Raw genomic sequence first — 56,319 nt, forward strand, 5'->3', positions numbered from 1 at the left:
CGGAAACGGCGACGGTCGTCACGTGTGAACGTCAGTGCCGGGACGTCGCGACCCATCGGATCCTCCCGGGGCTCGGCGGCGCGGATCCTCCTCTCCTCAGCGTGCCACCAGGAGGCGGGCCGCGCCCGGTGCGGGCCGCCCCGGCCCCCGGCCGGGACGGAAGGCCCAGGTGGAGGGCCGGGCGCCTGCTGCGCTCCGCAGCCTGCGGCCCGCGGCCTTCGGACGGAGACTGGAGGACGGAGGGACGGGCGGCGGCACGAGACGTTTCCCGGGTCTTCACACGGAACGCCTTCCAGATTGACATGCTCACTCCTAGCCTGCCGGTTGCACCGCTCCCGTAGTCATCACCCTCAACCGGAGGTAGCCGTGTCCGGCGCGCCCAGAAAACGCCGCACCGCCCTTCTTTCCGCCCTCGGTCTCGCGGCCGCGTCGATCGGCCTGTGGGCCGGTTTCGGCGGCACGTCGCAGGCCCAGGCGGCGGCGACCGTCCCCACCCCCGACCACGTGGTCGTCGTGGTCTTCGAGAACCACGCCTACAGCCAGGTCATCGGCAGCTCCAGCGCCCCGTACATCAACTCGTTGAAGAGCGGCGGAGCCAACCTCACCCAGTCGTACGCCGAGACCCACCCCAGCCAGCCCAACTACTTCGCGATGTTCTCGGGCTCCACCCAGGGCATCACGGACGACTCCTGTTACACGCCGGGCTTCTCGTCCGCGCCGAACCTGGCCTCCGAGCTGATCGCCGCGGGCAAGACCTGGAAGAGCTACAACGAGACGCTGCCCAGCCAGGGGTCGACCACCTGCAGCAGCGGCAAGTACGCGCGGAAGCACAACCCGTGGTTCGGCTTCTCGAACGTCCCGACCTCGTCGGCGTACACCATGGCCCAGTTCCCGACCGACTACACCACGCTGCCGCAGGTGTCCTTCGTCGTCCCGAACCTGTGCAACGACATGCACGACTGCTCCGTCGGCACCGGTGACACCTGGCTGAAGAACAACCTGGGCGCCTACGCGACCTGGGCGAAGACCCACAACAGCCTCCTCGTCGTCACCTTCGACGAGGACAACCGGCTCGCCGGGAACAAGATCGCGACCGTCCTCTACGGCCAGCGGGTGGTCCCGGGCTCGACGTCCTCGACCACGTACAACCACTACAACCTGCTGCGCACCGTCGAGGACATGTACGGCACCACGCACGCGGGCCAGGCAGCCAACGCCGCCCCGATCACCGGCATCTGGACGCCCTGACGTGTACGTGGCGGACAGTCGCAGCAACCCCGCGACGGCCGCGACGGCCGCCGCCCGGGACCTCGGTCCCGGGCGGCGCGCCGCCGTCGCACCGACCGTGCTCGCGCTCGGCACGGTCAGCCTCGTCACGGACGTGTCCTCGGAGATGGTCACGGCCGTGCTGCCGCTCTACCTGGTCACCGGGCTCGGCCTCTCGCCGCTCGGTTTCGGCCTGCTCGACGGCGTGTACAACGGTTTCAGCGCGCTCGTACGGCTCGTCGGCGGCCATCTCGCCGACCGCGGCGGCCGGCACAAGACGGTGGCGGCGCTCGGCTACGGCCTCTCCGCGCTGTGCAAGCCCCTTCTCCTGGTGGCGGGTTCGCTGCCGCTGATCGGCGCCGTGCTGGCCGCCGACCGCACCGGCAAGGGCCTGCGGACCGCGCCGCGCGACGCGCTGATCTCGCTCGCGTCGCCGGAGGAGTCGCGCGGCCGGGCGTTCGGGGTGCACCGGGCGATGGACACCGCGGGCGCCCTGATCGGCCCGCTGGTCGCCTTCCTGATCCTCCGACAGGCGGCGGACGGTTACGACGCCGTGTTCACGGTCAGCTTCAGCGTGGCCGCGGTCGGCGTGCTCGTCCTGCTGCTCTTCGTACCGTCTCGGCCGCCGCTCCCCCGGCCCGTGACGGGCCCGGCGTCCGGCGGAGCGCCGCGCGCCTCGCTCAAGGCCGCGCTCGGTCTGCTCCGGGTCCCCGATGTGCGCCGACTCGCCTTGTCCGCGCTGTTGTTGGGGCTCGCCACGGTCAGCGACTCGTTCGTCTACCTGTTGTTGCAGCGCCGGCTCGGCGTCACCGACCACTGGTTCGCGCTGCTGCCGCTCGGCACCGCCGCCGCCTTCCTCCTGCTCGCCGTCCCCCTGGGCCGGCTCGCCGACCGGGTCGGCCGCCGTCGGGTGTTCCTCGGCGGCCACGCCGCCCTGCTGCTCGTGTACGGGACGCTGCTCAGCGGCTGGCAGAGCCCGGCACTCCCCTGGCTGGTCCTGGCCCTGCACGGCGGGTTCTACGCGGCGACCGACGGCGTCCTGATGGCGGCGGCGGCCGGCTGCGTACCGCCCGAACTCCGCTCGTCGGGGCTCGCGCTGGTCCAGACGGGGCAGGCGCTCGCCCGGTTCGGCTGCTCGATCGCGTTCGGCGCGGCCTGGACCGCGTGGGGCGACCGCTGGGCGATCGGAGCGGCGACGGCCGCGCTCGCGGTGTGCGCGACGGCGGCGTTCGCCCTGCGGCCCACGGCCGTGAACACGGGCCCGGGCGCCGCCACGCCCCCGGCCAACGGCACGGTTTCGGAGGAATCACCCGTATGACCCTGCGCGGCAAACTGTTCGTCCTGCTCGCGGCGATCGCCCTGCTCGGCGGTGTGGCCGCCACGTCGCTGCTGCACGCGGCCGACCGGGCCGCCGAGAAGGACCGCCCCCAGGCGGGCGGCCCCGCGATCACGTCCGGACGGGTCTCGCTCGCGAGCGGTGCCGGTCGCCGGATCGTCTTCCGCAACATGGCATGGGGCCCGCACCGCGACGAGCTGGTCACCGTGCCGGCCGGCGCCCCCACCGGTCCGCGGACCGCGTCGGGGACGAAGTGCCTGCGGTTCCACGCGGCCGGCGGCACCGGGATCTGCCTGCAGGCCGTACGCGGCGCGGTGGAGGACGGCTACCGCGCGGTCGTCGTCGACTCGGCCCTCGGGGAGCGGGCCCGCTATCCGCTGCCCGGCATCCCGACCCGCGCCCGGGTCTCGCCGTCGAGGCGGCTGGTGGCGTGGACGGTGTTCGTCGGGGGCGACTCGTACGCGAGCGCGGGCTTCTCCACCCGTACCGCCGTCCTGGACACGTCGACGGGGCGGCTCACCGCGTCCCTGGAGGAGTTCCGGGTGGTGAAGGACGGCAAGGACCACCACGCCGCCGACACCAACTTCTGGGGCGTCACCTTCTCCCGCGACGACCGGCACTTCTACGCGACCATGGCGACCGCCGGCCGGACCTACCTGGTGCGCGGCGACCTGGCGGCCCGTACCGTCACCACGCTCCACGAGAACGTCGAGTGCCCGTCGCTCTCCCCCGACGAGACCCGGGTCGTCTACAAGAAGCGCGTCGCGGGCGCCCCGGCCGACGCGCCCTGGCACGAGTACGTCCTCGACCTCGCCACCCTGCGGGAGACCGCGCTCGCCGAGTCCCGCAGCGTCGACGACCAGGCCGTCTGGCTCGACGACCGCACGGTGTCCTACTCCCTGCCGGGCGACTACGGCGCCGACCTCTACACCGTCCCGGCCGACGGCTCGGGCGCTCCGAAGCGCCTGATGACGGCGGCGCTGGCGCCGGCGTTCCTGGGGTGACGGGGCGGCGGTCCGGTGCCGGGGTCACATGAGGACCGGTTCCTCGCCCCGGACGTGCAGGTGGCCCTCGGTCGGAAACAGGGGCGGCCGGGCGGGCGGGACCGCTTCGAGGCCGAAACCGCATCGGTCGGCCACGCGGCACGACGCGGAGTCGTCCACCGCGCGGAAGAGCTCCAGCCGCACCACCCGCGGTGCGGGCTCCCCGGTCATGACCCACCGGACGGCCGCTTCCAGAGCGCGGGAGGCCAGGCCCCGGCCACGTGCCTCGGCCGCGGTCCAGTAGCCCGCTTCCGCGGCGCCGTCGCCCTTGGGTTTCACGCTCACGTGGCCGACCGGGGGGGCCGAATCCCGTGCCGTCGTCCGCCAGGACGGCGAAGGCGAAGCGGGCTCCGGCGGCCCAACCCTGGCGGCGTGTCGACCGGAATCGGGGACGTTGGACTCGTTCCACGTCCTGGTGCGCTGGAAGGTGACACCACGTCGGATCAGTGGGCGGCGCAGGGCCTCGCGACCGATGCGGATCACCCGGCCGTGGACCTGGTGCGGGCAGGCGAGCAGTTTGCGGACGGACCGGCGGGTGAAGGGCTGCCCGAGCTCGGGGGCCGGGCACCACGCCCGCGGGCACGGCGAACCGTGCCCTGGGCAGCCGCTCGACGGGGGGTTCAGTACAGGGCGGCGCCCATGGGAGAGTCTCCACCCGTGACGTACGCGCGGATCGACGCCAAGTACTCGGCACGGCTGACGAGTTCGTCTCCGTCGCCGTCCAGCGCGTCGAACGCCGCGTCGGCGTTGTCGGCCCGGTTGCCCAGCGCCCGGCGCAGCATCGTGAACTGGGCGCGATCCAGGGCGCCGTCCTGGTCCGCGTCGGCGAGGTCGAACAGCGCGCCCAGGGCGTACTGGCAGATGTTGTCGAACTTGTCGGCGTCCACCCAGGCGATGTACTCCTCGTAGGTCATCACGCCGTCGCCGTTGGCGTCCATCGCGGCCCAGGCCCGTTCGCCGGTGGTGCGGGCGGCGACGACCAGGGGGTCGTCGCCGCCGCGTCCGGTCGCCCGCTGGGCCCGATCGATGCGGACGAAGTAGTCCTGCCTGGAGGCGACTCCGTCTCCGTCCGTGTCCAGCATCGCGTAGATACGGGCCTTGGGCGCCGTGGGGTCGACCTGTGCGGTCCGGAGCTCGGTTCGCGGCAGTGCCATGTCGGATCTTCTTTCGGTCGGGGTGAGGAGCGGCCGGGCGGCGGACCGGGCTCTTCGTGGCGTCCGGCCGCGTGAACGCTCCGGCGGCCACGAAGCACGCCGGGGCGTTCACGCGCGTCACGCCGCCTGTCGTGCTTCGGGCGGGTGGGTGGTACGGCTGCGGCCGGCGTCCCGTGAGGGACCTTCCCAGCCACCGCGCCCATGATCGACGGTCGGCCCCTCCGCGGCCCCGCGACCCGCCAGGAACCGTCCGAATCGAGGCGAGTTCCCGCACCACGTGGAGGGGCCGACCGGGAGGTCCTGGTCGCGCGCGTGGCGAGGGTCCGGGCATGACACGGCTGAAGATCGAGATGTCCGTCCCCGAAAGTCATGTGGAGGCCGTGGTCGAGGCTCTCCACTCGGCTGGTGCGGGTCGGGGCGGCGCGTACGCGCGGTGCCACAGCGTCTGGACGGTGGGCGGCAGTCGGCAGGCCCTGCCCGGCTCGCGGCCGTTCCTCGGCGACGTGGGCGTCGTGCAGCGCAGCGAGGAGCGCCGGATCGAATCGGTCTGTGACGCGGAGCAGGCCGGGGCCGTTCGGCAGGCCGTCCGTGACGCGCATCCGTACGAGGATCCGGTCATCCACCTCCTGCCCCCGTACGAGCCCCGTGGGGACCGGCTTCCCGGGCCCCGTCCACGCCGTACCGTCGGGGCCCTCGGCCGGTGGGCCGCGGTCCGGCCGGTGAGCCGGCCGGACCGCGGGCCGCCGAAGGTCAGGGACGGTGCCGGAGCGGGCCCGGCCACCAGACCGCGGGGCCGATGTCCCGGACGAGGGCCGGAACCAGGAGCGACCGGACCACCAGGGTGTCGAGCAGGACGCCGAAGGCCACGATGAAGGCGATCTGGACCAGGAACGCCAGCGGGATGACGCCCAGCGCGGCGAACGTGGCGGCGAGGACGACGCCGGCCGAGGTGATGACCCCGCCCGTGGCGATCAGGCCGCGGCGCATGCCCTCGCGCGTGCCGTGCGCCGCCGTCTCCTCGCGCACCCGTGACATGAGGAAGATGTTGTAGTCGACGCCGAGGGCGACCAGGAAGACGAATCCGTACAAGGGGACGGCCGAGTCGGTCCCGGTGAACCCGAGGACGTGCTCGAACACGAGGGCGGAGACGCCCAGCGTGGCCAGGAAGTTGAGCCCGACCGTCGCCACCAGCAGGAGGGGCAGCAGCAGGGAGCGCAGGAGGCCGACGAGGATCACCAGGATGATCGCCAGCACGACCGGGACGATGAGCGCCCGGTCCCGTTCGGCGGTGACCCGGGTGTCGTACTGCTGGGCGGTGTAGCCGCCGACGAGGGCGTCGGCTCCCGGTACGGCGTGCAGGGCGGTACGGAGGCGCTCGACGGTGGCCTTGGCGGCGTCGGAGTCGGCGGCGTCCGCGAGGGTGACGTCGATCCGGACGCGCCCGTCCGCGACGAGCGGCCGTGCGGCGCCGGGGACGGCGAAGAGGACCGCGGAGTCGACTCCCTCGACCCCCCGGGCGGCGGTGCGCACCTCCTCGGCGGCCGCGTCGTCGGCGATGACGACGGCGGGGTTGCCCGCACCGCCGGGGAAGTGCTCGCCCAGACGCGCCTGGGCGGCGACGGAAGGCGCGTCCTTGACGAAGATCTCGTCGAGCGGGACGCCCTTCGAGTCGAGCGCGGGAGCGAAGGCGGCGCAGACGAGCAGGGCGGCGAGTGCGCCGGCCCAGACCCTGCGCGGCATGCGGTCGACGAGGGCGGCGACCTTGCGCCAGACGGGGTGCGCGTCGTCCCCGGAGGTCGCCTTGGGGCGGGCCGGCCAGTACGCGGCGCGCCCGAGGAGGACCAGGGCGGCGGGGAGGAACGTCACCGCGCTGAGGACGGCGCAGACGATGCCGATGGCGCCGACGGGGCCGAGCGCCCGGTTGTTGGTGAGATCGCTGAGGAGCAGGGCGAGCAGGCCGAGCGCGACCGTGGCGGCGCTGGCCACGATCGGGCCGAGGGACTGCTTCAGGGCGGCGCGCATGGCCGGGACCCTGTCCCCGTCGCGGGCGCCGAGCTCTTCCCGGTAGCGGGCGGCCAGCAGGAGGGCGTAGTCCGTCGCGGCGCCGATGACGAGGATGGACAGGATGCCCTGCACCTGGCCGTCGACCCGCACGACGTCCCGGTCGGCCAGGGCGTAGACGACGGCGCAGGCCAGACCGAGGGCGAAGACGGCGCCGACGATGATCAGCAGCGGCAGCAGGACGCTCCGGTAGACCAGGAGCAGGATCACCAGGACGGTCACCAGCGCGACGACCAGGAGGATGCCGTCGATGCCGGCGAAGGCGTCACGGAGGTCCTCCTGCGTGGCGGCGGGGCCGGTCAGCCACGCCTCGGTCCCCGGTACGGCGGCTGCCGCGGCCTCGACCTCGTCCAGCGTCCCGGGCAGCTCGTCGCCGAGGTCGGGGCGGAGCTGGACGATGCCCCGCAGGGCCTCGCCGTCCTCGGACGGGAACGCCGGGGAGGGCGTGCCGACCACTCCCGCCGTGCCTTCGAGTGAGGCCAGGGCCTTCGTGGCGGCGGCCCGGGCCGACGGCGCGAGCCGTCCTCCGCCCTCTGCCGTCCAGACGACCAGGGCCGGCAGGGTCTCCTCCTGGCGGAACGCCTCCTGCTGCCGCAGGACCAGCGTGGACTCCGCGGTGCGGGGCAGGAAGGCGGCCTGGTCGTTGGTCGCCACCTCGCCGAGCCTGCCGGCGTAGGGGCCGAGCCCTCCTCCGACGGCGAGCCAGACGACGAGCACCAGCAGCGGCAGCAGTCTGCCCGCCCACCGCAGGGATGAGGACATGAGGACTCCCCGAACATCTCTCGACAGTTGATTATCTCAATGATCGAGATGAATTGAAGCACGGACTGATCCGGTCACTGACGGGGACGACGTACGGGCGCCGCATCCCGATCGACAGCATGCCTTCCGCGCAGCGGTCCGGTGCGGATGCGGCGCCGGGGAATCCGCGCTCGCCGCGCCCGGGCGGGTGCCCGGCGGGGGGACCGCTCCGGACGCCGCCGGCGTCAGCGGCGGGGGGCCCGCAGTTCGCCGAGCTCCTCGTTCAGGGCGTCCAGATAGCGCAGGACGACCGCGAGTTCGTCCTCCGTGAACCGGTCGCGCGCACGGTCCGCCGCCTGCGCGAGCGGCATGAAATGGGCCCGCGCCGCCGCCCGGGCTCCCTGGACGTAGTGGATGCGCACCACGCGCCGGTCGTCGTCGGCCCTGCCGCGACGGATGTGGCCGGCCTTCTCGAGACGGTCGAGGCAGGCGGTCACCGCGCCGGAGGTCAGGCCGAGGTGCTCCCTCAGCAGTCCGGGCGTGGCCGTGTCGGGGTGGTCGAGCACGAACGAGAGCGCGTGGACGTCGGTGGGGTGCAGGTCCTCGGCGGAGGCGAAGCCATGGACCAGACGGTTCACCTCACCGATGGTCCGGCGCAGGGCGACCGCGAACTTCTGCGGACCGACCCTGCTCCCGTCGTCCGTCACGATCGCCCCCACATGCCCGTCGTCCACGCGGCCAGCCTATGCGGACCTCGGGGGGAACACGGAACCAGCCGCCCTCCAGCCGCTCCCCGGCCCCCCCTCCGGCCGCTCTCCGGCCCGCTCGTCCGCGCGGGCCGCCCGGGGCGTGTCCTCCCGTCCTCCGGTCGTCGAGCGGCGGCGCGGAGGCGGCCCGTCTGCGGACGACGCCGCCGGTACCCCGCGCCGGTGTGGGCGAGCCGGGCGGGGGAGGGCTCATCCACGCTCCGGCGCGTCTCCGGTCGGGCCGGTGGCGGAGAAGTCGAGCGTCGCCGTCTCGATGCGACCGCCGGGGCCGAGCAGGCCGGTCTGGTCGAACGTGGACTCGCGCATGAGGCGCGGCAGTTCCCGCCGTGACACGAGGTCGACGGCGAGGGGGAAGAACGGGCGTCCGGCCTGGGCGAGCCTGAGCCACGGCGGCGCGTAGACGGAAGGGGAGCGGCGGTCGACCCCGCGGGCGATCCAGGCCGAGACCCGGTCCACCGGGTACACCCGGCGGGCAGGCGCGGGCATGTGCCCGCGCAGCTCCCGGAGGACGGTGTGGCGGTCGGCGTCGCGGATCATGTCGGTGTCGGTCCAGTGCAGGTAGGCCACGCCCACGGCGACGCCCACGGGGGCCACTTCGGCGCGGAGGGAGCGCGCGAAGGCCTCGACTCCGGCCTTGGAGGCGCAGTAGGCGCTCATCATGGGGGCCGCGCCGAAGGCCGCCGTCGAGGCGATCTGGAGGAAGTAACCGCGCGTGGCGCGCAGCCCGGGAAGGAAGGAACGCGCGGTGACGGCGCTTCCGACGAGGTTGACCTCGATGACGCGGCGCCAGGTCCCCGGGTCGGAGCTTTCGAACGGGCCGCCTTCGGCCACACCGGCGTTGGCGACGACGACCGACGGGGCCCCGAGGTGCCGGGCCACGTCGTCCGCGGCCCAGCGCATGGCGGCGTCGTCGGTGACGTCGACCTCGACGACGTGGCTCTTCGTGGGGAGGGTCGTGGCGACCGCCTCCAGGGTGGCGGCCTCCCGGCCGAGCAGGGCGATGTTCATCCCCCGCTCGGCGAGCCGGTGGGCCAGACCGGCGCCCAGTCCGCGGGCGGCCCCCGTGATGACGGCGGTGCGCCCCCGCAGCTCCCGTGAACGGTTCATGATGCCTCCGTGAGGGGCCGGGCGCGGCGGGTGGTGGCATCCACTCGGTGCACCGCGGCGAGGTGGTGGTCGACGGGACGTTCGTCCGTGGGGCGCACAGCCGCTCCCGGACCTCCTCGACCGGTCCACTCGTCCGGCCCGTGCGTCCGGCACGCGGCTTCTGTCGCCCCCCTGGTGTTCCCGTTCGCGGCGGTGTCCGGATGCACGGAGCGGGCATGGGGGCACCGTCCTCGTCCGGCACCGGCGATCGCCCCCGTTCACGGCGCGGACCGCCGTCTGTCCTCCGTCTCGGCGGTCCGGGCGATGTTCCTGGCCATGCCGCCGAAGACCACGGCGTGGAACGGGGCCACGCTCCACCAGTACGCCTGTCCCGCGAGGCCCCTGGGGTGGAAGAGCGCCCGCTGCCGGTACGAGGCCCGGCCCCGCTCGTCCCGGTCGACGGCCATCTCCAGCCACGCGAGGCCCGGCAGCCGCATCTCGGCCCGGAGGCGCAGCAGGCGTCCGCGGTCGATCTCCTCGACGCGCCAGAAGTCCAGCGCGTCACCGACCCGCAGGCGCGCCGCGTCCCGACGCCCCCGGCGCAGCCCCACTCCCCCGACGAGCCGGTCCGCCCACCCCCGGACGGCCCAGGCGAGGGGAAAGGAGTACCAGCCGTTCTCCCCGCCCACCCCCTCGATGACCCGCCACAGCGACTCCGGGCTCGCGTCGACGGTGCGCGACCGTTCGTCGGTGTAGAGGCTGCCGCCCGCCCAGTCCGGGTCGGTCGGCAGCGGGTCGCTGGGCGCCCCGGGCGGCGAGGCGGAGGACCAGCGGGTGGTGACCCGGGCCTCGCGCACCCGGCGGAGGGCCAGCCGGAGGGACTCCTCGAAGGGAAGGGGCGCTCCGGGGCCGTCCGGGACGTACCGCGTGATGTCGCTCTCGGCGCAGACCACCTCGTGCCGGAGCGATTCGGTGAGGGGCCGGGCCAGGGAGGCGGGGACCGGCGTGACGAGACCGATCCAGTGACTGGACAGGCGGGGCGTGAGGACCGGTACGGGGACGATCAGTCGCCTGCGGAGCCCGGCGACCTCCGCGTACCGCTCCATCATCTGCCGGTACGTGAGCACGTCGGGGCCGCCGATGTCGAAGGCCCGGCTGACGTCCGGAGGCATGCCGGCGCTCCCCACCAGGTACCGCAGCACGTCCCGGACCGCGATGGGCTGGACCCGGCTGTCGACCCAGCTCGGCGTGACCATGACCGGCAGCCGTTCGGTCAGGTACCGGAGCATCTCGAAGGAGGCCGATCCGGAGCCGATGACGACGGCGGCCCGCAGGACGGTGGTGGGGACGCCCGAGTCGAGGAGGATGCGGCCCACCTCGGTGCGGGAGCGCAGATGGGGCGAGAGGTGGTCCTCCGGCACTCCGCGCGGCGCCAGGCCGCCCAGGTAGACGATGCGCCGCACCCCGGCGGAGCGGGCCTCGTCGGCGAAGGTGCGGGCGGCGGTCCGGTCGGTGTCCTCGAAGTCCGCCGTCGAGCTCATGGAGTGCACCAGGTAGTAGGCGACGTCGACGTCGGCGAGGGCCTCCCGGAGGCTCGCGGCGTCGGTGACGTCCCCGCGCACGGTCTCCACCCGGTCGACCCAGGGGAAGTCGCGGAGTTTGCCCGGGTGCCGGGCGAGACAGCGCACGCGGTAGCCGCGGTCGAGCAGGTCCGGCACGAGGCGGCCCCCGATGTAGCCGCTCGCGCCGGTGACCAGGCAGCGGGCGCCCTCGGGCGGGGTGGGAGTGTCCATGCGTTGATCCGTTTCACCGATGGCCGTGGCGTACACGCCCTGCCCCGCTTCTTCGTCGTCCTGGGGGCACGCGGATGCGGGCCGCCGGTCGCGCCGCTCCCGCGTCCGGGGGCGTTTCCGCACACCGCGCTCGGACGGTCCTCACCCTCGCATCGTTTCCGCATCGTATGGTGGACGCATGTCCGAGACGGTTCACGGGATCACGACGGGCGCCGTGGCACGGCGCCTGGGCGTCTCCCCCACCACGATTCGCTCCTGGGACCAGAGGTACGGCATCGGCCCCGCCGTGCGCGCGGACGGGCGGCACAGGCGGTGGAGCCCCGCGGACGTCGCGATGCTCGAGGAGATGTGCCGTCTCACGGCCTCGGGCGTCCCGCCCGCCGAGGCGGCCCGGGCGGCACGGGGGGTCCGGACCGCCCCCGAGCCGGTCGTCCCCGACGCGGTCGCCGGCGCCGCTCCGGTCGGCCCCGGGGGCGCGGAGGGCACGGTCGCGCCCCCGGAGGACCCGCCTCCGGCAGGAAGGGCCGGCCGCGCCGGACCCGGCGGCGGCCTGCCGCTGGGCGACGTGCGGCAGGAGTGCCGCGGGCTCGCCCGTGCCGCCGTACGCCTCGACGGTCCGGCCGTGGAACGGCTGCTCCAGGAGGTGCTGGCGGAGCACGGGCTGGTCACCGCCTGGGAGGAGGTCATGGCCCCCACGCTGCACGCCGTGGGCCGGAAGTGGGAGTCGTCCGGCGACCGCTACGTCGAGGTGGAGCACCTGCTCTCCTGGCACATCTCCACGGCGCTGCGGCTGGCCACCGTCACCGGTCCGGTGACGGTCGCTCCTCCGGCCGCTCCGGTCGTGCTGGCCTGCGTCCCCGCGGAGCAGCACACACTGCCCCTGGAGGCGCTCGCCGCGGGGCTCGCCGAAAGGGGGCTGCCGACGAGGATGTTCGGCGCGGCCGTGCCCGCGGAGGCCCTCGACGCGGCGGTGCGGCGGTCCGGGCCGGCCGCCGTCGCCCTCTGGTCCCAGGCGAGATCCACCGCGAACCACTCCCTGGCCCGGCACGTCGCGGCCACGGCCTTCGGGGTGCGGGGGGCGCGCACCGCGCCCCTCGTCCTCCTCGCGGGCCCCGGCTGGCTCGGCCGGACGCCCGCTCCCGGGACGGTGCGTCCCGCCGGACTGCGCGAGGCGATCGGCGTGGTCTCACGGCTGTACGGGGAGCAGGCCGGGAGCACCGAAGGCTGACACGGCGGCCTGTGCTCTGCTGCCGGTCACCGGGGCCCCCGGGGGGGCCTGGTCGGGACGGGCCGGGCGGGTCGGCCGGGCCGGGCGGGTCGGGCGGGCCGGGCGGGTCGGGCGGGCCGGGCGGGCGGGTCGGACCGGGCGTGCCGGTCGGCCCGGTCAGGCTCCGGTCGCGGCGAGCGCGAGGCTGTTGCGCATGCGCTGGAGGCCACGCCGCGCGTGGCTCTTGACCGTGCCCAGGGGCATGCCGGTGCGGTCGGCGATCTGCGTTTGGGTCAGGTCGGCGAAGTAGGCGAGTTCCAGGACGTCGCGCTGGACGCGGGGCAGCCTGGCCAGTTCTTCGGTGACCACCATCCGGTCGAGGACCCGCTCGGGCTGCCCGTCCGTCCGCGCCTCGTGCTCCAGGGCGGCGCCGAGGTTCGCCGCGAGCTCGGTGCGGCGGGTACGGGCGGTCAGCGCGTCGGCGATCTTCCGGCGGGTGATGCCGGTGAGCCACGCCGGCAGGGTGCCGCGCTCGGGACGGAAGTTGGCCCGGCCGCGCCACGCGGCGACGAACACCTGCTGCGTGACGTCCTCCGCCTCGCGGGGATCGCCCAGCGCCCGTGCCGCCAGGGTGTGGACCAGGCGGCCCCAGCGGTGGTACGCCGCGGCCAGGCAGTGCTCGTCGCCGTGGACCAGGCCGCGGGCGATCCAGCCGTCGCCGTCCTCGAGCGGCGTGTGACCGGGGTACGGCTCCGGCGGGTCGACGAGGTAGCCGGTGCTCCGGTGTGCGGTCATGACGCTTCCTCCTGCGTGCGGTGGCGCGGGCGTCCACCGGGGCGTGCCCCGGCGGGAGCGGCGGCGTCGGGACCCCGTCGGCCCCGCACCCCCCACGTTCCGGCCGACACGCCTCCTCGCACAACTCGCATCGTTTGCGCGTCGAAATCGATGCCGCGCATACGGGAGCGGGCGGAGGAGCCGGGTCAGGCCGCGCCCCGGGCCTGCTGGAAGCGCGCCAGGGCCTCGGAGAGGTCGACCACCGGTTCCGGGTAGTCGAGGGACGCCCGGTCGCTTCCGCTGAGCCGCCAGGGTTCGTGGACGGCCGGTCCGTCGAGGGCGGCGAGCTCCGGGACCCAGCGGCGGACGTAGCTGCCGTCGGGGTCGTACTGTCTGGCCTGCCGCACCGGGTTGAGGACGCGCTGCGGCCTGGTGGCCGTGCCCGTGCCCGCCACCCACTGCCAGTTGAGCTGGTTGTTCGCGATGTCGCCGTCCACCAGCAGGGAGAGGAAGTGACGCGCCCCCTCCCTCCAGTCGACGTAGAGCGTCTTCGCCAGGAAGGAAGCGGTGATCAGCCGGCCGCGGTTGTGCATCCATCCCTCGTGGGCGAGTTGCCGCATGGCGGCGTCGACGACGGGGTAGCCGGTTCGTCCCTCCCGCCAGGCGGCGAGGTCCTCCTCGGCGTCGGCCCCCCGCCTCCAGCGGTCCTGGCGCGGGCGGTAGTCCGCGTCTGCGATCTCCGGCCGCGCGGCCAGGACCTGATGGTGGAAGTCGCGCCAGCACACCTGCCGTACGAAGGCGTCGGCCCCGGCGCCGCCCCGTCCGCGCGCCCTGTGCACCGCCTCGGTCGCGGAGACGGCACCGAAGTGGAGAAAGGGCGAGAGGCGGGACGTGACGTCGCCCGCCAGGTCGTCGTGGCCCTTCTCGTACGTGTCGACGTGGGCCGCCAGCCACGAACCGAGCAGCTTGCGCCCCTCGCCCTCCCCTCCCGCGGCGAGGGCCGGGGACACACCGGTGACCGCGGACCGCCGCGGGATGCGCTCGGACCGCACCCCCGGGGGGACGCGCAGCGTCCTGGGGGCGGACAGCGGCACCCGGAGCGGCTCGGCGGCCCAGCGCCTGTGGTAGGGCGTGAACACGGCGAAGTGGTCCGATCCGTGCGGAAGGAGGTCGCCGGGCGGCACGACGGTGACGACGCCGTCGTGCACGTACAGCCGGCAGCCGTCGTCCTCCAGCGCCTTGCGCAGTCGGGCCTCCCGCGCCCTGGCGAACGCCGTCACGCCGGCGGCCATGTGCACCTCGTCGGCGTCCGTCTGCCGCACCAGGGCCCGCACCTCGGCCACCGCGTCCCCGTTCCGCACCACGAGGCGGCCGCCGCGGTCCCGCAGTCCCCGGTCCAGGTCCGCGAGGCAGTCGGCGAGGAAGGCCAGCCGGTTGGGGGCCGCGAAGCCCGCGCGGTCCACGGCGGGGTCACGGACGAACAGCGGAACCACTTCCTGGGCCCCCTCGGCCGCGGCCCTGAGGGGCGGATGGTCGTGAACCCTGAGGTCAGAGGTGTACAGAACGACGGAGACGGTCATCGGGTCCTCCTGCTCGGCGGCCGGTCGCGGGCGCGCCGCGCCGGCCCACTGGTTTCGCGCGCCTGCGTCCGCGGTTCCCCCGGGCCTCGCGCGGCGGATGCACGCGGAGCGGCCCCTCGCCGGGCCGGGGGACGCCGTCGGCCCCGCTCCCTCCGGGCGAAGGACGCGGGGCCGTCGGGATCTGCGGGCCCCGGGATCCGCGGGCCGTCGGGATCCGCGGGCCGTCGGGCGGCGCCGCTCCGGCATGCCGCAGGAGGGGCCGCGGCGGGCTCCGTACGGAACGGACGGGCCCGCCCCCGTGCACGGGGGCGGGCCCGTCACCGCGTCCCGTGCACGAGCACGGGACGCGGGGGTCCTGCTTCAGCGGCAGCCGCTGCCGGGTGTGGCCGCGGGTCAGTGGGCGCCGAGGAACTCGTACTCCGCGCCCTCTTCCCAGCCCTTCTCCGAGCAGGAAGCGGTGAAGATCGTTCCGTACACGGACGGAACGCCGGCCAGCGCGCAGTGGGAGGTGAAGCCGGCGCCGCCCTCGGCGAACCTCCCCATTCCGACGCCGTCGTGGGCGAGCGCGGCACCGGCGCCGCCGAACAGGATTCCCACGGCCAGGACAGACGCGGCCAGAGAACGCATAGCTACTCCTCAAGGTGTCCGAATGACGTGACGGGAAGTGCCCGTCGGGCGGTCAAACGCCTCGGGGAGCGCCGGGAAACGGCATCTCACTCCGATGCCGGACAACGGATCGCGGGGTCGCGGAGGTGCAGAAACGATGCTTTCCAGTGGCCCGTTGAGAACTGGCCTCAGCTCCGTGGGCGGGCGGCCGTCACCCGTGTGCCATCGCGCCGCCCCTGCCGTCCCCCGACGGGCCGGGCCGGCCCCCCGCGACGCGAGGGGCCGGGCCGACAGGGGGTGATCAGTTCGCGTTCACGAGGTCGTGCGCGGGGACGGTCACGGTCCGCCGGCCGGGCGTGCCGCCGAGGACGACCTTCCGCAGGGCGCTGTTGTTGTCGAGGCGGGTCTCCTTCAGCCGCTTGGCCGGATTGGCCAGGACCTGGATGTAGTAGGTGCCGTTGGGCACGTCCGTGATGTCGAACGACTGTCCCGGCAGGTCCTGGGTGTAGGTGTCGCCGGAGCCGACGTCCAGCACCTCGCGGACGGAGATCGAGTTCTCCTGGCCGCAGGCCGTGGCCAGGTCGGTGTTGAACGGGTGCCAGTTGGCGTTCTTCACCGTGTAGTCGACGGCGTCGGTGTTGGCGAGGCAGAAGGCCTCCTTGCCGCTGCGCACCGCCTCCTTCTTGTCGGCCTTCAGCAGCCGGTAGCTGGCGAAGTCCGTGAAGTGCCAGTGCACGTGGCCGGGGCGCGGGTCCCACTCCATGGTGCCGGTCGGGGTGTAGCCGACCTGCTTGCCCTTGGCGTCGTAGAAGTACTGGTAGGCGTCCATCCTGGCCTTGCCGGGCGAGCGGAAGCCGTCCACCACGAGCTGGGCCGGACCGGCGTTCCACACGTTGGCGCTGAAGGCCAGGTAGTCCTTGCCGGGGATGTCCCGGTCGCCGTCGCTGACGGTGATGCCGTACGCCGGCAGCGACCGCAGGTCGGGCTTGGGGACGTCGGGGACGGAGGGGTTGCCGGTGGGCCGCACGGACCGCGGCGCGAGGGCGGGGGCCTGTCGCGAGCCGTCGGTCCGGCCCGCCGTGTCACCGGCCCGCATGTCGGCGCGCATCGCCTGCTGCTTCTTGAGCGCCCACGGCAGGGCCGGCGGCGCGGCCTTCAGCGGCCCGTGGCCCACGTTGTACGAGGGGCCCGCGCTGCTGGTCTCCGGTGCCCCGGCCTGGGCGGGGGTCGGAGCGTGCCCGGGTCCGCGTCCGGCGTGACCGGCCGGGGCGTGGTGGGCGGCGCCGTGTCCGGCGTGCTCTCCCGCGGTGGCCGCCCGGGCGGCGCCGCGGCCCTCCTCCCAGCTGCGCTCCTCGACGGTGACCTTCACCGTCGCGGGCCTGTCGGCGATCTTGAAGAGGTCCCGGTACTTCTTGGCGACCCGGACCCGGGCCGTGTACGTGCCGGCGGCGAGCTTCACCGGCTGGCTGTAGGAACCGCCGTAGGTGTTGGCGGCCCACCCCTTCTCGACGCCCCACACGGAACCCAGGGTGAAGGGGTTGGTGGGACAGCTCTCCGGATACTTCGAGGTGGAGGGCGCGTCGGGGCGTACCCGTCCGCTGGCGTTGTTCGGGCAGAAGCTCTCCGTCCGGCTGACGACCTTCCTGCCGTTCCCGTCGGTGACGGTGATCTCCACGAAGCCGGGCAGCCCGGAGAAGTCCTTCACGGTGCCCCGGGGCAGCGTCTTCGCCCTGGCCTTGCCGCCCTCGTACACGGTCTGGGTGAGGGTCACCGGTTCCTTGTAGGACTTCCGGGTCGCCTTGAGCTCGAACGGGGTTCCCTCCGCCGTCAGGTACGTGCCCAGGTCCAGGTAGACGCCCGGCTCCTCCTTCCAGGAGGTGAGCGTGATCGAGCCGGTCGCCGCGACGAGACCCAGCTTGGGTCCCGTCACGGCGTTCGCCTGCTCCGGCGCGGCGGCCATGAAGCCGGCCGTCACGGCCATGGCGGCGACAACCGTGGTGCCGGCCAGCAGCGGACGCCGCAGTCGGGTGGTGCGCGTGGTGGTCATCGTTCCCTCGTCCTCCGGGTGCTGTGGGAAGGAGGCGGAGAGCGGCCCGCCCGACGGGACGGGACGGACGCCCGACCGGTGCGGCGGGAGGCACTCGCCGCGCCCGTGCGGTGAGAGGGAGGGAGGTGTCGCCCGGTTGTCCGGAGAGCCGAGAACATCCGGATGTTGGCCGAATGAAGCTGTCGGGGTGGAAAAACAGATCGCTTCTGTTCACGAGCACCGGTGGCGGGGCGGCTTCCGCGGGTCGGCTTCCCCAGGGCGGCTTCCGCGGGTCGACTTCCGCGACGCGGCCGCGGCGGCCGGATCGCCTGTCTGTCGCCAGGCCGTCCCCACCAGACGTACCGGACTTCTCCCCCAGGGAAGATCACGAACAGGAGGCGACGCCGGGCTCAATCGCCCGATCGACCGCCGAGATCCGCGGACAGCGCCGCGTAGATGTACTCGCTGCCCCAGCGGTCCCCGTCGAGGTCGTTCTCGACCAGGTGCGCCTCCCGGCGCATCCCGAGGCGTTCACAGACCCGCACGGACCCGGTGTTCTCCACATCCAGCCGTGCGTAGAGCCGGTGCACGCCCAGCGTGTCGAAGGCGAACCCGGCCAGCGCCGCGGCCGCCTCGGTCGCGTAGCCGTGCCCCTGGTGGCCCGGGGCGAGGGTCCAGCCGATCTCGGCCTGGGCGGCGCGGGCATCGGCCAGGGCGAGGCTCACCTCGCCGAGGACGCCGGGCTCATCGCGTCGGCAGACGGCGAGCGCCAGCTTGTCCCCGTCGGCGCGCCAGGCCGTCTGCGCCGCGCGCTCGGCGGCAACCTGCTCGCTGCGCTCACGCGTGTGCGCCGGCCGGTACAGGTAGCGCGCCACGCTCGGCAGGCTCTGGTAGGCGTACAGGTCGTCGGCGTCGCCGGGAGTGAACAGACGCAGCGTCAACCGGGCCGTGGTCAACGGCAGCAGCGAGGCGACGTGCATGCGGACCTCCGGGACGCGGATGCGGATGCGGACGCGGATGCGGATCGAGTTGCGGACTGATCTTCGCATCACGACCGCCCGGCAGCCACGCCTTTTCAAGAGCGGCGCGCGGCAGCCGCACGTCACCACGAGGCGCGGCATTCCAGGAGTTGTTCGCCGACCCCTGCTCCTGGCGGAAGGACTTGATCCTGCCGGCCTGCCGACCTGCCGGGTCAGGAGCCTGCCGTCGGACTCGCGGGAGGCGTACGGGCGACCGCGCACACGCGTCCTACCCCGGTTGCCGACGTCCCCGGTGCTCCCGGAGCAGGCGCCGTTGTCTCCACAGGGCGGTCGCGGCGAGCGTGGTCGTGGCCACGAGCAGGGTGCCCATGGCCCGTGTGGTGCGGCGGGCGCGGAGGGTGCGGCGGTGGGTGGCCAGTCCGGCGGCGAGGAACTCCGCTTCGAGGGCGGTGAGTCCGCTCCGGGCGCCTCGTGGGGCGTGCGCGTCGAGCTGGGCGAGGCGGACCGGCGAGATCCGTACACCGGGTTCCCGCCCGACCGCGTCCCAGGCGTCGGCGGCTTCGGTCAGCCACCGCTGGAAGCGCAGCTTCTCGCGGTCCCGCTCGATCCAGCCGCCCAGCCGGGGCCAGGCGCTGATCAGGGCTTCGTGGGCCAGTCCGACGGAGGCTCCGTCGGAGGTGATCAGCCGGGCCCGGGTCAGTGATTCCAGGACCTCGTGCGTCTCCCGGCCCTCGCCGAGGGATTCGAGTTCGGCCCGGGTGACGGAGCGCCGGGTGTCGGGGGCCCCGCCGGCCCCCGGGGTGATCATCCGCAGCAGGATCTGCCGCATGACGTCCGCCCGCGCGCTGTCGAACCGGGCGTAGACGCCCTCGGCGCTCTGGGCGATCGCCCCTTGCAGGCCGCCAGCCTGCTCGTAGGAGGCCAGGGTGAGCGTGCGGCCCTGCCGACGCCTCCAGGTCTCCAGGAGGGCGTGGGAGAGGAGGGGCAGGGCGAAGCCGTTGTCGGCGACGTCGGCGGTGAGCCGGGCCGTCAACGCGCGTTCGACGACCAGTCCGTGCGCCCGCGCCGGTCCGACGACGGCCTCGCGCAGTTCGGCGGAGCTCATGCGGGTCACGGTCAGGCCCGCGTCGCGGACGACCGAGGCGAGTTCGGGGTGGTCCAGGCAGCGCGTGACGAAGTCCGCGCGGATTCCGAGGACGACGCGGAGCCCGCCGGACGGTCCCCGGTCCGAGAGCAGGGCCTCGACGAACTCCTCCCGCTCGACCGGGTCGTGACACAGCGTGAAGAGCTCTTCGAACTGGTCCACGATGAGGAGGACGTCGGACGACCGGGCGCCCGTGGACGACAGAAGCGGGCCGTGGGTGGAGAGCGGGCGCTCGCCGGGGGTGACGATGCGGATCGCGGCGGGGCGCAGCGGACCCTCCTGCGCGCGCAGCCGGGGCACGAGCCCGGCGCGGAGGAGGGAGGACTTCCCGCTTCCCGACGGGCCGATCAGCGCGGACACCCGCTGCGCGCAGGTCAGCGTCCAGAGGTCGTCGACGAGGCGGTCCCGGCCGAAGTAGAGGGCCTGGTCGGTGTGGTCGAACCGGGCCAGCCCTTTGTACGGAGGGTTCCCGCGGTCGGGGTGCCGTGCCGCGAGGGCCTCCGACGCGTGGCGCAGGCGCGCTTCCCATCCCTCGGTGTCGCCGCCGCACGCCTCGACGTAGGCGAGGAGGACGGCGAGGGTGGGGAGCTGTTTCCCGGCGGCGGCCCGGGAGAGGGTGGCGACCGAGTAGGAACAGTGACGGGCCATCTGGTGGTACGGGGGGCTGCCGGCGGCGCGGCGGAGCCTGCGCAGGGCGTCGGCGAGCTCGGCGACCGGGCTCGCCGAGGCGTCGAGCGGATTCTCGTGTCGGCCCATGGCGCTCCTGCCTTCCCCGTGGCGGCCTTCGAATCAACCGTCCCGGCGTGCCGTCCGCAAGAGGAATTCACGCCGTGGGGACGGCGGGGATTGTTTCACCGCGCGAGAGGACCTGTGCAACAACCGCTCCGATTCGACACTGGGCGCAACGGGGGCCGCAGGGCTTCCTCCCGCCCGGCGTTGTCCGGCGGGGGGGGGGAAGCAGGGGTCCGAACGGGTCCGGTGGACCCGGACGCGACCCGGCGGGGTCGAGCGGATCCGAGCGGATCCGGGCGGACCCGGGCGAGTTCTGCGGTCCGGGAGCCGGTGGACCCGGGGGAATGGAGGAGACGGTTGAACGGGGTGGATCTGGCGACGGCGGCGGTGGAGGCGGTGGCACGTGCCGCGGTCGCCGCCGCGGGCGGAGCGGCCGGCGACATGGTCGTCGGCCTGGTGCGCGGCCGGCTGCGGGACGTGGACCAGGGAGAGGAGGCCGTGTCGGAGGTCGAGCGGACACCGGACGACTTCGACGCGCGGTCCCGGCTGCGGGAGAAGCTGGCGGCCGTGCTGGCCGAGGACCCGGCTTTCGCCGCGTACCTGGCGAGCGTCCTGGCGCCGCCCGCACCGACCGAGCGGCCCGTCACCACGGGCAGCGTCGTCGTCGACCGGGGCGGCCGGGCCCGGGGCACCTTCGTGCTCGGCGACCAGGCCGTCACCAGGATCCGGAAGGGCGATCCGGTCGCGCTCACGGCCGTCGTCGCGGTGGTCGTCGTGCTGGTGCTGGCCGTGTACGGGTTGGCCCGGCTCACGACGGACGGCGGCGGCTCCGTGCCGCTCGGACCCGACGGACGCCGGGTCACCGTGCTCGAGGACCCCGAGGCGGTGAAGGCCATCGCCCCCGACCTGCACAGCATGCCGACCGGCTGGACCGTCAGGACCTCGCCGCGCGTCGAATCGGGTGGCGACGCCTGCTCCGCGTCGTTGGAGCGGCGGTGCGAGGGGGTCCTTTCGGTGGCCCGGTCGTCCTTCCACAACCCCTTCGACCAGTCCGCCTCCTTCCTGGTGGTCGCCTGCGCCTCGGCCGACGCCGCCCAGCGCTTCTACGAGGACGTCGCGCGGCAGTCGTCGGACGGGAACGACGAAGTCAAGCCGCTGTCCGTACCGGCCCTCGGCGACCGGGCGTCCGCCTTCGAACTCTCGAAGGGGGAGGGGGAGGCGTACATCCAGGTGGGCACGGTGGTCGTCGCCGTGCAGGAGGAGGGCTCCAACGCCGACTACGAGGTCGCCACCTTGGAGGCGCTGGCGACGATGGTGGCGGAACGCGCCCAGGAGGCCCAGGATGGCCGGGCCCCCGCCGCGCGGGCCCGGACGACCTGACGGAAGCCGCCGGGTCCGCAGCGGGCCCCGGCGCGCCCGGGAGGGGTGTCCGGGGCGGGAGGCCCGCGACCGCGAGGACGGCCGGGGGCGGGCGCCCCCCGGCGTCTCTGGTGGTGGACAGCGGCACGGCCATCCACCGCCCGGGGTCTACGGTGGCCCTCCTGCCGGTCGCCGGGTCCGGCCGTCTCGCGCGATGAAGCGACGAAAGGTGTGACAGGGCAATGATCGCCGCATATCAGGGTGAGCCGGGTTCCAACTCGGCGGCAGCCACGCAACACCTGTTCCCCGGCATCACGGAGCTGCCCTGCACCGGCTTCGAGCAGGCCCTGGACGCCGTGACGCTCGGCACCGCGGACCTGGCGGTGATCCCGGTGGACAACTCCGCCGCCGGCCGGGTCGCGGACGTGCACCACCTGCTGCCGGAGTCGGGGCTCTTCGTCACCGGCGAGCACTTCCTCGCCATCCGCTTCGACCTGATGGCCGTGCCCGGAGCGACGCTGGACGACATCGCATGGGTCCGCAGCCACGTGCACGCGCTGGGGCAGTGCCGGAAGGTGCTGCGGGAGGGCGGCTGGCGCACGCTCGTCAGCGACGACACGGCGGGGGCCGCCCGCGAGGTGGCGGAGCTCGGCGACGTGCGGCACGCGGCGCTGGCCCCGCCCGCCGCGGCCCGGCACTACGGCCTGGAGGTCCTTCGTCCGGAGGTCGAGGACGATCCGGACAACACGACCCGGTTCGTCGTGCTCTCCCGCGAGCCCGCGTTCGCGCCCGTCGGCGAGGGGCCGACGATGACGAGCCTGTTCTTCGCCGTACGGAACATCCCGAGCGCCCTCTACAAGGCTCTGGGCGGCTTCGCCAGCAGCGCGGTCAACCTCACGAAGATCGAGAGCTACCAGAGGGGCGCCGGCCTCAGCCCGAGCCGGTTCTACGTCGAGATCGAGGGGCATCCGGACGAGCCGCGGGTGGCTCTGGCCCTGCACGAGCTGCGTTTCTTCTCCACCGAGGTGCGCGTCCTCGGCGTGTACCCGGCGCATCCGCACCGCCGCGACGGTGTGACGATCGCCTGATCGTCACGGTCCGCCCCGGGGCAGGCCCCCGGGCGACCGGCAGGTCGTGCGGCCCTCCCCGGGCCGCGGTCGGGGCAGCCGGTCGGTGGGACGGGAGGCGGCGCCTCCCGTCCCACCGACCGGGTCAGGACTCTCCTCGTCGGGGCAGCCGCCAGCCGGGACGCGGGAAGTGGCAGGTGTACCCGTCCGGGTAGCGCTGCAGGTAGTCCTGGTGCTCGGGCTCGGCCTCCCAGAAGGGGCCCGCCGGGGTGACCTCGGTGACCACGGGTCCCGGCCACAGGCCCGAGGCGTCGACGTCGGCGATGGTGTCCTCGGCCACGCGCCGCTGCTCGTCGTCCAGGTAGAACACGGCGGAGCGGTAGCTGTCCCCGATGTCGTTGCCCTGGCGGTCCTTCGTGCTCGGGTCGTGGATCTGGAAGAAGAACTCCAGCAGGGTCCGGTAGTCGGTCACCGTCCGGTCGAAGACGATCTCGACGGCCTCCGCGTGCCCCTCGTGGCGACGGTACGTCGGGTGGGCCAGGTCGCCGCCGCTGTACCCCACCCGCGTGGTCAGCACGCCCGGCTGCGCGCGGATGAGTTCCTGCACGCCCCAGAAGCAGCCGCCCGCCAGTACGGCCCTTTCCTCGCTGCCGGCCATCGTCCGTCACCGTCCTCTTCGCGCGTCGCGTCGCCTCCGGACGGCCTCACGGGGCCGCCCGGTCGGCCCGGGGTGCCCATCGCCGAAGGGATGGACACGCCCCAGACTGTCACGAACACACATCACCGGTCAAACAGGTGACGAAGAAAGGGCCGCCACCACGCCCGCACGATGAGGTCCGAACAGGGCTTTCGCGAGGAAATGCATGAGATGCGCCACCGCACTGAACGGTGACGCGGCGCAGGGCGAGCCTTCGCTTCGGCGATCCGTGGCGGACCACGGCGCACCCCGGCCCCTACGAGTTCGACGGGAAGGGCGAATGAATCCGTCGATAACGGTCACTTGTAGGGCTATGAACAGGACCCGCCGCGCGTTTGCGCCAGGAACCGTGGTCGTGATCACCGGCGCGTCGAGCGGGATAGGCCGCGCCGTCGGGCTGGCCTTCGCCCGCCGGGGCGTACGGCTCGTCCTCACCGCCCGCAGCACGGACGCTCTGAGCCGTGTCGCCCGGCAGTGCGCGGCCGCGCACCCGCGGGCCGAAGCGGTGGCCGTGCCCGCCGACGTCACCGACGCGGACGCGATGGCGCGGGTGGCGGACACGGCCGTCGACCGGTACGGCCATGTCGACGTGTGGGTGAACGCGGCCGGGGTGGGCGTCCTCGGCCGCCTCGACACGGTGCCCCTGGCCGACGTCCGTCGTTCGTGGGAGGTCAACGTGCTGGGCGTCCTCCAGGGCGCCCGGGCCGCTCTCCCCGTGATGCGACGCCAGGGCCACGGCGTGCTCATCGACCTGGCCTCGATCCTCGGGGGCACCGTCGCGGCGCCCTACATGGGCGCGTACGCCGCCACCAAGGCCGCGCTGGTCGTGCTCGACGAGGCGATGCGCCAGGAGCTGGTGCTCAGCGGTGACCACGGCGTCGCCGTCTGCACCGTGCTGCCCGCCGGGGTCGACACCCCGTTCTTCCAGCACGCGGCCAACCACACGGGCCGCCGCCTGCGGTCCCTCCCCGCCGTCGCGACTCCCGAACGAGTGGCGCGCGCCGTTCTGAACACGGCGGCCCGACCCCGGCGGCGCGTCGTCGTCGGACCGGGCGCACGGCTCCTGCCGCGGGCCCACGCCCTGGCACCGGGCCTGGTCCACCACCTGATCCGCCGCCGTACCGAACACGGCTACCTGGACGCGCCGGGCACCGCGCCGGTCACCACCGCCGCCCTGTACGAACCGTCCGGGGCCACGGCCGCCGTGGCCGGTGGCCGGCACGCACGGGCCCGCACCGCGGCACGCCGGGTGTCGGCCCTGGCCGCCGCCGGGGCCGTGGGCGCAGGCGTCCTCCGCATCCGCTCCCGTTCCCTGTGAGGAGACCCGATCGTGGCCCAGTGGAACCGACTCATCGAAGCCCCTCCCGACGCCGTCTGGGCGGTCCTGAGCGACGGCCGGTCGTACGCGCGGTTCGTGGTGGGCACGCACGACACCTGGGAAGAGGAGGGGCAGTGGCCCCTACCGGGCGCGGAGCTCGGCTACACCCTCAAGCTCGGGCCCTGGCCGTACCGCGGACGGACCGTCTCCCGGATCTGCGAACCGGTCCACCGCCTCGAACTGGAGGCGCAGACCGACCTGGGCAGTGCGCGCATCTCCTTCCGCATGGACCCCTGGGGCGACGACACCCTCGTCGTCGTCGACGAACACCCTCTGAACGGGGCCGCGGCACGCTGGCACAACGCGGGCGTCGACACGCTCTTGCGCTGGCGCCACCGCAAGATGCTCGACCGGCTGGACCGGGTCGTCAAGTCGACGAGGGACCGGTCCCATGGGCATGCCTGACGCGGTGGTCATCGGCGCCGGCCCCAACGGCCTGGTGGCCGCCAACGTCCTCGCGGACGCCGGATGGCGGGTCGTCGTGGTGGAGGCCCGCGAGGAGCCGGGGGGCGCGGTGCGCAGCGACCGGGGCGTCCACCCCGACTACGTGCACGACGTGTTCAGCGCCTTCTATCCGCTGGCCGCCGCCTCGCCCGTGATCCGCGACCTCGCGCTCGACCGGTACGGTCTGCGCTGGAGCCACGCCCCCGCGGTCGTGGCCCACCCCCTCGCCGACGGCCGCTGCGCGGTGCTCAGCCGCGATCTGGAGCGGACCGCCGGCTCGCTGGCCGGCTTCGCGGCCGCCGACGGTGCCGCCTGGCGACGCCTGCACCGTCTGTGGCGGCGCGTCAGCGACGACCTCGTCTCCTGTCTGTTCACGCCGTTCCCGCCCGTCCGCGCGGGCCTTCGGCTCGTCGCCCGCACCGGCCCCGAGGAAGGTCTGCGGCTGTTGCGCACCATGCTGCTGCCCGCCCGGCGGTTCGGCGAGGAGCACTTCGCGGGCGCCGGAGGCAGACTGCTGATCGCCGGCAACGCGCTCCACGCCGATCTGGCTCCCGAGTCCGCCCTCGGCGGAGGCATGGGCTGGCTGATGTGCATGCTCGGCCAGGAGCACGGCTTCCCCGTCCCCGCCGGCGGCGCCGGCCGGCTCACCGACGCCCTCGTCGCACGGCTGCGTGACCGTGGTGGCGTGCTGCTGTGCGACCGTACGGTGACGCGCGTCGTGATCCGGAACGGCCGGGCCGTCGGCGTCCGCACCGAGGACGGCACCGAGATCCCCGCGCGACGGGCGGTCCTCGCCGACATCCCCGCTCCCCTGCTGTACGGGCGCCTCGTGGACGAGCAGCACCTGCCCGCGCGGCTCCGTGCCGACCTGCGGTGCTTCCAGTGGGACTTCGCCACGGTGAAGGTGGACTGGGCCCTGTCCGGCCCGATCCCCTGGGAGTGCGCGGAGGCCCGGGGCGCGGGAACCGTCCACGTCGCGGAGGGCCTCGACGCGCTCACCCGCTTCGCGGCGCAGCTCGCCATGGAGCGGGTACCGGACGTGCCGTTCACCGTGCTCGGCCAGATGACCACGGCCGATCGCGGCCGATCGCCGGCCGGTACCGAATCGGCCTGGGGCTACACCCACGTCCCTCAGCACATCCGCGGTGACGCGGGGGACCAGGGCATCGCCGGCCGCTGGGACGAGCGGGAGAAGGACGCGATCGCCACCCGGGTCGAAGCGGGGATCGAACGCCTGGCTCCCGGGTTCCGCGCCTCGATACGCGCCCGGCGCGTCCTCGCGCCGACCGACCTGGAGCGGCTCGACCCCGCCCTCGTGGGCGGTGCCGTCAACCAGGGCACCACCAACCTGCACCAGCAGCTCGTCTTCCGCCCCCTTCCCGGCACCGGCCGCCCCCGCACCCCGGTCCGCGGCCTCTACCTCTGCTCCGCCACCACCCACCCGGGCGGCGGCGTCCACGGAGCGCCGGGCGCCAACGCGGCCCGCGCCGTCCTCAGGACGCCGCACGTGCCCCGCCTGCGCCGCTGAGGGGGCCGGGCGCGAGCCGCGCGGAAAGGCCGTCCGCCGGATTCTCCTTCGGACGCGCGTGACATGCGCGACGGTCCGGGTGCGCGCAGCATGGCCGGGAACCTCGAATCCCTCAGAAAGGAAGCGTTCCCGTGCCCAAAGGAAGCAGCCCCAAGCGCGAGCGTCAGTACGAGCACGTCAAGGAGTCCGGCGAGAAGCGCGGCATGTCCGAGGACCGGGCCAAGGAGATGGCCTCGCGCACCGTGAACAAGGAGCGGGCGCGGTCGGGCGAGAGCAAGTCGGCGAGCCGCGGCTCCACCCGGGGGAAGTCCGCCCCGCAGCGCGGCGGCGAGAGGTCCGGAGGCGGCAGGTCGTCCGAGCGCACCAAGGACGAGCTGTACCGGGAGGCGAAGAAGCGCGGCATCGAGGGGCGCTCCACGATGTCGAAGCAGCAGCTCAAGAACGCCCTCGACCATTGAGCACGAGCGGCACGGCGCCTCGGTGACCGGCCGCCGCCGACAAGGGTGGCCGCGGCGCCCCGGCCGGCCGGCGGCGCACGGGCACGTGACCGCTGGGCACGACGGCACGACCGGGCCACGGCCCCGCTCCTCGACGGACGCGGGTCCGCGGCACGGCCGTGCGCCCATGGCGGGGGCTCCCACGGCGGTCCCGCGCCGTGGTGTCCGTCCGTGGCCGCGGGGTACGCGGGTCGCGACCGAGAACGCATCCTGAGGAGCGCACGTGTCACAGGTCCCGGAGTCCTTGTACGCCCGCATCGGACAGGAGGTGGCCGCCCGCGCCGACCGGTTGTGGGAGGTGAGCCTGGCGCTGCACCGCGAACCGGAGACGGCGTACGAGGAGCACCGGGCGGCCGCCCTGCTGGCGGACGAGCTCGAACGGGAGGGCTTCGAGGTGCGGCGCGGGGTGGCCGACCTGCCGACCGCGTTCGTCGCCCGTACGGGATCGGCCGCCGGGGACCGGGGCGGGCCTTCCGTGGCCCTCCTGATGGAGTACGACGCGCTGCCGCTCCTCGGGCACGCCTGCGGGCACAATCTGATCGCGGCGGCGGGCCTCGGTGCCGCGCTCGCCGTGCGCGCCGCGCTCGGCGAGGTCGAGGGGACGCTGCTGGCCGTCGGGACGCCCGCGGAGGAACGCGGCGGCGGCAAGGTCGCCGAGGTGGCGGCGGGGCTGTTCGAAGGGGTGGACGCGGCGCTCATGTTCCATCCGGGCGTCCACGACTGGACGTGGGCCCCGCTGACGGCCAGCGCCCAGGTCCGGGTGGGGTTCCACGGCCGCGCCGCGCACCCCACCGGCAGCCCGACCGAGGGGATCGACGCGCTGGGCGCGCTGATCCAGCTCTTCAACACGCTCGGCGTCCTGGACAGGCGGCTTCCCCAGGGGTCCCACATCCAGGGCATCGTGACGGACGGCGGCCGGGCGACGAACCTCGTCCCCGCGTACGCGGAAGGCCTGTTCGGGCTGCGCGGGGAGACCACGTCGGCCCTGGAGCAGCTGGTGGAGGAGTTGCGCTCGTGCGCGCAGGGCGTGGCTCTGGCCACCCGCACCGAGGTGGAGGTGACCGACGTGGGAGGGCGGTACGAGCACTTCCGTGACAACGAGGTGCTGTCGGGCCTGTTCGCCGGGCACCTCGACCGGGCCGGGATCCGTCTGTCGGAGCCCACGGCGGGCGTGTACCTGGGGTCGTCCGACATCGGGAACGTCAGCACGCGGGTGCCCGGGATCCACCCGTGGATCGCCATCCTGGGCCCGGAGGCCTCCGATCACACGCCCGAGTTCGCGGAGGCGGCGGCGGGGCCGAGGGCCCGGCGCGTGATGAGCGCCGCGGCGGAGGCGCTGGCCTGCACGGCGGCCGACGTCCTGCTGCGCCCGGACGTGCGCGAGCGGGCCTGGGCCCGCCTGCGGGAGAAGGCCGCGGCGGGGCGGTAGGGCAAGGTCCTCGGACCCGGGGCACGTCCTGCCGTCGAGGCGCAGGGTGCCCCGGGTTCGAGAGGCCTCGCCTCAGCCGAGCAGCCACCGTTGCATCCACGTCGCGGCGGCGCGGCGGAACAGCCGCCGGTTGTCGGCGCGCCGGAAGTCGTGGCCCTCTCCGCGCAGCAGAAGCAGCTCCGCCACCAGTCCCCGCGCACGCGCGGCGTTGACGATCTGCTCGGACTCCCCCGGCGGGACGTTCGTGTCGTGCTCCCCGTGCACCGCGAGCAGCGGGACGCGCAGTTCGTCCACGCGGCTCATGGGCGACAGCGCGCGCAGGAGCGCGCGGTCCCGTTCGGGGTGGCCGTACTTGTGGGAGGCCGACTCCGCGAGCCACGGTTCGGTGCCGGCGAAGAAGGTGGCGAAGTCCGACATGCCGCACACGGTGATGCCCGTGCGGAAGAGGTCGGGGTGCCACACGAGCGAGGCCAGCGTGAGGTAGCCGCCGTAGGAGTGGCCCATCACGGCGAGTCGACGGGGGTCGGCGAGACCCGACGCGACCGCGTGCATCGCGCAGTCCGCGACGTCGTCGATCGCGGCGAAACGGCCCTCGCCCAGGTCGGCGTCGACGAAGGAGCGGCCCCAGCCGGAGGAGCCGCGGACGTCGGGGGCGAAGACGTCCAGGCCCCGGTCGAGCAGTTCCTGGTAGAGCGGGTCGAAGACCGGGCGTTCCTGCTCCTCCGGGCCGCCGTGCAGGTGCAGGACGCAGGGTGCCGGTTCGCCGGGCCCCCGGCCGGGGGCCCGGTGGTACCAGCCGCCCAGGAGCAGCCCGTCGCGGGCGGTCGCGCGCAGGGGGGCGGGTCGTACGGGCTCCACCCCCTGCGGGACGGAGTCGCGGTCGCGCGCCGACCACGGTGTGCGCGCGGGCGGCGCGGAGGGCGTCACGGCCCACACGCCGGGGCGGCGCCGTGCCCCCGACAGCGCGATCATCATCCCGTCCGGGCCCGCCGGCGTGACGCGGGTGACCACCTCGTGCTCCAGGTCCACCTCGCGGGGCGGGGGGCTGGTCCACCCGCCGGTCAGGGGAATGGTCTCGAGCCGGCTCACCCCTCCGTCGTTCCAGGACAGGGCCGCCCGTCGGCCGTTCTCCACGAGGGCGAGCAGTTCGAGGTCGCACGCGTCGCGCGCGGCCACCACGGAGAGCTCCTTCCGCTCGTCGGCGCCGTCCAGGTGGACCGCCAGCAGTGCCGCGAACTCCCGGTCGTGGTCGCTGCGCAGCCACACCGTGCGGGCGTCGGACGAGAAGCGGCCGATCCACGGGTCACCGTCCGCGACCGGCAGGACGCACGTCGGCGTCCGGTCGGCCCGGCGCACGACCACGGCCTCGCGCCTTCCCCGGGGTCCGCGGCGCAGCAGGGCCAGGCGTCCGTCCTGGCTGATGTCGCACACGCGGAGCGTGGCCGCCTCCGTCTCGTCGGCCAGGAGCTCGGGCGCGTTCGTCCCGGCGGGGTCGACGAGGTAGGCCGTGAGCCGGTCGCGGGGCGGTGCCGGTGTCCGGTCGCCCGCCGCGTCGGGGCGGGGCGCGTCGAGGAGGGTGGCGTGCCCGTCGCGTTCCGTCCAGCCGGCGGGCCGGTCGGCGTCGACGAGCGGGTCGGCGTCCCCCCGGAGGGGCTCGGCGACCGTCACCGCGAGGGCCGAGCCGTCCGGGGTCCAGCACCCCAAGTAGGCCGAGCTCCCCGGTTCCGCGCCCGCCAGGATCCTGCGGTCCGAGCCGTCGGGGCGGACGCAGAGGACACGCGTGTGGCCGCTCCCGCCGGGGGCCGCGGTGTACGCGATCCATCTGCCGTCCGGGGACCAGGAGACCTCCGTGACGTGATCCGGGCCGGTGTCCAGGAGGTGCGCGTCGTCGGCGCCGACCGGGCCGGTCCAGAGCTGTGGCGCACCGTCGCGGTCGCAGACGAACGCCGTGTGCTCGCCCCGCGGGTCGGACGACGGGTACCAGCAGCCGTGGGCCACCCGGGGCCGCGGGGCGTCCCGCGGACCGGCGGCGTCGGCCAGCGGCTCCGCCACGGGAGCCGCCGGCACGAGGGCCGCGTTCAGTGGATTCCGTGCGTCTGCAGCCATATCTCCAACAACGCCACTTGCCACAGGGCGTTCGCCCCTCGGTTCGTGCGGTGCTCGTCGGGCGCCGCCAGCAGTGAGGCGACGTACTCGTCGCGGAACAGCCCGCGCCTCCGGGCCGCCGGGGCGGAGAGGGCGTCCCGTACCCGTTCGAGGACGGGGCCCGCCATGTGGCGGACGGCCGGGACCGGGAAGTAGCCCTTGGGCCGGTCCACGACGTTGCGCGGGAGCAGGGTGCGGCCGGCCTGCTTGAGGACGCCCTTGCCCCCCTCCGCGAGTTTCAGCTCCGGCGGGCAGGCGGCCGCGAGTTCGACCAGTTCGTGGTCGAGGAACGGCACGCGTGCTTCGAGTCCCCAGTCCATCGTCATGTTGTCGACCCGCTTGACCGGGTCGTCCACGAGCATGACGTGGGTGTCGAGCCGCAGCGCCGCGTCCAGCGCGGTCTCGGCCCCCGGGGCGGCCATGTGCCTGCGGACGTACTCCGCGGACGCGTCGTGGTCGGGCAGCATGTGCGGCTGCAGGATCTTCGCGAGGTCGGCGTGCGAGCGGTCGAAGTAGACCTCCTCGTAGCGCCGGGGCTCCTGCTCCCGCTCGACGGCCGCCAGGTCGGGGTACCAGCGGTACCCGGCGAAGACCTCGTCCGCCCCCTGGCCGCTCTGGACGACGGAGACCTCCTTGGACACCAGCTCCGACAACAGGTGGAAAGCGACGGTGTCGTGACTCACCATCGGTTCGCTCATGGCGGCGATGGAGTCGTCCAGGGCGGTGGCGACCCGGTCCGACGGCACCATCAGCTGGTGGTGGTCGGTTCCGAAGTGCCGGGCGACCTGGTCGGAGTAGACGAACTCGTCGCCCTCCTCCCCCGCCTCCGACTCGAAGCCCACGCTGAACGTCGCCAGGTCCTTCTGGCCCTCCTCCGCCAGCAGGGCGACGATGAGGCTGGAGTCGAGGCCGCCCGAGAGCAGGACGCCGACGGGCACGTCGGCCACCATCCGTCGCCGCACCGCCGTGCGGAGCGCGTCGAGGACGGCGTCCCGCCAGTCGTCCGGTCCCATCCCCGCGAACGCGCTGCGGCGCGTGTAGGAGGGCTGCCAGTAGCAGTGGTCCTGTTGGGTGCCGTCCGGCTCCACCACGCGCACGGTGGCCGGGGGGAGCTTGCGCACGCCGGCCAGGACGGTGCGGGGCGAGGCCACGGTCGCGTGCCAGCTCATGTACTGGTGCACCGCCACCGGGTCGAGTGCCGTGTCCACCCCGCCGCCGGCGAGGAGCGCCGGGAGCGTCGAGGCGAAACGCAGTCGTCCGGGCAGTTCGGCGAGGTAGAGGGGCTTGATGCCCAGTCGGTCGCGGGCGAGCACGAGCCGGCCCGTGTCGTGCTCCACCAGCGCCACGGCGAACATGCCGACGAGGTGGCGGACGAAGTCGTGGCCCCACTGGCGGTAGGCCTTGATCACCACTTCGGTGTCGGAGGTGGTGACGAAGTGGTGGCCGAGCTGTCGCAGTTCCTCGCGGAGCTGCTGGTAGTTGTAGATGCAGCCGTTGAAGACGCAGGTCAGCAGTGCCTCGCTGTCGGTCATCGGCTGAGCGCCCCGCTCGGACAGGTCGATGATCTTCAGACGGCGGTGCCCGAGGGCGACGGCTCCCAGGGACCACAGGCCCCGGCCGTCGGGACCGCGGGGCGCCATCTTGTCGGTCATGCGTTCCACCGCCGCCATGTCCGGCGGTCTCTTGTCGAAGCGGATCTCACCGCTCAAGCCACACATCCACAACCTCCATGACGATCGGACAGGAACAAGGAACTCGACGTTCTCGGGCGGCCTCACGCCGCCGGCACGCCCCGCGCCCGGAAGCGGGGCGTCGCGGGAGCGGCCGTCCGCCTGCGGCCTCCCCCGTACTCACCGCGCGTCTCGGCCAGGAGCAGGTCCACGCCCGCCAGCAGGTCGGCCTCGGACACGACGCGGCGAAGGCGGTCCGCGGCGCTGCCGCGGGCCAGGGTCTCCTCGGCCAGGCTCCGCACGGTCTCCCAGTCCCCGTACGCCTCCAGCGTCGGGCGGAGGTGGCGGAGCAGCGCGCGTACGACCTCCGGAGCGGGTGCCGGCCGGCGCGTGATCGGGTCGACCAGGTCGCCCTCGAGGCCGGAACGGGCGGCCCGCCACGACGCCGCCCGCAACCACTCGTGTCTGTCGGTGCAGCGCCGGTCGCCCGCGGCCTCCACGCGCGCGCAGGCGTCGACGACGAGCGCCCGGAACAGGGCCGAGACCAGCACCACCGTCTCGACGCGCGGGCAGGCGTCGCAGGCGCGCAGTTCGAGCGTGGACAGATGGGCGGAGGGGCGGACGTCGTAGTAGATCATCCCGGTGTCGCTGATGACGCCGGAACCGACCAGCTCGCCGACGGCGGCGTCGTAGTCCGCGGCACCGGTGAAGCACCCGGCGGGGCCCGCGGTGGGCCAGCGCTGCCAGATCATGCTGCGCCAGCTCGCGTAGCCCGTGTCGGTCCCGAGCCAGTAGGGGGAGCTCGCGGACAGCGCCAGGAGCGACGGGACCCAGGGGTTCAGGAAGCAGAGCGCCCGGACGGCGGTGTCCTTGTCGGGGATGTCGACGTGCACCTGGGCGCCGCAGATCAGCTGCTCGTCGGCGACCCGGCGGTACTCCTCCACCATGGCGAGGTAGCGGGGGTCGTCCGTCGCCCGTACGGCTCCGAGGCGTGCGATCGGGGGCGCTCCCGCCGCCATGACAGCGAGGCCCTGGGAAGAGGCGGCCGCGTCCAGGCTGCGCCGCGACGCGGAGAGGTCGGCGTACAGTCCGTCGAGGGACGCGTGCACTCCGCTGTTCGACTCGACGACCGACTGGGGCAGTTCCCGCGTGAACCCGTCCCCGTGCCGGGACAGCCGTCCGAGGACGGCGTCCGCTCGGGGGGTGAGCGCGCCGCTCTCGGCGTCGATCACATGGAATTCTTCTTCGACACCCATCCGGACGACCACGGTGACTCCTGGGAAGCTCGACGGTCTTCGGGCCGGTCGCCACCTGCCTGTGGCCTTGCTCTGTTCCGGCTCGAAAGTGCGGGTTCCCTGTCGATCGCGATCTAAGCACGATCACCCTAATGAGCATGTAAGCGCTCATACGAGCGCCATTCTCCCTGCTTTCGACACGCCCGGACCGCCTCGGTTCCACGCCCCCGCCGCCCCCTGACCACCTCGGATGCGTGCCGGTCGCCCCGCCGAAACCGACGGGGCGCCGGGGATCACGTGGCGGCGACCGGGGGCGGGGTCGAGAATGAGAGGCGGACGGGTCCGCCACGGAGCGCCCGCGGAGCAGCGGGAGAACCGGCGTTCCCCGCCGGAGCTCCTGGAACAGCGCCGGCGCCCGGTCACGGCGGCGGACCGGCCACCGACTCGGCGGCACGCCGGAGGAGCGGGAACGGCCCCTCCCCGCCGCGCCGCAGGAACACAGGTGATCACGCATGTGCCGATGGCTCGCGTATTCGGGGACACCCGTACTACTCGACACCATCCTGTACAAACCGACACACTCCCTGATCGACCAGAGCCGGTTCGCCAAGCTCGGCCTCGAGACGACGAACGGCGACGGGTTCGGCATCGGCTGGTACACGAACGAGAGCGACACCCCGGCGCTGCTGAGGGACGTCGGCCCCGCCTGGAACAACCGCAACCTGCGGGAGTTGGCGGACCACATCCGCTCCCCGCTGTTCTTCGCCCACATCCGGGCGTCGACCGGGACGGCCGTGCAGCAGTCGAACTGCCACCCGTTCCGGCACGGCCGCTGGATGTTCATGCACAACGGCGCCATCGCCGGCTTCCACCTCGTGCGCCGCGACCTCGTGCTGCGGATCGACCCCTCCCTCTTCGCCGACCTCGAGGGCACGACGGACTCCGAGGTGATGTTCTACCTGGCCCTCACCTACGGCCTGGACGAGGACCCGCCCGCCGCCGTGGCGCGGATGGCGGGGGAGGTGGAGCGCGTCGGCCGCGAGCACGGGGTGGACTTCCCGCTCCAGATGACCCTCGCCATCACCGAGGGGGAGAACATCTGGGCCTTCCGCTACTCCAGCGAGGGGGCGTCGCGCTCGCTGTTCTACAGCAGGCGGGTGGAGGACCTGCGCAAACTGCACCCCGACGTCGCCTTCCTGCAGGACATCTCCCCGGAGACGCACCTCATCGTGTCCGAGCCCCTCGACAACCTGCCCGGCGCCTGGAACGAGGTGCCGGAAGGCAGTTACAGGTTCGTACGGCCGGGCGTCGACGAGCTGCACCCCTTCTCCCCGACGACAGGGGCACACGGGAACGGCATCAAGAACGCCTGAAGATTGCCGGAACCGGGCAGTGAACGCCCGCGCCGTTCCGTGGAAGCATCCTGATCGACGCGGACGACACGGCACGGGGCAGGGGGCGCACATGAGCTGGTTTCTCGGTCTCGGCATCGCGGGCCTCGTGCTGCTCGTCGCGTCCCTGGCCCTCGACGGGGTGCTGGAGGGGGTCCTCGAACCGATCGGCGGGGGGCCGGACGGGTTCCTGTCGTTGCCGGTGATCGCCGGTTTCGTGTCCGCGCTCGGTTTCACGGGGGCGCTCACGACGGGCGCCGCGGGGGCGGGGGTCGCCGCCGGTGCGGGCGTGGTCGCGGGGGGCGTCGTCGGGTGGGGGACGTGGCGGTTCGGCCGCGCGCTCCTGCGTGACGGCGCCACGCCCGCACCGCGCGGCGAGGACCTGACCGGTACGAGCGGTTCGGTGGTGACGGCGATCCCCCCGGACGGCTACGGCGAGGTCCTGCTGCACCTCGCGGGCCAGCCGGTGAAGTACGCGGCGAAGGCCACGACTCCGGTCGCCCGTGGCAGCGAGGTGTGGGTGGAGTCCGTGCTCTCGCCGACCTCCGTCTCCGTCCGCCCCGTCGAGCGCTGACCAGGCACCGCCCAGTTCTCTTTCCTTCTGATCGAAGGGGGTTTCTCCATGAGCCCTGTCCTCACCGCCGTGGTGGGAATCGTCGTCCTCGTCGTCCTGCTCGGCCTCGCCGTCGTCACGCGCTACAAGGTCGCGGGCCCCAGCGAGGCGTTCATCATCACCGGCCGGCGCGGCAAGAAGGCCACCGATCCCGCCACCGGGCGGGTGTTCACCGACAACAGCGGCCAGAAGGTCGTGGTCGGCGGCGGTGTGTTCGTCGTCCCGTTCGTGCAGCAGAGGTTCACCCTCGACCTCTCCAGCCGGCACATCCCCGTCGCGGTCCGGGGCGCGGTCACCCTGCGCGGCGTGAAGGCCCATCTCGAGGGCGTCGCGATCGTCAAGGTCGGCGGCACCGAGGACTCGATCCGGGCGGCCGCGCAACGGTTCCTGATGCAGCAGAACGGCATCGTCGGCTTCACCCAGGAAGTGCTGTCCGGCGCGCTGCGCTCCATCGTCGGCCGCATGTCGGTCGAGGACATCATCCGCGACCGCGCCGCCTTCGCCGGGCAGGTCGCCGAGGAGGCCGAGGCCAGCCTGTCCGGGCAGGGCCTCGTCCTGGACGCCTTCCAGATCCAGGACATCACCACCGAGGGCTCCTACCTCGAAGACCTCGGCCGCCCCGAGGCCGCCCGTGCCAGGCAGGAGGCGGACATCGCCGAGGCCGTCGCCCGCCGCGCCGCCGAACAGGCCCGGCTGAAGGCGGAGGAGGAGATCGCGATCGCGCAGCGGACCCTCCACCTGAAGCAGGCCGAGATCAAGGCCCAGACCGACGAGGCCGCGGCCCAGGCGAACGCCGCCGGACCGCTGGCCGAGGCGGCCCGGCAGCAGGACATCCTCAGCGAGCAGGAGAAGGTCGCCGAGCGACAGGCCGCGCTGACCGACCGTCAGCTCGACACGCAGATCCGCAAGCCGGCCGACGCGGCCCGCTACCAGGCGGAGCAGGAGGCCGAGGCCCGCCGCATCGCCCTGGTCAAGCAGGCCGAGGCCGACGCCCAGCGCTCCCGTCTCACCGGCGAGGGCGAGAAGGCCCGTCGTGCCGCGCTCGCCGAGGCCGTACGCGTCGAGGGCGAGGCCCAGGCCGCCGCCATCGCCGCCAAGGGTTCCGCCGAGGCCGAGGCCATGCGGAAGAAGGCCGACGCGTTCGCCCGGTACGGGGACGCCGCCGTCCTCCAGATGGTCGTCGAGGCCCTGCCGCAGGTCGTCGCCAAGGCCGCCGAACCGCTCGCCGCCATCGACAGGATGACCGTCATCTCCACCGACGGCGCGAGCAAGCTGTCCCGCACCGTCACCGACAACGTCGCCCAGGGCATGGAGCTCCTCTCCTCCACCACCGGCGTCGACCTCACCGCCCTCCTCCAGGACATCACCCGGAAGAAGTCGGTGCTCCTCCCGGAACCGTCCCCGGCCCCCGACGACGGGGCCGTCGAGATCACCGGCTAGGACACGGGCGGGCCGCGGCGGGAGGGCACCGGGGTCCGAGGTCCACGGGGGGCGACGCACCCCGCGTCCTTCGACGCGGGGCTGCCCGCCTCGGCGCCGCCCGCTCCCGTCCCGGGCGGCTCCATGGCCGGATCTGACAGAACATGGTCATTGCGGCCCCGACGGTGGGACGAAATGATCGGCACATGCTTCCACCGCACAGAGTCGTCGTCGCGGCCTTCTCCGGCGTCGAACTGCTCAACGTCACGGGTCCGGCCGAGGTGTTCTCGGTCGCGACGCGGGTCGCCGGCACCGGGCGGCCCGGCTACACCGTCCGCGTCGCGACGGCCCGGGGCGAGCCGGTGACCACCTCCAGCGGGATCCGGCTGATGGCCGACCTGAACCTGGACGAGGCGAAGGGCGACGTGGACACCCTGCTCGTGTCGGGCGCCGTGCGTGTCCGCGACCACGAGGTGGAGCCGGTGCTCGACCGCGGGATCGTCGACTGGCTGCGCGAAGCGGCCCCCGGAACCCACCGGTTGGGTTCCGTCTGCTCGGGCGCGCACCTGCTGGCCGCGGCGGGCCTGCTGGACGGCCGCTCGGCCACGACCCACTGGCGGACGGCCGCACGACTGGCCGCCGACCACCCCCTCGTCACCGTCGACCCGGACCCGATCTTCATCCGGGAGGGCCGCCTGTGGACCTGCGCCGGCATCGCCTCGGGGATGGACATGGCGCTGGCCATGGTCACCGAGGACCACGGCCCCGAACTCGCCCTGGCCACCGCCCGGACGATGGTCATGTACGTCAAGCGCGCCGGCGGTCAGAGCCAGTTCAGCGCCCCGCTCGCGCCTCCCGCGGCGCCCGGCGACCGGCTGGACGACCTGCGCGTGTGGATCGGTGAGCACCTCGCCGGGGACCTGTCCGCCGAGGCCCTGGCCGCACGGCTGCACCTGAGCGTGCGGCACTTCTCCCGGCTGTTCCGCGAGCGCGTCGGCACCCCTCCGGCCGCGTACGTCGAGTCCGTCCGGCTGGAGGCCGCCCGCCGGCTGCTCCAGGACAGCACCCACACCCTGCCCGAGATCGCCGCCCTCAGCGGCCTCGGTTCCGTGGAGAGCCTGCACCGCTCCTTCCGGCGCCGCCTCGGGACCACCCCCGCCCAGTACCGGCGCCGCTTCCGCTGAACCCCTTCGTACTCCCCCGACCGTCCGCGGAGCACCGCGCGGCGGAGGACAGTCGTGCCCGAGGAGAGAACCGTGTCCCGAACCAAGGTCGTCCCCGTCCCGGTCATGGGCCGGCACAACATCAACGCGTACCTGTTGCTGGGCCGCCGGCCCGTCATCGTCGACGCGGGAACGCCCGGCAGCGGCCGGAGGATCTACGAGCAGGTCGCCGCCCACGGGGTGGACCCCACCGACGTGTCGCTGATCGTCCTCACGCACGGCCACATCGACCACTTCGGCTCCGCCGCCGAACTGCACCGCCTGACCGGGGCCCCGGTGGCGGGCCACGTCGCCGACCTCGGCCCCTACCGCTCCGGCCGGGCCCGCGAGCCCTATCTGCCCACCGGGCGGATGGGCCGCCTGATGGCCGGGAACAAGAACCTGCACCGCCGGGTCGAGCCCCTCGAACCCGACGTGCTCGTGACCGGCGAGACCGACCTGGAGGACTTCGGGATCGCGGCGCGCATCATGCCCACCCCCGGACACACCGCCGGATCGGTCTCCGTCCTCACCGACCGGGGAGACCTCGTCGCCGGCGACCTGATCGCCAACTCCCTCTTCGGGCTCGTCCGGGGCCGACCGGCCAACCCCCCCTTCCACGACGACCCGCTGCGCAACCTCGCCAGCCTGCGGAAGATGCTCGCCCTGAACCCCACCGGCCTCCACGTCGGCCACGGCACCCCGCTGGAACCCGACCGGGTCCGGCGCTGGGCCGACCGGGAGCACCGGCGGCTGACCCGCCTCGCAGCGGCGGGCCGGCTCCCCGCCCGCGCGGAGGACGCCACGGCCTGACCGGCACGGCGGCCCCCTAGGACACGGCGGCGGCCGTGTGGTCGGCGCGCTCGCGCGTGCGTGCCGCGTCGATGCTCGGTGGCACGCCGAACTGGCGCTTGTACTCCCGGCTGAACTGCGAGGGGCTGTCGTACCCCACCCGGTGGCCGACGCCGGTCACGTCGTGCGGGCGGTTGGCCAGCAGGAGCCGCGCCGCCTGCAGTCGGATCTGCTTCTGGAACTGGATCGGGCTCATCGCCGTCACCGACTGGAAGTTCCGGTGGAACGCGGAGACGCTCATCCCGGAAGAGCGTGCCAGGTCCTCGACCCGGAAGGCCTCGGTGTAGTTGTCGCGGATCCAGTCGACCGCCCGGGTGATGTGGCTCAGTCCGCTGTCCACGAGGCCCAGTTGGCGGACCGACTCGCCCTGCTCCCCTGTCATCAGCCGCCACAGGATCTCGCGCTTGACCAGGGGGGCCAGCACCCGGCGGTCACGCGGCCGGTCCAACAGGCGGAGCAGGCGGACGATCGCGTCGATCAGCTCCGCCGGGGCCTCGCTGACCATGATCCCCGGCCGGGGCGCCCCGGTCGGACGCGGCAGGTCGCCCGGTCCGGCCCGGAGCATCAACTCGGCGATGACGGCGGGCTCCAGCGTCATCCCGAAGCCGAGTTCCCGACCGCCCGGTGCGACGCGTCCGGTCACCGGCAGGTCGGCCGAGGTGACCAGGTACTGGCCGACCCCGTACTCGTACACCCGCTCGCCGAGCGCGAGCCGCTTGGCGCCCTGCGCGATGACGGCCAGCATCACGCCGGACATCGCGTACTCCGGCTCGGCGCCCGGGTCGGCCCGGCAGATCCGGACGCCGTCGACGGCCGTGGTCCGGTCGGATCGCGCATGCCGTTCCAGCAGGTCGCGGAGCTCGTCGAGGGACATGCTCCCATCTCATCACGGGCCGGTACGCCTACGGCCGCCGGAGGGAGGATCGTGCAAGGACGCGCGAAGATCGTGCGGGCGCCCCGCGCGGCACGGGACGCCCGTGACGAGGCCGCTCCTCGCGCCGCGGCCCCTACTCCCCGGTGTCCTCGTACTCGGCGATCAACCGGCCGCGGGCGACGGTGTGGAACCGGAGGTGGAAACCGACGAGCGCCGGCGCCGCGTCCGCGTCCGGCCCCAGCTCCTCCCGGTCCACGGCGTACACCGTGAACACATAGCGGTGCGGGCCGTCCCCCGGCGGCGGTGCGGCCCCGCCGAAGTCCCTGCTGCCGTAGTCGTTCCGGGCCTGGAGGGCGCCCGCGGGCAGACCCTCGAAGGCCCCGGTCCCGGCCCCGGCCGGCAGCTCGGTGACGTCCGCCGGGATGTCGAAGACCGTCCAGTGCCAGAACCCGCTGCCGGTCGGCGCGTCCGGGTCGTAGCAGGTGACCGCGTAGCCACGGGTGCCCGTCGGCCCCGCCGACCAGCTCAGCTGCGGTGAGGAGTTCCCCTTCGCGTACACGTGCGCGTCCGGCAGGGTCCCGCCGTCCGTCAGGTCCTCGCTGCCGACCGTCAGCTCGGGCACCGGCGGATGGAAATCGTGCGGCAGCGGACGTCGAGCCCTCGTTTCGCTCATTCCCGACTCCCTTTCGTGCTCTCGGTGAAACCGCCCGGACGGGCGTGGTCCCATCCGAGCACGCACCGGGCCCCGGAGCCCGATCGGCGAGAGGATCGTGCAGGGAGTCGCCGTCTTTGTGAACGTGTCCCCGGACCGCCGACGAGCGGGCCGAGGACGCCGACGCGGCTCCAGGGCGTCTGCCGGGCGGAAGCCCGGTTCAGGTGTCCTGGAGCCGCGTCGGTCCTCGCCGGATACGGCGGGCCCGCGGGCCGCCGGATCAGCAGTCGGCGGCGAGCATGCCCTCGCGCAGACGGTTCAGGGTGCGCGAGAGCAGACGGGAGACGTGCATCTGGGAGCAGCCCAGCCGTTCCCCGATCTGCGCCTGGGTGAGTTCCTCGACGAACCGCAGGTGGATGATCCTCCGGTCGCGCTCGTCGAGGTCGCTGAGGAGCGGGGCGAGGGCGTGGAAGTCCTCCACCAGTTCCATGGCGGGGTCCTCGCTGCCGATGTAGTCGGCCAGGGACGCGTCCCCGGCCTCCTCGTCGCCGCTCAGCGCGGCGTCGAGCGAGGAGGAGTTGTAGCCGTTGGAGGCCAGTCGCGCCTCGGTGACCTCCTGCTCCGTGAGGCTCATCAGCTCGGCCAGTTCCTTGACCGTCGGCATCCGACCCAGGCGCGTGCTCAGCTCCTCGGTCGCCTTGGCCAGTTCCACGCGGGCCTCCTGCAGCCGGCGGGGCACGTGGACCGCCCAGGAGGTGTCCCGGAAGAACCTCTTGATCTCCCCGACGATGTAGGGGACGGCGAACGTGGTGAACTCGACCTCCCGGGAGAGCTCGAAGCGGTCGATCGCCTTGATCAGGCCGATCATGCCGACCTGGACGATGTCCTCCATCTCGTCGGCACGATGACGGAACCGCCCGGCCGCGTAGCGGACCAGGCTCATGTTCATCTCGATGAGGGTGTTGCGCGCGTACTGGTACTCGTGCGTGCCCTCCTCCAGCACCGCGAGCTGCTGGAAGAAGACCTTCGACAGGGCACGGGCGTCCTTCGGCGCGACCGCCAACGGGTCCGGGACCGCCGGAAGTACCCCCGTCCCGACCTCAACGTCCGTGGCCGACATCGTGATGACCGTCACACCTATCCCCTCTCATCTTTTCATCCCGACCCCGAATTCGTGGCCCGATGGCAGCCCGCCTACCCGGAAGTCCGAGGTCCATGCAAACTCGTCGACAAGAAATTTTCCGAGGCGCGCGCGGGCGCCCCCGACGCGTTCCTCCGGCCGTGCGGGACGTCCTGACGGCGCATCAGCGGCCGGCCCGGCGACGCCCGGGTTCTCGCGCCGAAGGCAGGGCAGACGGAACGTGCAACGCGGTCGAGCGGAGGAGAGACATGGCACAGGACCCTTCACTGAGGGCTGTCGGATGGGCGCGGACACTGCCCGTCAGCAGCGGCGTGAAGACGGCGCGGGACTGGACGCGTGAGCACCTGGCGGCACTCGGCTGGGACCGTACGGAACCGGATCTGGTGGACTCCGTCGTCCTGGCCGTCTCCGAGCTGGTCACCAACGCCCACGTCCACGCCCGGAGCGACGCGCAGCTCATCCTGACGTGGGACGAGCAGTGCCTGCACGTGACCGTGCACGACGCGTCGTCCCACGTGCCCGAGCAGCGCCGCCCCGACGACGGCGCCCTCGGAGGACGCGGCATGCTCCTGATCGACGCCCTCGCCGACGACTGGCAGGCCCGTCCCTGCCCCCGGGGCAAGGACGTCACCGCCTGTTTCCGCCCGCCCTCCGCCGGCCGGCCTTCCTGAGGGGATCGCCGCCGTCGAGCCGCCGTGGAGCTGCCGTCGAACCGCCGGGCTCGCGCCCGGCACGGGGCCCGTCAGGGGCGCGGCAGCTGAGGGCTGTCCGCTTCGTCGCCCGGGGCGGAGCCGTCGGTCCCGACCTTCTCGGGCAGGCCCGTCAGGTGCTCGTACGTGCCGGTGAGCAGGAGCAGCCTGTCCAGGAAGGGCGGCCTGCGCTCGATGTGCAGCCGTACTCCCGCCGCAGCGGTGTCCCGGTGAAGGGCCAGGAAGGCGGAGAGGCCCATCGAGTCGCACAGGGTCATCCCGGCGCAGTCGAGGTGGACTTCCGAGAGTCCGGGAGCCGAGGAGAGGTGGGCCCGGACGGCCTCCAGCAGCTCGTCGGTGACGTCCCAGGCGAAGTCGCCGACGAGCTCCGCGTACAGGACGCCGTCCCCGTCGGTGACGATCGCCAGTTCGAAGGTGTGGTCGGGGAATGCGGTCATGCGTGGAGTCCGGAGGCCTGTGGTGCGGATACGTGGGTGAGGGCACGGCGTCCGGCGGCCAGGTGGGCCTGCGCGCGGGGGAAGTCGTGCTGGGCGTCGGCGAGGAGGTCGAGTGCGGCGAGCAGGGCGCTTCTGGGGACGCCGCGGACCCGGAGGACCTCCGCGGTCCAGGTGAGGAAGCCGGTGAACAGCTCGGCGTCGTCGGTGTAGAGGGACGCGGCGAGGAAGTCGACGATGTGGGCGATGTCCTCGGCGGTCCGTTCCCGCTGCCCGTCGGTGTACGCGGCCATGGCCGGGACCCTGGCCTCCAGCCCCGCGAGGACGTCACGGGTGAGCCGGACCCGGGCGCGGGTGACCAGGGTGTACTCCTGGTCGAGCAGATGGGGCAGGCCGTGGTCGGGGCCGGTCGGGACTCCCTCGGGACGCCGTACTCCGTCGGCCAGGAGGGAGGCGGCGGCGCGGGCGTCGGGCGCCCACCCGTCGGCGCCGAGCAGACGGGCGTACCTGCCGTCCGGACCGAAGGCGGCCCCGCCGACGACGACGGGGATCCCGATGGCCTGGACGGCGGTGACGGCCGCGTGGGCCGTCGGCAGCCGGAGGGGCAGGGACGAGGAGAGCGCGACCACGTCCGCCCCGGTCTGGTGGAGGTGCGCGATCAGGTGCGGGGTGGGGACGTGCGCTCCGAGGTAGTCGACGAGGAAGCCCCGGCCGCGCAGGACCTCGGCGAGGAGGCGGGCGGGCAGGGCGTGCCACTCCCCGTCGACGCAGGCGACGGTGACGCGCCGCGGGGCCGCCCCGTCTCCTTCCCGGCCGGCCGGCCGGGCGGCACGAGAGGGCCGGGTCCGGTGGGCGAGGGCGGCGATGACGCGGTCCTGGATGGCCGTCGCGGCGTGCTCCTGGGCGACGCTGATGCGGTCGGCGGCCCATTCGCGGCCGACCCGGGCCTGCACGGACCCGATCACGTCGAGCAGGACGTCCTCCACCGGTGTCCCGGCCTCGCAGGCGTCGAAGACCGCCGCGGCGGCCGCCCCTTCGTCCCTCTCCACCAGGGCCGCCCACAGGCGTTCGCGGGCGCCGGCGAGGTCGGTGGAGGAGAGCGTGGTGTGTGTGGTCATGCGGTGTACCTGCCCCGGGTGTGGCCGTTGACCGCGGACAGATGGGTGGTGTGCGGTGCGGTGATCGCGACGACCGCCATGTCGTCGTGCGGACCGCTGCCCACCCATGCGCCGGCGATCATCTGCATGCGTTCGACGACGGCCTCCGCCGGCAGTCCGACGCACTCGGCCAGTGCGGTCCGGAGCCGTTCCTCCCCGAACATGGACGACCCGAGCGGCCCGCCCCGTGCCTCGGTGATCCCGTCGGTGTAGAGCAGGCACGTCTCTCCGGGCGCCAGGTGCACGGTCGCGGACCGGGAGGCGACCTCGGGGAGCGCCCCCACGAGGGTTCCGCTCGTGTCCGCCTCCTCCACCTCTCCCGTGTCGCGCAGGATCAGCGGCCCGGGATGACCGGCACTGGTCAGCCTGAGTCGCACCCGTCCGCCCGTCCGCCTCACCGAGGCGAGGACCAGCGTGGCGAACCGGGTGTGACGGGAGGTCAGGAGGGCTCCGTTGAGCAGCTTCAGGACGTTCTGGTGGTCGTCGGCGAGGGGCAGCAGCGCGTGCAGGGTGCTGCGGATCCTGCCCGTGAGCACGGCGGCGTCCAACCCCTTGCCGCACACGTCCCCCAGGACGGCGAGCGACTCCTGGTCGGCGTCGGCCCCGGCGTGCACGTCGTAGAAGTCGCCGCCGATCCTCTCCGTCTCCTGGGAGGTGCGGTAGCCGCCGGCGAAGTCGACCCCGTGGACGTGGTGGAGTTGCGGCGGGAGGAGCTCGGCGATCAGCGCGCGGGTGATGCGGGCCTGTTCCGCGTACATGCGCGCGGCCGACAGCGCGGCGCCGGCGCGGGCGGCGAACAGACGGGCGAAGAGCTCCTCCGAGGCGTCGAAGGCCGTGCGGCCGCTGCGCCGCAGCAGGATCAGGGCGCCCGCGGGCACGCCGTGGCCCGGCAGCGGGGTGATGGAGACGGATCCCGGTGGCCCTTCGAGCTCTTCGGGCACGGCCCATTCCGGCAGCTCGGCCGGGTCGATCCACCGGGCGGGCACCGGAGGGAAGCCCTGGAGGGCCTCGGCCAGGCCGGGCACCGTCGCGGGGTCCATCGTCACCTGGGTCCCGGTGACCCGCTCCCCCACCGCGGTGACCACGCCGTGCCGGTTCCTCACGGGCGGGGAGATCACGAGCGCCGCGTCGGCGAAGTGGGCCGCGGCGAGCAGCGCCGCCTTCTCCAGGCACCGGTCCGGGTTCAGCGAGGACAGCAACTGCGTGGAGGCGTCCGCCAGGAGCGCGGTGCGTTCCTGCTCGGCCCTCAGGGCCTCCTCCGCGGCGGTCAGGTCGGAGTCGTCGACCAGCCACCAGGCGACGTCGCCGTGGCCGGACTCGGTGGGGTGGGCCCGCAGGAGACGGCCCTCGTGGTTCCCCCGCAGAGCGGGGCGTTCCCCGCGGACGGACGTCTCCCCGGGCCACGTCCGCGGGGGACGGGCGAGTCGCCGGTGCGCGTCGGCCAGCCAGCCGGGGGCGACCTCGTCCAGCCACGAGCCGACGTCCATCTCCGGGAAGAGGTCGGAGGCGGCGGCGTTGAACTCCACGACGCCGCCCTGACGGTCGGCCACCAACGCCGGATGGGGCGAGCGGAGCCATGAGGTGTCCACGGCCGCGGAAGTGACCCGCGCCCGGCCGGACTCGTCTTCGAAAACAGTCATATGCGTGGCCGCCCGTAGTGGCCCGCCACCTTCCCTCTCGACGACAGCTCGACGGTCCACCTTTCCTCAGTCCGCGCCGTACATCAAGTGGACCCCTCTCTTCCGGTGCGCACCGGGCCCGTATTCGGCCACACCCCCACCTTCCCGACACAGGAGCTTCACGGAAGGAGCACGCTCCGGGCCGGGGCGGGGCACGGCGGGAAGGGCTCGGAGCCGGTGCGAGGGGCCGGGGTCAGAGGGCGCGCCACTTCGCCTGGCCGAAGGAGAAGACCCCGTAGAGCACGAGGCCGACGGCCACGGCGAGCAGCAGCCAGGGTCCCGCCGGGGTCTGTGCGAAGGAACGGATCGCGTCGTCCATGCCCTTGGCGCGGCTCGGGTCGAACGCCGCTGCCGCCCGCACGCCGGAGAGTCCGAGCGCGGCGAAGACGAGGCCGCGCCCGACGCCGCCGGCCACGCCGGTCACGTCCATGAAGCGGCGCTGGTACGTCGACAGGCTTCCCCATGTGAGGTGGTCCCGGTACTTCCGCAGGACCGCCCTGCCCGCGATCCACAGCCCGGCCGCCAGAACGCCGACGGCGACCGCGCCGACCCACCAGCGGCCGCCCGGGAGTTCGAGCAGGCGGGCGGTCAGGTCCCGGCTCTGCCGGTCGGTCGATCCCTCGCCGCTCCCCCGCTCCCCCATCGCGAAGGAGAGGATGAGGAAGGCGGATCCGGCGTAGAAGACGCAGCGGCCGGCGGACAGGGCCCGCTTGTAGGCCTTGTCGCCCTTGGGGCCGGCCGCTCCGAGGACCGCCTCCGACAGGCGCCACGCCGCCATCCCGGCGAGGCCGATGCCCAGGGCCCAGAGGAGGACGGCGCCGAACGGGGTGGCCGCGATGTGTGCGACGGCCCCTCCCCGGTCGGCCTGTTCGTCCGTCCCCGTCAGGCCTATGCGTACGGCCAGTGCTCCGACGAGCAGGTACAGTGCGCCCCGCGCCGCGAAACCGGCCCGGGCGCCCGCCCGTACGGCCTCGCCGCGAACCGCTCTCCCCGTCACGGACGCGTGCGCCTTCACTGCGGTCATGTCGACTCGCTCCTCTCGGTCGACCTCCGGATGCCCTGTCCGTGCCGGACGAATCCCCGCCGGGCGGTTTCGACCGTGAACGGGCGGTGAGGCGGACAAAGACGAGTTCCGTCTCATTCACCAGGAGGATCACATGGAAACCCGGGAGGGCCACATGGACGACTGGCGGGAGGTCGCGGCCTGCCGCGAGGTGGATCCCGATCTGTTCTTCCCGGTGGGGATGGGCCCCTCCGCGCTCGTCCAGGCCGACGAGGCCAAGGAGGTCTGTCGACGCTGTCCGGTGCGGGCGGAGTGCCTGCGCTGGGCCATGGACGACTCCCGTCAGGTGACGGGCGTGTGGGGCGGCCTCACCGAGGACGAGCGCCGTTCTCTCCGGCGGCGGTCGCGCCGCACGTCGGGCGAGCGGCGTTGAGGGCCGGCCCGCCTCCCCCGCGGGCCGCTGCCGGGAACCGGTCCGCGTCCGCGCGGGCCGCTTCCGGTCGGGCCGGCTCCGCCTGAGGCCGGTGCGCCCGTGGGCGCACCGGCCTCAGGCGTCCGTCTCGGGGCCCGTCGGCAGGAGCGAGAGACGTGCCAGGACCCGCTTGCCCCCCGGTGCCGGCTCCACGGACACGCTCTCGCAGACGGCGACGACGATCTCGACGCCGTGTTGTCCGATCCGGCGCGGGTCGTGTCCACGGGGTACGGGGGCGGCTGCCGCGCTGTCGAACACCGAGATCTCCAGGGCGTCCCGACGCAGCTCGAGGAGCAGTCGGCAGGGGCCGGAGGTGTGCCGGACCGCGTTGGTCACCAGCTCGCTGACCACCAGCTTCGCCAGGTCGACGCGCTCCTGCGTCACCGGTCCCCGCCCGACGGTCGGCGCGGCGGCGAGGAAGTCGGCGGTGAAGGCGCGGGCGGCCCCGATCGCCCCGCCGCCGGCGGCGTCGTCGAAGACGGCACTCGCGGACAGCAGGGGCTCCGGTACCGCACGCTCTGCGGTGATGGCGTCCGTCATGGCCCTTGCACTCCCCTCGTACGGATGGGTGGGCGCGCTGGGCACCTCGTACTCCGCCTTTCCCCTCTTCACGGTTTCCATACCGCCCGTATCGGGGATCACTTCCGCCGCCGTCGGGTCAGCGGGGCGGAGGCAGGAACGGAACGCCACCCCCGCCCGTCACCGTACCGGGCCTCCCGGCCTCGGGGCCGTGCCAGTCGAGACGGACGACGAGGACGGCGTCGGGTACGTCGCAGGGCGCCTCCCGCAGCGCCCGGACGACGGCTCTGGGGGCATCCGCGCAGCTCAGGCGGTCGGCCTGTGCCAGGGCCCGGGCGACCGGACCGTCCGGCGCCTCGTCCTCCCCGGCGGGCGGGGACCCACCGGGGTCGCAGGCGACGAAGACGAGCCGGTCACCGGGGAGGAGGCGCAGGCGCTGCGTGGCGTAGACGGTGTCCTCGAACATGCCGAGGGGCAGTTGGCGATCGAGTTCGATGCGCTCGGTCACCGTGCCGCGCGTCCGCCAGAGCGTCGGCGACCCGGCGTCGACGACCTCGACCCCGCCGGTGGTCAGGTCGAGGCGCAGCAGGAGGGCGGCGAGCGGGCTCCTCCCCCGGTACTGGCCGTAGAGCGCCTGGTCGGTGAGGCTGGCCTGCCCCACCAGGTCGAGTCCGGCCCGCCGGGCGTTGCGGATCGCGTTCACGGCGAGGGTGCTCACCAGGGCGGCCGGGGTGCCGGGGCCGGCGGCGTCGGCGACGACGAGGAGCAGCTCGTCCTCGGTCACGCTCCAGTCCAGGAGGTGTCCTCCCGAGGCGTAGGCGGGCTCCCAGTGGGCGTGCAGGTCGAACGCGGGACCGGCGCAGGACCGGCCCGGCAGGGTGTCCCACTGCATCTCCCCGGCGATGGTGAGGGCGTGCGTCCTGCGGGTGCGGCGGTACAGGTCGGTGTGGCGGTCGGCGACGCGCAGGGCGTGTCCGAGGGTCTCGGCGACACGGCCGAGGCCCTCGACGGATTCCGGGGTGGCGCGGTCCGGGGGCAGGAGGACCACGAGGACGCCGAGCCGGTCCCCGCGGACCGTGACGGGAAGGCAAACGGTCGCCGTAGGCCCGCCATCACGGAAAAGATATGGTTGCTGCGTGCGGAGAACGCGTCCGACGGGTCCCGTGTCCACGGGCACGTGCCCCACCTCGTCAGGTGTCTGCACGGGCCGTACGGGACGCAGAGACGTGAACCCGTAGTCGACGAGCAGCAGATCGACGGAGGACGCGGCGTACCGCTGCGCGAGACTGGTACGGAGGGAGTCCAGGAGGAGATGTGGTGCCGCCCCGCGCAGTGCGGTTTCCACTGTCACGTGTCGTTTCACCGAATCCGTACCGCCTTCTGGAGAGATGTGGAGATGACCGGTCCGTCGGAAGGCCGACGTCCTCGGCCCCGGACGCCCGAGGAGCGTCGGCAGGCATGAACACCAACCCCACCCCGTCCCAGCGCGAGCGCCAGCAGACGACCCGGGCCGCCCGGGAGCTCATCGAGCTCCTGGAGGTGCTGTGGGAGCGCGGCCGGGACATGGTGTCGCCGACGCCGGTGTCGGCGAGCCAGCTGCGCGTGCTCTACAGCCTGGACCGCGAGGAGGGGATCAGCCTCCGCACCCTGGGCGACCTGCTGGGGTCCGCGCCGCCCTCGGTGAGCCGCATGTGCGACCGGCTGGAGGCGTTGGGCTTCGTCCAGCGGCTGCCCAGCCCCGTGAGCCGGAGGCAGCTGGAGCTGCACCTGACCGTCCGCGGCAAGGCGTACCTGCGGGACCTCCGGGCCCAGCGCGAGGAGGCCCTGCTCGCGGTCGTCGCCGCCATGTCGCCGACGAGCCGCAAGGCGCTGCTGCTGGGGCTCACCGGTTTCCAGGAGGCCCTGGAAGAGGGCACGCCGGCCGCCTCGTCACGCCCCGGCACGCCGCTGAAGGACGTCAGTTCGGCCTGATTCCCGCGCGCCGCCGGCTCCGGCCGGCCGCACACCCCATGTCCCCACTGCCACCCTCCGGGCATCCTTCGACGCGTTCAACCGGGCACGAGCCAGGTATTGCCCCAAGGATACAGTTGTCACACGGCAACTGTTGACGGGGTCCCGTACCAGTCGAGGCAGACCACCAGGGCGTCGTCCTCCAGCGGGGTGTCGCCGTGGTACGCGGCGAGCTCGCGCAGCACCGCCTGCGGCACGTGCGTGGGCGGAAGCAGCCGCGTCCCGCTGAGCGCACGGGCCAGCGCCCGCTCTCCGTAGCTCTCCCCGCCGGGCGAGACGGCGGCGTACACCCCGTCGCTGCCGAAGAGCAGGCGGTCCCCCGGGCGCACGGTGAACCGCTCGGGCACGTAGGGGGAGTCCTCGAACATGCCGAGGGGCAACTGCGCCTCGAAGGAGACGGACTCGACGGAATGGTCCCGCAGCCGCCACAGACGGGGCGAACCGGCGTCCACGGCCTCCACCTCGCCCGTGGCGAGGTCGAAGCACAGGAGGAGCACCGACACGAAGGCGCTGCCCCGGTACTGCGCGTACACGGCCTGGTCGGCCAGGGCGGCCTGGTCCGCGAGGCCCAGGCCGGCCCGGCGGGCGTTGCGGAGGGCGCTGATCGCCAGGTTCGTCAGCAGGGCGGCGTCGATGCCCTCGCCCATGCCGTTGGTGACGGTGAGGGTCAGCCGGCCGGCCGAGACCGACCAGTCGTAGTTGTCCCCGAAGATCGCGTAGGCGGGCTCCAGATGGGCCCCGAGGGCGAACTCGGGACGGGAGCAGGAGCGGCCGGGAAGGAGCTGCCACTGCATCTCGGCCGCGAGGGTGAGCCGCGTCGCCCGCCGCGCCAGCACGTACAGGTCCGTGTCGCGCTCGGCCACCAGGATCTCGTGTCCGAGGCCCTCGCAGATCTGGCCGAGTCCGGCCAGCACGGCCCCGACGTCGGTTCCCGACGGCAGCCCGACGGTGAGGACGCCCAGCCGGTCCCCCCTCACGGTGACGGGAAGGTGGACCAGGACCGAGTCCGGCCCCGGGGTGACGTACGGCTCCTGGGCGCCGAAGGCCCGCCCCTGCGGACTGTCGTGGATCGGGACGGACGGCGCCGCCCCGGGTGCGCGTTCGACGGGCTGGAGGGTCCGCAGTCCGTAGTCGGCCAGACGGAGCTCCACCCGCTGGGCACCGCAGTGCTTCCGCAGGGCGTCCTCGACGACGCTCACCAGCTGGTGCGGAGCTGCCTTGCGGAGCGCCTGCTCCACGTCGGCGATCTCGTCCACGTTCTTCCCGTTTCCTTCCTTCCCGGGCGCGGTCCCGTGGCCAGGACCGCACCGCCCTTCGTCTATCTCGCGCCGCCGGCCGCGGCCAGCGCCTCGGCCACCCCGACGTGCGGCGGGATCGTGGTCGTCACCCCGGTGATCTCCAGGATGCGTCGCACCGGTGACGTCGGCGCGGCGAGGTACAGGTCTCCCCCGAGCGCGCGTGCCTTGTGGACCGCTCTGATCAGGACGTTCAGACCGGACGAGTCCATGAAGCCCAGTGCGGACAGGTCGAGGACGAGACGGGCCCGCCCCTGCCGGAGCTGTTCCGCCAGGTGGTCGTCGAGCAGATGAGCGGTCTCCATGTCGAGCTCACCGCCCAGGGACAGCACCGCCGTGCCGGTGTCGCGGATCGTGACGTCGACGTTCAGGTTCGGTTCTCGCTCGGACATGTTCCCTGCTTTCACGGTGGGGGGACGGACTGGGGGCGGTCGGCGATCAGCTCACCTGGACACCGATCAGACACGTGTCGTCGTCCGTGTCCGACTTGCTGCGCGACAGCAGCAGGTCCAGCCGTCGTTCGAGGCCGTCGGCCGGCAGCTGGGCGGTGGCCAGCAGCTGTGCGACGGAGTCGTGGACGGAGGTGTCCCGCCGCTCGACGAGGCCGTCGGTGTACATCAGCACGGTGTCGCCGGGTTCGAGCCGGATCTCCGTCTCCTCGTACTCGGCCTCGGCGAGGGCCCCCAGCAGCAGCCCCCGGAGCAGCGGCAGGTCGACCGCCTCGTTCTCCCGGACGAGCACCGGCGGGAGGTGCCCCGCCCGCGCCCAGCGCAGCGTGCGGCTCTCGGGGTCGTAGATCCCGCAGACGGCGGTGGCCGTGACGTGGGCCGTGAGGTGGTGGGCGACGGTGTTCAGCCAGGCCAGCAGTTGTCCCGGCCCCGCGCCGGTGACGGCTAGGCCGCGCAGGGCGTTGCGCAGGACGACCATCCCGGTGGCGGCCTCCACGCCGTGGCCCGCGACGTCCCCGACGCACAGGAGCACCTTCTTGGACGGCAGCACGACGGCGTCGTACCAGTCGCCGCCGACCAGGGACTCGGACTCGGCCGGGCGATAGCGCACGGCGACGTCGAGTCCCGGCGCGTCGAGCGGCGGTTTGGCCGGGGGCATGATGGCGTGCTGGAGCTGGAGGGTGAGCCGGTTGCGTTCCTCCGCCTCCTCCTCCGTGGCGACCAGACGGTCGCGGGTGGCCGTGAGGGCGACCTCGGTCCAGTGCTGTGCCGAGATGTCCTGGTAGGCGCCCCGGACCGCCTGGAGGCGACCGTCGGCGTCCAGGGTGGGCTCGGCGATCACCCGGATGTGGCGCGTGACCCCGTCCCGGCGCAGCAGCCGGAAGGACGTGGAGCCCGCCCGCCTCCGGTGCAGGACGGAGTGGAGGAAGCGTCGGATGGTGTCGGCGTCGTCGGGATGGACGTGCGTCACCAGGTCGCGCAGGGAGACGGGCGGTTCCTTCTCCTGCCGGCCGAAGAGGTCGGAGAGCTGGTCGTTCCAGGCGATCTCTCCGGTGAGGACGTCCTCCTCGAAGGCGCCGACGCGGCCGAGACGCTGGGCGTGCTGCAGCAGGCTGGCGAGGCGGGCCGACTCGTCCTCGATGCGCCAGATGAGGAAGACGCTGTCCCCGTGCCGGCTGATGCTGATGTCGGCGAGCGAGGAGAGCGGCACCTGGTCCACGAGCGCGGTCAGCCGTGTCCGCCGGGAGCGGAAGGGCTCGCCCGTGGCGTAGACCCGCTCGATCTGTTCGAAGAGTTCGCTCCCGCCGGCCGTCGCGGGGTACGCCTCCAGCAGCAGCGCCCCGTCGACGGCGCTCCGCGGCCGGCCGGCCGGGTCCTGGAAGTGCGCGTTGGCGTGCCGGATGCGGAAGTCGACCAGCCTGCCCGCCTCGTCCAGGTGGGGGGTCAGCACGAGGGCGGGGTCGTAGAGCCCGTCGGCGAGTTCGGCCAGCTCCAGCGGCCCGACCCCGCCGGTGGCCCCGACCCCGCCGGTGACGGGGGGGAGCGCCGGCACGGAGTGCGCGGGAAGTGCTTCCAGCGTGTGGGCGCAGAGCTCGGCGAGGGCCTCGATCTGGCGCTCCACGGCCTGGGGCTGGGGGTCCAGCGGGCGGGCCCAGCAGATCTCCAGGACGCCGTGGATGCGGCCGCCGGTCCCGGCGGGGACGACGACCCGGCCGCCGTCGGGGTGGCGGGTGCGTCCGATCGAGGGGATGCCGGAGGTTGCCAGAGAGGGATACCAGACCGTACGGCGACCGGTCAGGGCCTGCCGGGCCGCGGTGGTCACGCCCGGTGGCACGTAATGCCAGCGGGCCGCCTCGTCGGAGCCGAACCCGGCGTGTCCGCGCAGGCTCAGCGAGGCGTCCGGTCCGGTGGTCCAGATCGCCACGGCGACGGCGCCGAGGGGTTCGAGGGCGTGTGCCAGCAGCGACTCGGCGACGGACTGGGTGTCGTCCGCGCTGAGCGCCGCGCTCTCGGCCGTGCGCAGGCGCACGCCGACCGAGGCGTCGGACCCGGCGGTCCGGTCGGGAGCGCCGGGCCCGCCGTCGGTGGTGGACCTGAGGAAATCGTCGGCCGCCTCGGCGACCCGGTCGCGGGCCGCCTGGTTGATGATGTCCGCGGCCAGTTCCAGCTGGGAGAGCCCGGCCTGGTCGGCCAGTTCGGCGAGTTGCCGCGCCGCCTGGGCGGGGCCGCAGCCCAGGCGCTCGACGATCACGCCCTTGGCGAGTTCGACCAGGGCGCGCCCCTCGGCCGCCGCGTGCGCGGCGCGCACCTCGCCGCGCAGCCGTTCCACCGTGGCCGCCAGCCGACCCGCCGTGAAGCGGTCCTGCGCCGACGACGGGTCGGCGGGGGCCTGCTCGGGGACGGCCGCCACCGGCGCCGGAACGTCTTCCCCGTGGGGTCCTGAGCGGGGGTCTCCTCCTCGGAGGTGGGTACCACTCATGTCGACGACTCCTCGGGTAGGGCGGCCTCGGGGCCGCCGGACGGGCGGGGCCACGGCACGCCGGGGAGGCGCGGGGCCCGCCGCGGGGCGCGGTGCGGGTCGGTGGGCGGGGGCACGGGACTATCCGTCGTTCAGCCAGCGGCTGACGCAGGCGATGAGTTCGTCGGCGTCGACCGGCTTGGTCACGTAGTCGCTGGCGCCCGCGGCGAGGCTCTTCTCCCGGTCGCCCGGCATGGCCTTGGCGGTGACCGCGATGACGGGCAGCTCCGCGTACTGCGGCATCTCCCTGATCCGCTCGGTCGCCGTGTAGCCGTCCATCTCCGGCATCATCACGTCCATCAGGACGAGGTCGACGGCCGCGTGCGCGAGGAGCGCCTCGATCCCCTTCCGGCCGTTCTCGGCGTGCAGCACCGTGATGCCGTGCAGCTCCAGGATGCCGCTGAGGGCGTAGAGGTTGCGGGCGTCGTCGTCGACCACGAGGACGGTGCGGCCGTGCAGCGTGGTGTCGATGGTCTGCGGCTCCGGGGCCCGGTGCTCTCCCCTGACCAGGGGCACGACGTCGCCGGGCTGCTCCGCGGACAGGTGCAGGGCGATCCGCTCGCGCAGCTCGTCGAGGCTGGAGAGGAGCTCCAGCGGCCGTCGGCGGGCCAGCTCCTGGAGGGCGCGTTCCTGGTCGGCGGCGAGCCGGCGGTTGTTGTGGGCGAGGACGGGGACGGTACGCAGGGCCTCGTCCCCGTCCACGGCGTCCAGGAAGCGCAGGGCGTCGCCGTCCGCCATGTCGACGTCGAGCACGACGCAGTGGAACGGCTGGGTGGCCAGGGCGGCGGCGGCCTCCTGGGGGCCGACGACCGCGATCAGTTCGACGTCCTCCCGGTCGGCGCGGCCGCCGTCGGCGGCGAGTTCCGTGACGGCGTTCTCGGCGACGAGCGCGAGGAGCCCGCGCGGGCGCTCCTCGATCACGAGGAGGCGCCGCGTCGGCCGGGCCCAGGGCGTGCCGGGGCGCGCGGGGAGGGCGGGGGTCCCGCCCTGGTCCGGCGCCGCGGCCGGGAGGCTCCTGCGGCCGTCCGCCGCCGGAGTGGCGGGGGCGGGCTGCTCCGTGAAGTCGGGGCGGGTGACGGGCAGGTAGAGGGTGAAGGTGCTGCCCTCGCCGGGGGTGCTGGCGACCGTGAGGGCGCCGCCGAGCAGGTAGGCGATCTCACGGCTGATGGACAGGCCGAGGCCCGTGCCGCCGTACTTCCGGTTGGTCGTCCCGTCGGCCTGCTGGAAGGCGCCGAAGATCGCCTCCAGGTTCTCGCGGGCGATGCCGATGCCGGTGTCCCTGACGCGGAAGGCGACGACCGGGCCGCCCCGGTGGACGGTCGCCGGGAGCTCGTCGTCCGACACCGGTTCGATGCGGAGTTCGACGCCGCCGTGCTCGGTGAACTTGACGGCGTTGGACAGCAGGTTCCGCAGCACCTGCCGGAGCCGGGAGTCGTCGGTGACCAGGTCGACGGGGACGCCGGCGGCGGTGGAGACCGTGAAGGCGAGGCTCTTCTGCGAGGTGAGGGGGCGGAAGGTGGCCTCGACGTAGTCCAGGAGCTTGCGCAGCGCCACGCGCTCCGGATTGACGTCCATCTTTCCGGCCTCCACCTTGGACAGGTCGAGGATGTCGTTGATCAGCTGCAGCAGGTCCGAGCCGGCCGAGTGGATGATGCCGGCGTACTCCACCTGCTTGGCCGTGAGGTTGCGGGTGGGGTTCTGGGCCAGCAGCTGGGCCAGGATCAGCAGGCTGTTGAGCGGGGTGCGCAGTTCGTGGCTCATGTTGGCCAGGAACTCGGACTTGTACTTCGAGGCCAGCGCGAGCTGCTGGGCGCGGTCCTCCAGCTCCTGCCGGGCCTGCTCGATCTGGAGGTTCTTGGCCTCGATGTCGCGGTTCTGCGTCGCGAGCAGGGCCGCCTTCTCCTCCAGTTCGGCGTTGGAGCGCTGCAGCTCCTCCTGCTGCACCTGGAGCTCCTCGGTGCGGGAGCGCAGTTCGCCCGCCAGACGCTGGGACTCGTCCAGGAGTTCGTCGGTGCGGACGTTGGCGACGATCGTGCTGAGGTTGACGCCCACCGTCTCCATCAGCTGCTCCAGGAAGTCCCGGTGCACGGAGGTGAAGGGGCTGAAGGACATCAGCTCGATGACGCCGAGCACCTGGTCCTCGACGACGATCGGCAGCACCACCAGGCTGCCCCGGGACGTCCG

49 protein-coding genes (2 of these 49 running past the window's edge) are annotated in these 56,319 nt (G+C 73.7%); 19 read left to right on the forward strand and 30 right to left on the reverse strand.

The genetic code is table 11. From position 1 onward, the window contains the following. On the reverse strand, nt 1-56 hold the start of the coding sequence (locus ACZ66Z_RS20940) for a glutamate-cysteine ligase family protein (protein ID WP_469936002.1). Its footprint begins 1,423 nt before the window's first position; only the first 56 of its 1,479 coding nucleotides appear in the window; it begins with the start codon at nt 54-56; its stop codon lies beyond the left edge, outside the window. A 310-nt stretch (nt 57-366) separates the two neighbouring features. Between ACZ66Z_RS20940 and ACZ66Z_RS20945 the strand changes: the two genes are divergently transcribed. From ACZ66Z_RS20945 to ACZ66Z_RS20955, 3 genes are read left to right on the forward strand one after another with little or no spacing between them, the layout of a single operon-like run. After that, entirely contained in the window at nt 367-1,248 is an 882-nt protein-coding gene (locus tag ACZ66Z_RS20945; RefSeq protein ID WP_469936004.1) for an alkaline phosphatase family protein, read from the forward strand. A gap of 1 nt (nt 1,249) precedes the next feature. Next, nucleotides 1,250-2,584, forward strand: a complete 1,335-nt coding sequence (locus ACZ66Z_RS20950; RefSeq protein WP_469936006.1) for an MFS transporter — start codon at nt 1,250-1,252, stop codon at nt 2,582-2,584. Then, on the forward strand, nt 2,581-3,606 hold the full coding sequence (locus ACZ66Z_RS20955; protein WP_469936008.1) for a TolB-like translocation protein: 1,026 nt from the start codon (nt 2,581-2,583) through the stop codon (nt 3,604-3,606). The genes ACZ66Z_RS20950 and ACZ66Z_RS20955 overlap by 4 nt, the downstream gene beginning before the upstream one ends. A gap of 24 nt (nt 3,607-3,630) precedes the next feature. Here ACZ66Z_RS20955 and ACZ66Z_RS20960 read toward each other — a convergent pair whose 3' ends face one another. The 6 genes from ACZ66Z_RS20960 to ACZ66Z_RS20985 all read right to left on the reverse strand — a co-directional run bounded on the left by ACZ66Z_RS20960 (nt 3,631) and on the right by ACZ66Z_RS20985 (nt 11,247). Beyond that, on the reverse strand, nt 3,631-4,128 hold the full coding sequence (locus tag ACZ66Z_RS20960) for a GNAT family N-acetyltransferase (RefSeq protein WP_469936010.1): 498 nt from the start codon (nt 4,126-4,128) through the stop codon (nt 3,631-3,633). A 137-nt stretch (nt 4,129-4,265) separates the two neighbouring features. Beyond that, the gene (locus ACZ66Z_RS20965) at nt 4,266-4,799 is read right to left on the reverse strand and encodes an EF-hand domain-containing protein (protein ID WP_469936012.1); all 534 of its coding nucleotides are present in this window, start codon (nt 4,797-4,799) and stop codon (nt 4,266-4,268) included. A 750-nt stretch (nt 4,800-5,549) separates the two neighbouring features. Beyond that, nucleotides 5,550-7,622 carry an MMPL family transporter gene (locus ACZ66Z_RS20970; RefSeq protein WP_469936014.1) on the reverse strand — a complete coding sequence of 691 codons (2,073 nt, stop codon included), beginning with the start codon at nt 7,620-7,622 and terminating at the stop codon, nt 5,550-5,552. Nucleotides 7,623-7,846: 224 nt separating this feature from the next. Beyond that, nucleotides 7,847-8,335, reverse strand: a complete 489-nt coding sequence (locus ACZ66Z_RS20975) for a MarR family winged helix-turn-helix transcriptional regulator (protein ID WP_469936016.1) — start codon at nt 8,333-8,335, stop codon at nt 7,847-7,849. Nucleotides 8,336-8,557: 222 nt separating this feature from the next. Then, a complete protein-coding gene (locus tag ACZ66Z_RS20980; protein WP_469936018.1) occupies nt 8,558-9,475 on the reverse strand; it encodes an SDR family oxidoreductase in 918 nt (305 codons plus the stop codon). A 257-nt stretch (nt 9,476-9,732) separates the two neighbouring features. Continuing rightward, entirely contained in the window at nt 9,733-11,247 is a 1,515-nt protein-coding gene (locus ACZ66Z_RS20985; protein WP_469936020.1) for an SDR family oxidoreductase, read from the reverse strand. Nucleotides 11,248-11,425: 178 nt separating this feature from the next. On the opposite strand from ACZ66Z_RS20985, the gene ACZ66Z_RS20990 reads away from it, so the two are divergent. Further along, on the forward strand, nt 11,426-12,475 hold the full coding sequence (locus ACZ66Z_RS20990; RefSeq protein WP_469936022.1) for a MerR family transcriptional regulator: 1,050 nt from the start codon (nt 11,426-11,428) through the stop codon (nt 12,473-12,475). Between the two features lie 156 nt (nt 12,476-12,631). On the opposite strand, the gene ACZ66Z_RS20995 is transcribed toward ACZ66Z_RS20990, so the two are convergent. The 6 genes from ACZ66Z_RS20995 to ACZ66Z_RS21020 all read right to left on the reverse strand — a co-directional run bounded on the left by ACZ66Z_RS20995 (nt 12,632) and on the right by ACZ66Z_RS21020 (nt 20,320). Further along, nucleotides 12,632-13,249 (reverse strand): sigma-70 family RNA polymerase sigma factor, encoded by a 618-nt coding sequence (locus ACZ66Z_RS20995; protein WP_469936024.1) that lies wholly within the window; start codon nt 13,247-13,249, stop codon nt 12,632-12,634. Between the two features lie 185 nt (nt 13,250-13,434). Next, nucleotides 13,435-14,808 carry a cryptochrome/photolyase family protein gene (locus ACZ66Z_RS21000; RefSeq protein ID WP_469936026.1) on the reverse strand — a complete coding sequence of 458 codons (1,374 nt, stop codon included), beginning with the start codon at nt 14,806-14,808 and terminating at the stop codon, nt 13,435-13,437. Nucleotides 14,809-15,201: 393 nt separating this feature from the next. Then, complete coding sequence (locus ACZ66Z_RS21005; protein WP_469936028.1) at nt 15,202-15,435, reverse strand: hypothetical protein; 234 nt, start codon at nt 15,433-15,435, stop codon at nt 15,202-15,204. A 280-nt stretch (nt 15,436-15,715) separates the two neighbouring features. Beyond that, complete coding sequence (locus ACZ66Z_RS21010; protein ID WP_469936030.1) at nt 15,716-17,461, reverse strand: lysyl oxidase family protein; 1,746 nt, start codon at nt 17,459-17,461, stop codon at nt 15,716-15,718. Between the two features lie 389 nt (nt 17,462-17,850). After that, complete coding sequence (locus ACZ66Z_RS21015) at nt 17,851-18,420, reverse strand: GNAT family N-acetyltransferase (RefSeq protein WP_469936248.1); 570 nt, start codon at nt 18,418-18,420, stop codon at nt 17,851-17,853. Nucleotides 18,421-18,688: 268 nt separating this feature from the next. After that, nucleotides 18,689-20,320, reverse strand: coding sequence for an nSTAND1 domain-containing NTPase (locus ACZ66Z_RS21020; RefSeq protein WP_469936032.1), 1,632 nt, complete (start codon nt 20,318-20,320; stop codon nt 18,689-18,691). Between the two features lie 342 nt (nt 20,321-20,662). On the opposite strand from ACZ66Z_RS21020, the gene ACZ66Z_RS21025 reads away from it, so the two are divergent. Together ACZ66Z_RS21025 and ACZ66Z_RS21030 are read left to right on the forward strand one after the other, a co-directional pair. After that, nucleotides 20,663-21,676, forward strand: coding sequence for a hypothetical protein (locus ACZ66Z_RS21025; RefSeq protein ID WP_469936034.1), 1,014 nt, complete (start codon nt 20,663-20,665; stop codon nt 21,674-21,676). 221 nt (nt 21,677-21,897) lie between these two features. Then, nucleotides 21,898-22,743, forward strand: coding sequence for a prephenate dehydratase (locus tag ACZ66Z_RS21030; RefSeq protein ID WP_469936036.1), 846 nt, complete (start codon nt 21,898-21,900; stop codon nt 22,741-22,743). Nucleotides 22,744-22,867: 124 nt separating this feature from the next. Here the strand turns inward: ACZ66Z_RS21030 and msrA are convergent, their stop codons facing one another. Then, entirely contained in the window at nt 22,868-23,380 is a 513-nt protein-coding gene (gene msrA, locus ACZ66Z_RS21035) for a peptide-methionine (S)-S-oxide reductase MsrA (RefSeq protein WP_469936038.1), read from the reverse strand. 388 nt (nt 23,381-23,768) lie between these two features. On the opposite strand from msrA, the gene ACZ66Z_RS21040 reads away from it, so the two are divergent. From ACZ66Z_RS21040 to ACZ66Z_RS21060, 5 genes are all read left to right on the forward strand, one after another. After that, entirely contained in the window at nt 23,769-24,737 is a 969-nt protein-coding gene (locus ACZ66Z_RS21040) for an SDR family NAD(P)-dependent oxidoreductase (RefSeq protein WP_469936040.1), read from the forward strand. A 12-nt stretch (nt 24,738-24,749) separates the two neighbouring features. Continuing rightward, nucleotides 24,750-25,202, forward strand: a complete 453-nt coding sequence (locus tag ACZ66Z_RS21045; RefSeq protein ID WP_469936042.1) for an SRPBCC family protein — start codon at nt 24,750-24,752, stop codon at nt 25,200-25,202. Then, the gene (locus ACZ66Z_RS21050; protein ID WP_469936249.1) at nt 25,195-26,769 is read left to right on the forward strand and encodes a phytoene desaturase family protein; all 1,575 of its coding nucleotides are present in this window, start codon (nt 25,195-25,197) and stop codon (nt 26,767-26,769) included. Before ACZ66Z_RS21045 ends, ACZ66Z_RS21050 begins: the two co-directional genes overlap by 8 nt. 131 nt (nt 26,770-26,900) lie before the next feature. Continuing rightward, nucleotides 26,901-27,227, forward strand: a complete 327-nt coding sequence (locus ACZ66Z_RS21055) for a plasmid stabilization protein (protein ID WP_469936044.1) — start codon at nt 26,901-26,903, stop codon at nt 27,225-27,227. 262 nt (nt 27,228-27,489) lie between these two features. Next, on the forward strand, nt 27,490-28,695 hold the full coding sequence (locus ACZ66Z_RS21060) for an amidohydrolase (protein WP_469936046.1): 1,206 nt from the start codon (nt 27,490-27,492) through the stop codon (nt 28,693-28,695). A gap of 72 nt (nt 28,696-28,767) precedes the next feature. On the opposite strand, the gene ACZ66Z_RS21065 is transcribed toward ACZ66Z_RS21060, so the two are convergent. The 3 genes from ACZ66Z_RS21065 to ACZ66Z_RS21075 are packed head-to-tail and all read right to left on the reverse strand — an operon-like array spanning nt 28,768 to nt 33,778. Then, nucleotides 28,768-30,801, reverse strand: a complete 2,034-nt coding sequence (locus ACZ66Z_RS21065; protein ID WP_469936048.1) for an alpha/beta fold hydrolase — start codon at nt 30,799-30,801, stop codon at nt 28,768-28,770. Next, nucleotides 30,774-32,558: an N-acetylglutaminylglutamine amidotransferase gene (locus ACZ66Z_RS21070; protein ID WP_469936050.1), complete on the reverse strand. Its 1,785-nt coding sequence runs from the start codon at nt 32,556-32,558 to the stop codon at nt 30,774-30,776. Before ACZ66Z_RS21070 ends, ACZ66Z_RS21065 begins: the two co-directional genes overlap by 28 nt. A gap of 56 nt (nt 32,559-32,614) precedes the next feature. Continuing rightward, on the reverse strand, nt 32,615-33,778 hold the full coding sequence (locus ACZ66Z_RS21075) for a carboxylate-amine ligase (protein WP_469936052.1): 1,164 nt from the start codon (nt 33,776-33,778) through the stop codon (nt 32,615-32,617). Between the two features lie 479 nt (nt 33,779-34,257). On the opposite strand from ACZ66Z_RS21075, the gene ACZ66Z_RS21080 reads away from it, so the two are divergent. The 5 genes from ACZ66Z_RS21080 (at nt 34,258) to ACZ66Z_RS21100 (ending at nt 39,183) form a co-directional block, all read left to right on the forward strand. Continuing rightward, complete coding sequence (locus ACZ66Z_RS21080; RefSeq protein WP_469936054.1) at nt 34,258-35,118, forward strand: class II glutamine amidotransferase; 861 nt, start codon at nt 34,258-34,260, stop codon at nt 35,116-35,118. A 91-nt stretch (nt 35,119-35,209) separates the two neighbouring features. Further along, nucleotides 35,210-35,710: a hypothetical protein gene (locus ACZ66Z_RS21085; protein WP_469936056.1), complete on the forward strand. Its 501-nt coding sequence runs from the start codon at nt 35,210-35,212 to the stop codon at nt 35,708-35,710. A gap of 48 nt (nt 35,711-35,758) precedes the next feature. After that, entirely contained in the window at nt 35,759-37,189 is a 1,431-nt protein-coding gene (locus ACZ66Z_RS21090) for a flotillin family protein (protein ID WP_469936058.1), read from the forward strand. 185 nt (nt 37,190-37,374) lie between these two features. Beyond that, on the forward strand, nt 37,375-38,352 hold the full coding sequence (locus ACZ66Z_RS21095; RefSeq protein WP_469936060.1) for a GlxA family transcriptional regulator: 978 nt from the start codon (nt 37,375-37,377) through the stop codon (nt 38,350-38,352). Between the two features lie 72 nt (nt 38,353-38,424). Beyond that, nucleotides 38,425-39,183 (forward strand): MBL fold metallo-hydrolase, encoded by a 759-nt coding sequence (locus ACZ66Z_RS21100; RefSeq protein WP_469936062.1) that lies wholly within the window; start codon nt 38,425-38,427, stop codon nt 39,181-39,183. 16 nt (nt 39,184-39,199) lie between these two features. Here ACZ66Z_RS21100 and ACZ66Z_RS21105 read toward each other — a convergent pair whose 3' ends face one another. From ACZ66Z_RS21105 to ACZ66Z_RS21115, 3 genes are all read right to left on the reverse strand, one after another. Then, complete coding sequence (locus ACZ66Z_RS21105; RefSeq protein ID WP_469936064.1) at nt 39,200-40,096, reverse strand: AraC family transcriptional regulator; 897 nt, start codon at nt 40,094-40,096, stop codon at nt 39,200-39,202. Between the two features lie 133 nt (nt 40,097-40,229). Next, nucleotides 40,230-40,769, reverse strand: coding sequence for a YbhB/YbcL family Raf kinase inhibitor-like protein (locus ACZ66Z_RS21110; protein WP_469936066.1), 540 nt, complete (start codon nt 40,767-40,769; stop codon nt 40,230-40,232). A 259-nt stretch (nt 40,770-41,028) separates the two neighbouring features. Then, nucleotides 41,029-41,883: an RNA polymerase sigma factor SigF gene (locus tag ACZ66Z_RS21115; protein ID WP_469936068.1), complete on the reverse strand. Its 855-nt coding sequence runs from the start codon at nt 41,881-41,883 to the stop codon at nt 41,029-41,031. A gap of 254 nt (nt 41,884-42,137) precedes the next feature. Between ACZ66Z_RS21115 and ACZ66Z_RS21120 the strand changes: the two genes are divergently transcribed. Beyond that, on the forward strand, nt 42,138-42,560 hold the full coding sequence (locus tag ACZ66Z_RS21120; RefSeq protein ID WP_469936070.1) for an ATP-binding protein: 423 nt from the start codon (nt 42,138-42,140) through the stop codon (nt 42,558-42,560). Nucleotides 42,561-42,631: 71 nt separating this feature from the next. Here ACZ66Z_RS21120 and ACZ66Z_RS21125 read toward each other — a convergent pair whose 3' ends face one another. The 4 genes from ACZ66Z_RS21125 to ACZ66Z_RS21140 all read right to left on the reverse strand — a co-directional run bounded on the left by ACZ66Z_RS21125 (nt 42,632) and on the right by ACZ66Z_RS21140 (nt 46,893). Further along, nucleotides 42,632-43,036 carry an STAS domain-containing protein gene (locus tag ACZ66Z_RS21125; protein WP_469936072.1) on the reverse strand — a complete coding sequence of 135 codons (405 nt, stop codon included), beginning with the start codon at nt 43,034-43,036 and terminating at the stop codon, nt 42,632-42,634. Continuing rightward, the gene (locus ACZ66Z_RS21130) at nt 43,033-44,151 is read right to left on the reverse strand and encodes a cobalamin B12-binding domain-containing protein (RefSeq protein WP_469936074.1); all 1,119 of its coding nucleotides are present in this window, start codon (nt 44,149-44,151) and stop codon (nt 43,033-43,035) included. The genes ACZ66Z_RS21125 and ACZ66Z_RS21130 overlap by 4 nt, the downstream gene beginning before the upstream one ends. Further along, nucleotides 44,148-45,830, reverse strand: a complete 1,683-nt coding sequence (locus ACZ66Z_RS21135; protein WP_469936076.1) for a SpoIIE family protein phosphatase — start codon at nt 45,828-45,830, stop codon at nt 44,148-44,150. Before ACZ66Z_RS21135 ends, ACZ66Z_RS21130 begins: the two co-directional genes overlap by 4 nt. A gap of 232 nt (nt 45,831-46,062) precedes the next feature. Beyond that, nucleotides 46,063-46,893 carry a DUF1206 domain-containing protein gene (locus ACZ66Z_RS21140; protein ID WP_469936078.1) on the reverse strand — a complete coding sequence of 277 codons (831 nt, stop codon included), beginning with the start codon at nt 46,891-46,893 and terminating at the stop codon, nt 46,063-46,065. A gap of 154 nt (nt 46,894-47,047) precedes the next feature. Here ACZ66Z_RS21140 and ACZ66Z_RS21145 point away from each other — a divergent pair, with 154 nt between their 5' ends. After that, the gene (locus ACZ66Z_RS21145) at nt 47,048-47,305 is read left to right on the forward strand and encodes a WhiB family transcriptional regulator (RefSeq protein WP_469936251.1); all 258 of its coding nucleotides are present in this window, start codon (nt 47,048-47,050) and stop codon (nt 47,303-47,305) included. A gap of 114 nt (nt 47,306-47,419) precedes the next feature. Here ACZ66Z_RS21145 and ACZ66Z_RS21150 read toward each other — a convergent pair whose 3' ends face one another. Then, nucleotides 47,420-47,884, reverse strand: coding sequence for an ATP-binding protein (locus ACZ66Z_RS21150; protein ID WP_469936080.1), 465 nt, complete (start codon nt 47,882-47,884; stop codon nt 47,420-47,422). 118 nt (nt 47,885-48,002) lie between these two features. After that, on the reverse strand, nt 48,003-48,911 hold the full coding sequence (locus tag ACZ66Z_RS21155; protein ID WP_469936082.1) for a PP2C family protein-serine/threonine phosphatase: 909 nt from the start codon (nt 48,909-48,911) through the stop codon (nt 48,003-48,005). A gap of 410 nt (nt 48,912-49,321) precedes the next feature. Here ACZ66Z_RS21155 and ACZ66Z_RS21160 point away from each other — a divergent pair, with 410 nt between their 5' ends. Next, nucleotides 49,322-49,834, forward strand: a complete 513-nt coding sequence (locus ACZ66Z_RS21160; RefSeq protein ID WP_469936084.1) for a MarR family transcriptional regulator — start codon at nt 49,322-49,324, stop codon at nt 49,832-49,834. A 119-nt stretch (nt 49,835-49,953) separates the two neighbouring features. Here ACZ66Z_RS21160 and ACZ66Z_RS21165 read toward each other — a convergent pair whose 3' ends face one another. From ACZ66Z_RS21165 to ACZ66Z_RS21180, 4 genes are all read right to left on the reverse strand, one after another. Further along, nucleotides 49,954-51,129 carry a PP2C family protein-serine/threonine phosphatase gene (locus ACZ66Z_RS21165; RefSeq protein ID WP_469936086.1) on the reverse strand — a complete coding sequence of 392 codons (1,176 nt, stop codon included), beginning with the start codon at nt 51,127-51,129 and terminating at the stop codon, nt 49,954-49,956. A 62-nt stretch (nt 51,130-51,191) separates the two neighbouring features. Beyond that, nucleotides 51,192-51,560 (reverse strand): STAS domain-containing protein, encoded by a 369-nt coding sequence (locus ACZ66Z_RS21170; protein WP_469936088.1) that lies wholly within the window; start codon nt 51,558-51,560, stop codon nt 51,192-51,194. A 46-nt stretch (nt 51,561-51,606) separates the two neighbouring features. Further along, nucleotides 51,607-54,096 carry a SpoIIE family protein phosphatase gene (locus ACZ66Z_RS21175; protein ID WP_469936089.1) on the reverse strand — a complete coding sequence of 830 codons (2,490 nt, stop codon included), beginning with the start codon at nt 54,094-54,096 and terminating at the stop codon, nt 51,607-51,609. A 120-nt stretch (nt 54,097-54,216) separates the two neighbouring features. Beyond that, nucleotides 54,217-56,319 carry the 3' portion of a hybrid sensor histidine kinase/response regulator gene (locus ACZ66Z_RS21180; protein ID WP_469936253.1) on the reverse strand. 1,593 nt of this gene lie beyond the right edge of the window, so 2,103 of the gene's 3,696 nt are visible here — the last part of the coding sequence; its start codon lies beyond the right edge, outside the window; its stop codon occupies nt 54,217-54,219.

The sequence above is a fragment of the Streptomyces sp. NPDC107498 genome (assembly GCF_055582805.1).

Coding starts and splice junctions, on each gene's coding strand:
- ACZ66Z_RS20955 (WP_469936008.1), top strand. CDS start 2,581: ATGACCCTGCGCGGCAAACTGTTCGTCCTGCTCGCGGCGATCGCCCTG.
- ACZ66Z_RS20965 (WP_469936012.1), bottom strand. CDS start 4,799: ATGGCACTGCCGCGAACCGAGCTCCGGACCGCACAGGTCGACCCCACG.
- ACZ66Z_RS20970 (WP_469936014.1), bottom strand. CDS start 7,622: ATGTCCTCATCCCTGCGGTGGGCGGGCAGACTGCTGCCGCTGCTGGTG.
- ACZ66Z_RS20980 (WP_469936018.1), bottom strand. CDS start 9,475: ATGAACCGTTCACGGGAGCTGCGGGGGCGCACCGCCGTCATCACGGGG.
- ACZ66Z_RS20985 (WP_469936020.1), bottom strand. CDS start 11,247: ATGGACACTCCCACCCCGCCCGAGGGCGCCCGCTGCCTGGTCACCGGC.
- ACZ66Z_RS20990 (WP_469936022.1), top strand. CDS start 11,426: ATGTCCGAGACGGTTCACGGGATCACGACGGGCGCCGTGGCACGGCGC.
- ACZ66Z_RS20995 (WP_469936024.1), bottom strand. CDS start 13,249: ATGACCGCACACCGGAGCACCGGCTACCTCGTCGACCCGCCGGAGCCG.
- ACZ66Z_RS21000 (WP_469936026.1), bottom strand. CDS start 14,808: ATGACCGTCTCCGTCGTTCTGTACACCTCTGACCTCAGGGTTCACGAC.
- ACZ66Z_RS21005 (WP_469936028.1), bottom strand. CDS start 15,435: ATGCGTTCTCTGGCCGCGTCTGTCCTGGCCGTGGGAATCCTGTTCGGC.
- ACZ66Z_RS21010 (WP_469936030.1), bottom strand. CDS start 17,461: ATGACCACCACGCGCACCACCCGACTGCGGCGTCCGCTGCTGGCCGGC.
- ACZ66Z_RS21015 (WP_469936248.1), bottom strand. CDS start 18,420: ATGCACGTCGCCTCGCTGCTGCCGTTGACCACGGCCCGGTTGACGCTG.
- ACZ66Z_RS21020 (WP_469936032.1), bottom strand. CDS start 20,320: ATGGGCCGACACGAGAATCCGCTCGACGCCTCGGCGAGCCCGGTCGCC.
- ACZ66Z_RS21030 (WP_469936036.1), top strand. CDS start 21,898: ATGATCGCCGCATATCAGGGTGAGCCGGGTTCCAACTCGGCGGCAGCC.
- msrA (WP_469936038.1), bottom strand. CDS start 23,380: ATGGCCGGCAGCGAGGAAAGGGCCGTACTGGCGGGCGGCTGCTTCTGG.
- ACZ66Z_RS21050 (WP_469936249.1), top strand. CDS start 25,195: ATGCCTGACGCGGTGGTCATCGGCGCCGGCCCCAACGGCCTGGTGGCC.
- ACZ66Z_RS21065 (WP_469936048.1), bottom strand. CDS start 30,801: ATGGCTGCAGACGCACGGAATCCACTGAACGCGGCCCTCGTGCCGGCG.
- ACZ66Z_RS21070 (WP_469936050.1), bottom strand. CDS start 32,558: ATGTGTGGCTTGAGCGGTGAGATCCGCTTCGACAAGAGACCGCCGGAC.
- ACZ66Z_RS21080 (WP_469936054.1), top strand. CDS start 34,258: ATGTGCCGATGGCTCGCGTATTCGGGGACACCCGTACTACTCGACACC.
- ACZ66Z_RS21085 (WP_469936056.1), top strand. CDS start 35,210: ATGAGCTGGTTTCTCGGTCTCGGCATCGCGGGCCTCGTGCTGCTCGTC.
- ACZ66Z_RS21090 (WP_469936058.1), top strand. CDS start 35,759: ATGAGCCCTGTCCTCACCGCCGTGGTGGGAATCGTCGTCCTCGTCGTC.
- ACZ66Z_RS21095 (WP_469936060.1), top strand. CDS start 37,375: ATGCTTCCACCGCACAGAGTCGTCGTCGCGGCCTTCTCCGGCGTCGAA.
- ACZ66Z_RS21105 (WP_469936064.1), bottom strand. CDS start 40,096: ATGTCCCTCGACGAGCTCCGCGACCTGCTGGAACGGCATGCGCGATCC.
- ACZ66Z_RS21110 (WP_469936066.1), bottom strand. CDS start 40,769: ATGAGCGAAACGAGGGCTCGACGTCCGCTGCCGCACGATTTCCATCCG.
- ACZ66Z_RS21120 (WP_469936070.1), top strand. CDS start 42,138: ATGGCACAGGACCCTTCACTGAGGGCTGTCGGATGGGCGCGGACACTG.
- ACZ66Z_RS21125 (WP_469936072.1), bottom strand. CDS start 43,036: ATGACCGCATTCCCCGACCACACCTTCGAACTGGCGATCGTCACCGAC.
- ACZ66Z_RS21130 (WP_469936074.1), bottom strand. CDS start 44,151: ATGACCACACACACCACGCTCTCCTCCACCGACCTCGCCGGCGCCCGC.
- ACZ66Z_RS21135 (WP_469936076.1), bottom strand. CDS start 45,830: ATGACTGTTTTCGAAGACGAGTCCGGCCGGGCGCGGGTCACTTCCGCG.
- ACZ66Z_RS21140 (WP_469936078.1), bottom strand. CDS start 46,893: ATGACCGCAGTGAAGGCGCACGCGTCCGTGACGGGGAGAGCGGTTCGC.
- ACZ66Z_RS21145 (WP_469936251.1), top strand. CDS start 47,048: ATGGACGACTGGCGGGAGGTCGCGGCCTGCCGCGAGGTGGATCCCGAT.
- ACZ66Z_RS21150 (WP_469936080.1), bottom strand. CDS start 47,884: ATGACGGACGCCATCACCGCAGAGCGTGCGGTACCGGAGCCCCTGCTG.
- ACZ66Z_RS21160 (WP_469936084.1), top strand. CDS start 49,322: ATGAACACCAACCCCACCCCGTCCCAGCGCGAGCGCCAGCAGACGACC.
- ACZ66Z_RS21170 (WP_469936088.1), bottom strand. CDS start 51,560: ATGTCCGAGCGAGAACCGAACCTGAACGTCGACGTCACGATCCGCGAC.
- ACZ66Z_RS21175 (WP_469936089.1), bottom strand. CDS start 54,096: ATGAGTGGTACCCACCTCCGAGGAGGAGACCCCCGCTCAGGACCCCAC.